Source organism: Bythopirellula goksoeyrii, from assembly GCF_008065115.1.
GTDB classification, from domain to species: domain Bacteria; phylum Planctomycetota; class Planctomycetia; order Pirellulales; family Lacipirellulaceae; genus Bythopirellula; species Bythopirellula goksoeyrii.
The window spans coordinates 4,842,649-4,900,319 of the sequence record NZ_CP042913.1 but is presented as its reverse complement, the minus strand read 5'-3'; the positions used below and the strand labels follow the sequence as shown (position 1 = coordinate 4,900,319).

Annotated in this window: 50 protein-coding genes (1 of these 50 running past the window's edge); 36 read left to right on the top strand and 14 right to left on the bottom strand. The window is 53.5% G+C overall.

Translation table 11 applies throughout. The features are described 5' to 3' along the window. On the bottom strand, nucleotides 1-176 hold the 5' portion of the coding sequence (locus Pr1d_RS19390; RefSeq protein ID WP_148075065.1) for an alginate export family protein. The gene continues 1,423 nt to the left of window position 1, outside the view; only the first 176 of its 1,599 coding nucleotides appear in the window; the start codon lies at nucleotides 174-176; the stop codon falls past the left edge of the window. Between the two features lie 479 nt (nucleotides 177-655). Here Pr1d_RS19390 and rpsO point away from each other — a divergent pair, with 479 nt between their 5' ends. From rpsO to Pr1d_RS19315, 15 genes are all read left to right on the top strand, one after another. Next, nucleotides 656-925, top strand: a complete 270-nt coding sequence (gene rpsO, locus Pr1d_RS19385) for a 30S ribosomal protein S15 (RefSeq protein ID WP_148075064.1) — start codon at nucleotides 656-658, stop codon at nucleotides 923-925. A 342-nt stretch (nucleotides 926-1,267) separates the two neighbouring features. Then, the gene (locus Pr1d_RS19380; RefSeq protein WP_148075063.1) at nucleotides 1,268-3,391 is read left to right on the top strand and encodes a polyribonucleotide nucleotidyltransferase; all 2,124 of its coding nucleotides are present in this window, start codon (nucleotides 1,268-1,270) and stop codon (nucleotides 3,389-3,391) included. A gap of 230 nt (nucleotides 3,392-3,621) precedes the next feature. After that, complete coding sequence (locus Pr1d_RS19375; RefSeq protein ID WP_148075062.1) at nucleotides 3,622-6,747, top strand: PSD1 and planctomycete cytochrome C domain-containing protein; 3,126 nt, start codon at nucleotides 3,622-3,624, stop codon at nucleotides 6,745-6,747. Between the two features lie 24 nt (nucleotides 6,748-6,771). Continuing rightward, nucleotides 6,772-8,235 (top strand): DUF1501 domain-containing protein, encoded by a 1,464-nt coding sequence (locus Pr1d_RS19370; protein ID WP_148075061.1) that lies wholly within the window; start codon nucleotides 6,772-6,774, stop codon nucleotides 8,233-8,235. A gap of 214 nt (nucleotides 8,236-8,449) precedes the next feature. Further along, complete coding sequence (locus tag Pr1d_RS19365; RefSeq protein ID WP_148075060.1) at nucleotides 8,450-9,250, top strand: two-component system sensor histidine kinase NtrB; 801 nt, start codon at nucleotides 8,450-8,452, stop codon at nucleotides 9,248-9,250. Between the two features lie 212 nt (nucleotides 9,251-9,462). Then, nucleotides 9,463-10,857: a sigma-54-dependent transcriptional regulator gene (locus Pr1d_RS19360; RefSeq protein ID WP_148075059.1), complete on the top strand. Its 1,395-nt coding sequence runs from the start codon at nucleotides 9,463-9,465 to the stop codon at nucleotides 10,855-10,857. 90 nt (nucleotides 10,858-10,947) lie between these two features. Continuing rightward, on the top strand, nucleotides 10,948-12,816 hold the full coding sequence (mutL, locus tag Pr1d_RS19355; protein WP_148075058.1) for a DNA mismatch repair endonuclease MutL: 1,869 nt from the start codon (nucleotides 10,948-10,950) through the stop codon (nucleotides 12,814-12,816). Nucleotides 12,817-13,053: 237 nt separating this feature from the next. Next, nucleotides 13,054-14,556 carry a shikimate dehydrogenase gene (gene aroE / locus Pr1d_RS19350; RefSeq protein ID WP_148075057.1) on the top strand — a complete coding sequence of 501 codons (1,503 nt, stop codon included), beginning with the start codon at nucleotides 13,054-13,056 and terminating at the stop codon, nucleotides 14,554-14,556. A 132-nt stretch (nucleotides 14,557-14,688) separates the two neighbouring features. Beyond that, nucleotides 14,689-15,222 (top strand): shikimate kinase, encoded by a 534-nt coding sequence (locus tag Pr1d_RS19345; RefSeq protein WP_148075056.1) that lies wholly within the window; start codon nucleotides 14,689-14,691, stop codon nucleotides 15,220-15,222. A gap of 104 nt (nucleotides 15,223-15,326) precedes the next feature. Further along, on the top strand, nucleotides 15,327-16,655 hold the full coding sequence (locus Pr1d_RS19340) for a prepilin peptidase (protein WP_210417778.1): 1,329 nt from the start codon (nucleotides 15,327-15,329) through the stop codon (nucleotides 16,653-16,655). A 1-nt stretch (nucleotide 16,656) separates the two neighbouring features. Then, nucleotides 16,657-17,196 (top strand): hypothetical protein, encoded by a 540-nt coding sequence (locus Pr1d_RS19335; RefSeq protein ID WP_148075054.1) that lies wholly within the window; start codon nucleotides 16,657-16,659, stop codon nucleotides 17,194-17,196. Between the two features lie 109 nt (nucleotides 17,197-17,305). Continuing rightward, complete coding sequence (locus tag Pr1d_RS19330; protein ID WP_148075053.1) at nucleotides 17,306-18,133, top strand: OmpA family protein; 828 nt, start codon at nucleotides 17,306-17,308, stop codon at nucleotides 18,131-18,133. Nucleotides 18,134-18,289: 156 nt separating this feature from the next. Beyond that, complete coding sequence (gene hisH / locus Pr1d_RS19325) at nucleotides 18,290-18,925, top strand: imidazole glycerol phosphate synthase subunit HisH (RefSeq protein ID WP_148076454.1); 636 nt, start codon at nucleotides 18,290-18,292, stop codon at nucleotides 18,923-18,925. Between the two features lie 221 nt (nucleotides 18,926-19,146). Next, nucleotides 19,147-19,890, top strand: coding sequence for a 1-(5-phosphoribosyl)-5-[(5-phosphoribosylamino)methylideneamino]imidazole-4-carboxamide isomerase (gene hisA / locus Pr1d_RS19320; RefSeq protein ID WP_148075052.1), 744 nt, complete (start codon nucleotides 19,147-19,149; stop codon nucleotides 19,888-19,890). 90 nt (nucleotides 19,891-19,980) lie between these two features. Beyond that, nucleotides 19,981-22,071: an elongation factor G gene (locus tag Pr1d_RS19315; protein ID WP_148075051.1), complete on the top strand. Its 2,091-nt coding sequence runs from the start codon at nucleotides 19,981-19,983 to the stop codon at nucleotides 22,069-22,071. 61 nt (nucleotides 22,072-22,132) lie between these two features. Here the strand turns inward: Pr1d_RS19315 and Pr1d_RS19310 are convergent, their stop codons facing one another. Then, nucleotides 22,133-22,462 carry a type II toxin-antitoxin system RelE/ParE family toxin gene (locus Pr1d_RS19310; protein WP_148075050.1) on the bottom strand — a complete coding sequence of 110 codons (330 nt, stop codon included), beginning with the start codon at nucleotides 22,460-22,462 and terminating at the stop codon, nucleotides 22,133-22,135. Further along, complete coding sequence (locus tag Pr1d_RS19305) at nucleotides 22,459-22,704, bottom strand: hypothetical protein (protein WP_148075049.1); 246 nt, start codon at nucleotides 22,702-22,704, stop codon at nucleotides 22,459-22,461. The genes Pr1d_RS19310 and Pr1d_RS19305 overlap by 4 nt, the downstream gene beginning before the upstream one ends. A gap of 357 nt (nucleotides 22,705-23,061) precedes the next feature. Here Pr1d_RS19305 and Pr1d_RS19300 point away from each other — a divergent pair, with 357 nt between their 5' ends. From Pr1d_RS19300 to Pr1d_RS19285, 4 genes are read left to right on the top strand one after another with little or no spacing between them, the layout of a single operon-like run. Next, nucleotides 23,062-23,994: an ABC transporter ATP-binding protein gene (locus Pr1d_RS19300; RefSeq protein ID WP_148075048.1), complete on the top strand. Its 933-nt coding sequence runs from the start codon at nucleotides 23,062-23,064 to the stop codon at nucleotides 23,992-23,994. After that, nucleotides 23,981-24,946, top strand: a complete 966-nt coding sequence (locus tag Pr1d_RS19295; protein ID WP_148075047.1) for an ABC transporter permease — start codon at nucleotides 23,981-23,983, stop codon at nucleotides 24,944-24,946. Before Pr1d_RS19300 ends, Pr1d_RS19295 begins: the two co-directional genes overlap by 14 nt. Next, on the top strand, nucleotides 24,939-25,955 hold the full coding sequence (locus Pr1d_RS19290; RefSeq protein WP_238476537.1) for an ABC transporter ATP-binding protein: 1,017 nt from the start codon (nucleotides 24,939-24,941) through the stop codon (nucleotides 25,953-25,955). The genes Pr1d_RS19295 and Pr1d_RS19290 overlap by 8 nt, the downstream gene beginning before the upstream one ends. Then, on the top strand, nucleotides 25,952-26,737 hold the full coding sequence (locus Pr1d_RS19285; protein WP_148075046.1) for a hypothetical protein: 786 nt from the start codon (nucleotides 25,952-25,954) through the stop codon (nucleotides 26,735-26,737). Before Pr1d_RS19290 ends, Pr1d_RS19285 begins: the two co-directional genes overlap by 4 nt. Before the next feature lie 28 nt (nucleotides 26,738-26,765). On the opposite strand, the gene Pr1d_RS19280 is transcribed toward Pr1d_RS19285, so the two are convergent. The 4 genes from Pr1d_RS19280 to ycaC all read right to left on the bottom strand — a co-directional run bounded on the left by Pr1d_RS19280 (nucleotide 26,766) and on the right by ycaC (nucleotide 30,518). After that, nucleotides 26,766-28,139, bottom strand: coding sequence for a matrixin family metalloprotease (locus Pr1d_RS19280; RefSeq protein WP_148075045.1), 1,374 nt, complete (start codon nucleotides 28,137-28,139; stop codon nucleotides 26,766-26,768). Between the two features lie 460 nt (nucleotides 28,140-28,599). Next, a complete protein-coding gene (locus tag Pr1d_RS19275; protein ID WP_148075044.1) occupies nucleotides 28,600-29,460 on the bottom strand; it encodes a pirin family protein in 861 nt (286 codons plus the stop codon). Next, nucleotides 29,457-29,882: a DoxX family protein gene (locus Pr1d_RS19270; RefSeq protein ID WP_148075043.1), complete on the bottom strand. Its 426-nt coding sequence runs from the start codon at nucleotides 29,880-29,882 to the stop codon at nucleotides 29,457-29,459. The genes Pr1d_RS19275 and Pr1d_RS19270 overlap by 4 nt, the downstream gene beginning before the upstream one ends. A gap of 15 nt (nucleotides 29,883-29,897) precedes the next feature. Then, nucleotides 29,898-30,518, bottom strand: coding sequence for an isochorismate family cysteine hydrolase YcaC (gene ycaC / locus Pr1d_RS19265; protein ID WP_148075042.1), 621 nt, complete (start codon nucleotides 30,516-30,518; stop codon nucleotides 29,898-29,900). Between the two features lie 187 nt (nucleotides 30,519-30,705). On the opposite strand from ycaC, the gene Pr1d_RS19260 reads away from it, so the two are divergent. The 5 genes from Pr1d_RS19260 to Pr1d_RS19240 all read left to right on the top strand — a co-directional run bounded on the left by Pr1d_RS19260 (nucleotide 30,706) and on the right by Pr1d_RS19240 (nucleotide 36,383). Continuing rightward, on the top strand, nucleotides 30,706-31,053 hold the full coding sequence (locus tag Pr1d_RS19260; protein ID WP_238476536.1) for a winged helix-turn-helix transcriptional regulator: 348 nt from the start codon (nucleotides 30,706-30,708) through the stop codon (nucleotides 31,051-31,053). Between the two features lie 109 nt (nucleotides 31,054-31,162). Continuing rightward, nucleotides 31,163-32,260, top strand: a complete 1,098-nt coding sequence (gene holA / locus Pr1d_RS19255) for a DNA polymerase III subunit delta (protein ID WP_148075040.1) — start codon at nucleotides 31,163-31,165, stop codon at nucleotides 32,258-32,260. Nucleotides 32,261-32,573: 313 nt separating this feature from the next. Further along, nucleotides 32,574-33,899 (top strand): hypothetical protein, encoded by a 1,326-nt coding sequence (locus Pr1d_RS19250; RefSeq protein WP_148075039.1) that lies wholly within the window; start codon nucleotides 32,574-32,576, stop codon nucleotides 33,897-33,899. 163 nt (nucleotides 33,900-34,062) lie between these two features. Continuing rightward, nucleotides 34,063-35,541 (top strand): Gfo/Idh/MocA family protein, encoded by a 1,479-nt coding sequence (locus tag Pr1d_RS19245; protein WP_148075038.1) that lies wholly within the window; start codon nucleotides 34,063-34,065, stop codon nucleotides 35,539-35,541. A gap of 134 nt (nucleotides 35,542-35,675) precedes the next feature. Then, the gene (locus Pr1d_RS19240) at nucleotides 35,676-36,383 is read left to right on the top strand and encodes a class I SAM-dependent methyltransferase (protein WP_148075037.1); all 708 of its coding nucleotides are present in this window, start codon (nucleotides 35,676-35,678) and stop codon (nucleotides 36,381-36,383) included. A gap of 63 nt (nucleotides 36,384-36,446) precedes the next feature. On the opposite strand, the gene Pr1d_RS19235 is transcribed toward Pr1d_RS19240, so the two are convergent. The 5 genes from Pr1d_RS19235 to Pr1d_RS19215 form a co-directional block, all read right to left on the bottom strand. Continuing rightward, on the bottom strand, nucleotides 36,447-36,761 hold the full coding sequence (locus Pr1d_RS19235; RefSeq protein ID WP_148075036.1) for a type II toxin-antitoxin system RelE/ParE family toxin: 315 nt from the start codon (nucleotides 36,759-36,761) through the stop codon (nucleotides 36,447-36,449). Beyond that, the gene (locus Pr1d_RS19230) at nucleotides 36,761-37,024 is read right to left on the bottom strand and encodes a hypothetical protein (protein ID WP_148075035.1); all 264 of its coding nucleotides are present in this window, start codon (nucleotides 37,022-37,024) and stop codon (nucleotides 36,761-36,763) included. Before Pr1d_RS19230 ends, Pr1d_RS19235 begins: the two co-directional genes overlap by 1 nt. A gap of 31 nt (nucleotides 37,025-37,055) precedes the next feature. After that, a complete protein-coding gene (locus Pr1d_RS19225; protein ID WP_148075034.1) occupies nucleotides 37,056-38,978 on the bottom strand; it encodes an ABC transporter ATP-binding protein in 1,923 nt (640 codons plus the stop codon). 106 nt (nucleotides 38,979-39,084) lie between these two features. Continuing rightward, nucleotides 39,085-39,576, bottom strand: coding sequence for a pantetheine-phosphate adenylyltransferase (coaD, locus tag Pr1d_RS19220; protein ID WP_148075033.1), 492 nt, complete (start codon nucleotides 39,574-39,576; stop codon nucleotides 39,085-39,087). Nucleotides 39,577-39,891: 315 nt separating this feature from the next. Then, complete coding sequence (locus Pr1d_RS19215; RefSeq protein ID WP_168205359.1) at nucleotides 39,892-41,046, bottom strand: aminotransferase class V-fold PLP-dependent enzyme; 1,155 nt, start codon at nucleotides 41,044-41,046, stop codon at nucleotides 39,892-39,894. 20 nt (nucleotides 41,047-41,066) lie between these two features. Here Pr1d_RS19215 and Pr1d_RS19210 point away from each other — a divergent pair, with 20 nt between their 5' ends. The 5 genes from Pr1d_RS19210 (at nucleotide 41,067) to pdxA (ending at nucleotide 46,579) form a co-directional block, all read left to right on the top strand. Further along, a complete protein-coding gene (locus tag Pr1d_RS19210) occupies nucleotides 41,067-42,296 on the top strand; it encodes a protein-L-isoaspartate(D-aspartate) O-methyltransferase (protein ID WP_148075031.1) in 1,230 nt (409 codons plus the stop codon). Between the two features lie 306 nt (nucleotides 42,297-42,602). Next, nucleotides 42,603-43,586 (top strand): TIGR03000 domain-containing protein, encoded by a 984-nt coding sequence (locus Pr1d_RS19205; RefSeq protein ID WP_168205358.1) that lies wholly within the window; start codon nucleotides 42,603-42,605, stop codon nucleotides 43,584-43,586. Nucleotides 43,587-43,768: 182 nt separating this feature from the next. Continuing rightward, nucleotides 43,769-44,521: a hypothetical protein gene (locus Pr1d_RS19200; protein ID WP_148075029.1), complete on the top strand. Its 753-nt coding sequence runs from the start codon at nucleotides 43,769-43,771 to the stop codon at nucleotides 44,519-44,521. Next, entirely contained in the window at nucleotides 44,521-45,483 is a 963-nt protein-coding gene (locus Pr1d_RS19195; RefSeq protein WP_148075028.1) for an HTTM domain-containing protein, read from the top strand. Before Pr1d_RS19200 ends, Pr1d_RS19195 begins: the two co-directional genes overlap by 1 nt. A 76-nt stretch (nucleotides 45,484-45,559) precedes the next feature. Then, nucleotides 45,560-46,579 carry a 4-hydroxythreonine-4-phosphate dehydrogenase PdxA gene (pdxA, locus tag Pr1d_RS19190; protein WP_148075027.1) on the top strand — a complete coding sequence of 340 codons (1,020 nt, stop codon included), beginning with the start codon at nucleotides 45,560-45,562 and terminating at the stop codon, nucleotides 46,577-46,579. 164 nt (nucleotides 46,580-46,743) lie between these two features. Here pdxA and Pr1d_RS19185 read toward each other — a convergent pair whose 3' ends face one another. After that, complete coding sequence (locus Pr1d_RS19185) at nucleotides 46,744-47,496, bottom strand: putative ATP-dependent zinc protease (protein WP_210417777.1); 753 nt, start codon at nucleotides 47,494-47,496, stop codon at nucleotides 46,744-46,746. 441 nt (nucleotides 47,497-47,937) lie between these two features. Here Pr1d_RS19185 and Pr1d_RS19180 point away from each other — a divergent pair, with 441 nt between their 5' ends. From Pr1d_RS19180 to pyk, 6 genes are all read left to right on the top strand, one after another. Next, complete coding sequence (locus Pr1d_RS19180) at nucleotides 47,938-49,056, top strand: hypothetical protein (protein ID WP_148075025.1); 1,119 nt, start codon at nucleotides 47,938-47,940, stop codon at nucleotides 49,054-49,056. A gap of 142 nt (nucleotides 49,057-49,198) precedes the next feature. Continuing rightward, complete coding sequence (locus tag Pr1d_RS19175; RefSeq protein ID WP_168205357.1) at nucleotides 49,199-50,500, top strand: hypothetical protein; 1,302 nt, start codon at nucleotides 49,199-49,201, stop codon at nucleotides 50,498-50,500. A gap of 11 nt (nucleotides 50,501-50,511) precedes the next feature. Beyond that, nucleotides 50,512-51,570 carry a DUF1559 domain-containing protein gene (locus tag Pr1d_RS19170; protein ID WP_148075023.1) on the top strand — a complete coding sequence of 353 codons (1,059 nt, stop codon included), beginning with the start codon at nucleotides 50,512-50,514 and terminating at the stop codon, nucleotides 51,568-51,570. 51 nt (nucleotides 51,571-51,621) lie between these two features. Beyond that, nucleotides 51,622-52,005: a hypothetical protein gene (locus tag Pr1d_RS19165; protein WP_148075022.1), complete on the top strand. Its 384-nt coding sequence runs from the start codon at nucleotides 51,622-51,624 to the stop codon at nucleotides 52,003-52,005. A gap of 30 nt (nucleotides 52,006-52,035) precedes the next feature. After that, nucleotides 52,036-53,337, top strand: a complete 1,302-nt coding sequence (locus tag Pr1d_RS19160; protein ID WP_148075021.1) for a hypothetical protein — start codon at nucleotides 52,036-52,038, stop codon at nucleotides 53,335-53,337. A gap of 196 nt (nucleotides 53,338-53,533) precedes the next feature. Then, a complete protein-coding gene (gene pyk / locus Pr1d_RS19155) occupies nucleotides 53,534-54,964 on the top strand; it encodes a pyruvate kinase (protein ID WP_148075020.1) in 1,431 nt (476 codons plus the stop codon). A gap of 46 nt (nucleotides 54,965-55,010) precedes the next feature. Here the strand turns inward: pyk and Pr1d_RS19150 are convergent, their stop codons facing one another. Next, complete coding sequence (locus Pr1d_RS19150; RefSeq protein WP_148075019.1) at nucleotides 55,011-55,973, bottom strand: hypothetical protein; 963 nt, start codon at nucleotides 55,971-55,973, stop codon at nucleotides 55,011-55,013. Nucleotides 55,974-56,339: 366 nt separating this feature from the next. On the opposite strand from Pr1d_RS19150, the gene Pr1d_RS19145 reads away from it, so the two are divergent. Continuing rightward, nucleotides 56,340-57,656 (top strand): hypothetical protein, encoded by a 1,317-nt coding sequence (locus Pr1d_RS19145; RefSeq protein ID WP_148075018.1) that lies wholly within the window; start codon nucleotides 56,340-56,342, stop codon nucleotides 57,654-57,656. Nucleotides 57,657-57,671: the final 15 nt, after the last annotated feature.

Genomic DNA, 57,671 nt, shown 5'->3' with positions numbered 1-57,671 from the left:
TGATCAGAATTTGGATACTTGAAGGTCAGGTCGCCGTTGGCATCAAAATCGTGTCCGAGCGAGAGTGCTGCTGGGGCTACTGAATATTGCGAAGTGCCCTGATAGGGTTGTGCAGACGCAAGCTCAGTCGAAAGAAGTACCACCGCGCTAGCAAGAAAGGTGGAAAGTTGAGACATGACCGATACTCGTTGAATGGAAACTGACCTACTGCCTATCTGCTTAGTTTCATTCGTCTACTCATAAAGCGGACGACTAGCTTTGCTAGAAGTACCCGCAGGGTTTACCAGGCAGAATTGCTAGCAGTTTCTTTGCAGCTAAAGGAGCTAGATTGCAGGTGGGTTTGGTTGAACACTCTCCACTAGCAGGCAGGCTCTCCCCAGGTTGCCAGTGCCTTTCCGCACACTTAGACCAGCTAGAAAGTTGACTTAGCGGGGCTCCGGGCCTCCTTTTTACTGCATTTCCCGGGAAATTTGTGGTTGCCAGCGGCCTCCGGATCAGTACATTAGAGGGGTCGTAGTTTAATTTTGGAAACACACAAGTAAATGTAGGAACAGCCACAAGAACAGGTCTCCGCGTGTTAGCCGTTTGCGGCTTAGCGATTTTCGGATTGCGTGGGTGACTGGCTGGCAACAAACAGTTCAACAAGTAGGAAAAGATGTCGGTTACGAAAGAACGAAGAAAAGAGTTGGTCAGCGAGTTTGGACGGAGCGAGTCGGATACCGGTTCGCCTGAAATTCAGATATCTATTTTGACCAGTCGGATTGCCGAGCTCACCCGACATTTGCGAGACAACCGTAGCGATCACGCTTGCAAGCGTGGTCTGATCCGTATGGTCAGTCGCCGTCGTCGTCTCCTGGATTATGTGAAACGCAAGAATCCGCAAAAGTATCTTGATCTGTTGCGCCGCTTAGATATCCGCAAATAGTGCCGCCAAGTTTGTAGCTCGACTCTCCGAGTCGTATCATGCGGCTTGGAGAGTCGTGCTACTCTGCTCGGCTATTGCGATCCCATCTAGTCGCTCTGCTGTCTCGGTGTAGAGTTGTGATTTTGCGAGTCGAGATATTGGAAGAGAAACTCCAATGCCGACTTGTGAGTCGCCTCGACTCTTAAGAACGGTTGAGAATCCTAGCTATTGCTGAGGGCTCCTGACAACCGCTGAGACTCTGTTCTTTGAATTGTCGCGCGAGGTGCGCTTCCTGTGAGGAGGCATTCCGTTGTTGCGACATGGCAAAGGCTGTTCCAGAAACCAATGTAGGAAGAAAGAAAATTGAATAAAATTCGAGTAGAAAAACAAATTGGCAGTGGCGTCTTCAGCATCGAAACCGGCTATTTAGCTAAGCAGGCAGCCGGAGCCTGTCTCGTACAGTATGGTGACACCACTGTGTTGAGCGCCGCCGCCAGTGGCCCCGCTCGGCCCGGCATCGACTTTTTCCCCCTGATGTGTGACTATCGGGAGCGGGTTGCCGCAGCGGGTAAATTCCCCGGCGGTTTCATGAAGCGCGAAGGTCGTCCTACGACCAAAGAAACTCTTACCGCCCGGTTGATCGACCGACCCATTCGACCAATGTTCCCCGAAGGGTACAACGACGAAGTTCAAATTCAAAACTTCGTGATGTCGAGCGACAAGCAGACCGACGGCGACGTGCTGGCGATGAACGGTGCCTGTGCCGCTTTGGGTATTTCGCCACTACCTTTCCAAGGCCCCCTGGCATCGGTGCGGGTTGGCTATATCGATGGCGAGTTCATTCCTTTCCCCACCCAGGATGATTTGGAAGCGAGCTCGCTCGATTTGATCGTGTCGGGAAACAAGGAAGCCGTGTTGATGATCGAGGGTTTCGCTCGCGAAATGCCTGAGGATACGATGGCCGAAGCGATCATGGCCGCCCACGGATTCATCCGCGAGTTGTGTGACCTGCAGGAAGAGTTGATTGCCAAAGTCGGTACAGAAAAGATGAAGTTTGAGGCACCTCCCTCAGATGGCTTGTTCGAGGTTCTCAAAGAAAAGTACGGTGCCAGATTTAGCGAAGCGAACCTTATTGATGGCAAGCACGAACGTCACGATGCTGTCGTCGCCTTGCGAGATGAAGCAGTAGCAGAATTGGTCCCCGATCCCGATGCGGAAGGAGCTTACACGCTCGATTCATTTTACAAGAATTGGCATGATCTTGAGTCCCACGTGAGTCGTGAGCAGATTCTTAGCGGGACCCGTTCTGATGGGCGTAAGAGCGACGAACTCCGCGATATTCAGTGTGAAGTCGACCTCTTGCCACGCGTGCATGGTTCGGCTGTGTTCCAACGAGGTGAGACGCAGGCCTTTGTCACGGTCACCTTGGGTACAGGCCGTGATGAGCAGCGCGTTGATGGACTGTTCGATGAATACACCAAGCGGTTCATGCTGGATTACAATTTCCCTTCGTTCTCGGTCGGCGAGTGCCGTCCGATTCGTGGTCCCGGTCGTCGCGAAATCGGCCACGGTGCCTTGGCTGAGCGGAGCGTCAATCCCGTGTTACCGGATCATGAAAAATTCCCGTACACGATCCGCGTGATTTCCGACATCTTGGAGTCGAATGGCTCTAGTTCGATGGCGTCGGTCTGCGGTGCCACCCTGGGGCTGATGGCGGCGGGTGTGCCGATCAGCAATCCCGTGGCTGGTATCTCGGTTGGTCTGGTGAAGGAAGGTGAGAAATGGACCTTACTCACGGACATCATCGGCAACGAAGATCACTTTGGCGATATGGACTTCAAGATTGCCGGCACGCAAAACGGCATCACGGGTATCCAGCTCGACCTGAAGATCAAGGGTATCAGCGAGGAAATCATTCGTGCCACCCTTAAGCAATCTCGCGAAGCCCGCATTGAGATCCTGCGAAAGATTATCAGTACGATTGCACGACCGCGAGCGACGACGGCCGAGTCGGCTCCACGGTTGTTGCGTACGAAGATCAATCCCGAAAAGATTGGCCTCTTGATTGGCCCAGGTGGCAAGACGATCCGTGGTATCCAAGAAGAAGTCGGTTGCAACATCGATGTCGACGAGGATGGCACGGTTACCGTTGCTGCGGCTGATCAAGCCACTGCCGAAGCGGGTCTGGCTCGTGTTGATGCCCTCACGGCGAGTGTGCAAGTCGGCAAGATTTACGACGGCCGCGTGACGAGTGTCAAAGACTTCGGTGCGTTTGTCGAGATTCTGCCGGGACGCGATGGCTTGTGCCACATTAGCGAACTCTCGAACGAGTACGTCGGCAATGTGGGCGATGTCTGCTCAGTTGGGGACCAAATGAAGGTGAAGGTCATCTTAGTCGACGAACAGGATCGTGTGAAACTGAGCCGTCGCGCTGCGATGGAAGAACTCGGCGAGCAAGAGGCTGAACCTGCCGACGCCGCGTCTTGATTAGAGATGCAGGCCAGACCAGCCAGGAAGGTGTTCTTTGGCTTTTTGCGACAAATTGATGAATAATACCTGCTTGTCATGGTTGCTTCTTGACTAATTCAATTGGAAGTAAACTATAGAATAGGTGATGTAAGTCAAACAAATGATCCTCTGGCTCTCACTTGAGCCAGAGGATTTTGTTTCTTATATCCTTTTGCAAAAACCTCATCGGGTTGGCTGCAGTACCAGACATGCGCATCTTGACCTTTCTATTAATCTTGCTCAGCAGCCAAGCCCCGAGTGGAGCATTAGTTGCGCTGGACTTCAACCGCGATGTGCGGCCAATTCTTTCGGAGAATTGCTTCGCTTGCCACGGATTCGATGAAGGGGCACGCGAGGCAGACTTGCGGCTTGATGAGGCCGGATCGGCTTTGAAAGATCGCGGGGGGTACGCCGCGATCGTGCCTCGCAATTTGGAGGCGAGTGAACTCTGGCGGCGGATTAATAGCGAAGACGAGGACGAGATGATGCCGCCTCCCGATTCGCGTCGGGAGCTAACTCTTGAGCAAAAGAAAACGCTTCGATTGTGGATTGAACAAGGCGCTCCCTATGCGAAGCATTGGTCGTTCATTTCCCCCGAGAAGTCGCCGATTCCCAAGGTTGCCGATGAGTCTTGGCCGCGAAATGAGATTGATCTTTTCGTCGCTGCTCGGCTCGAAGAGGAAAAGATCGTTCCCTTGCAAGAGGCAGATCGACGCACGCTCATTAGACGTCTTTCGCTAGATCTTACCGGATTGCCGCCTTCGGCGGAGGAAGTCGAGGCATTTGCATTGGACGACGAGTCGCAGGCGTACGAAAGACTAGTTGATCGTCTGCTTGCCAGCCCACATTTTGGTGAGCGAATGGCTCTGGAATGGCTTGATGCTGCACGTTACGCCGACACTAACGGCTATTCGATCGATGGAGGCCGACATCTTTGGCTCTGGCGTGATTGGGTCATCAATGCGTTCAACGAAAACTTGCCCTATGATCAATTCTTGGTGGATCAAATTGCAGGGGACTTGATGACCGACCCAACGGAATCCCAGCTTATAGCGACAGGATTTCAACGGAACAATATGGTTACACACGAGGGGGGAACCATTCCTGAAGAGAACATCACGAACTACAACGCTGATCGTCTGAAAACTCTCGGAGAAGCGGTACTCGGGTTGACCTTGGGATGCGCCCAGTGTCACGATCACAAATATGATCCCATCACACAGCGGGATTATTATCGTTTGTTTGCCTATTTTAATACGCTTGGTGACGTTGGACTCGACGGAGATAGAGGCGTAAACGCTCGTCCCACTTTCGAGACTCGAACGGTTTTACCCACTGGTGAGTTACCCGCTCTAAAGGCTCGTATCGATGAGATAAATAATGAACTGAATTCCCCCAATCCGGTTGAAGTCACTGAGTGGGAGCAACGTCAGAAAGAACTGCTAAGTGAACGGGGGCGTGATTTTGCAATGCATTCCGCGAAGCTCCTTGAGATAAGCACCCCCAACCAAGGGGCGGGATTTGAGATCGAAGAGAACCACTATGTGAAGATCACAAATGCACCGAAATTTGTCGCTTACGAAGTTTCAATGCAACTCCCACATGTTGATCGGAAAGTCACTGGTATCAGAATCGTGTTCCACCCTGATGCCTTGGCACCGGGTGAAGGCTGGGGCTACGGCAAGTTGGACACTAACGAATCAGGGGAAGATTCCAATGGCCCTGAGAAAGGTACGTTTGTCCTAACTGCGCTGGCGGCTAGCGCAGGAAGTGTGCCAGGTGATCAGCTAGACCTCCACCATATTTTAGGTGTCTCAAGCGTTACAGCAAATTCTTGGCGCGAAGACTATCTTCCTGGAAATGTTCTCGACGCAAGGCGCAACAACGGTTGGTCTCCAAAGCTTGCACACAAAGGTCCCGTACATATCACACTTAATCTGGAGAAACCATTCGATGCGACCCAAATGTCCTATCTCACAATGCATGTGAACTTTGGACAGTCGGTTAAATTAGTAGCGGCCAAGTTCGAGTTTTATGCCTTGACCGGCAATGACGATGATAGTGAGCTGCCCGAGGAGGTGATTGAGATTATCGAGACACCCAAGGATAATCGAAGCTCGGAACAGATTGAACGCCTTCGCCACTATTTTGCCAGTCACTCCGACACGATGCTGCCACTTAGGATTGAGCTGGCTAATTTGGAAGAACGCGTAAGTGTGCTGACCCAGAAGTTTCCAACGATGGTGATGGATGAGGCAGACGAACCACGTGAGACACATATCCTTAACCGAGGAAGCTACGCATCTCCTGGCGAAAGAGTGACTCCTGGTATACCCGAAGCGCTACCGAAACCCCCTGCAGGCGTATCGGCAAATAGGCTAGGCTTGGCTCGATGGCTCACGATGCCTACAAACCCCCTCACCGCGAGAGTTGCAGTCAACCGTATATGGCAGATGTTGTTCGGCACAGGGATAGTTCGTACCGCCGCCGATTTCGGTGCACAGGGAGCGTGGCCCACGCATCCCGAGTTGCTTGACTGGCTGGCGGTTGACTTTGTCGAAGACGGTTGGGATATAAAGGCCTTAGTTCGCAAGATAGTGACTTCAGCCACGTATCGCAGAACCTCGGCAACTGGTCAAACAAGCAAACTTCTTGAAATAGATCCAGACAATGAACTTCTCGCGCGGGGACCGAGATTTCGATTGCCGGCTGAATTCATTCGCGATTCGGCCCTCAAGATCAGTGGATTGCTAGTCCCCCGCATCGGTGGCCCAAGCGTGAATCCCTACACCCCTGGAGATTTGTGGCGCGAGGTAAGCCACTATGGGAGCACCGGAGCGACTGCCCAGACGTTTGTCCAAGACCATGGCGAGAAACTTTATCGGCGTTCGCTCTATACTTATTGGAAGCGCACAGTGCCTCCGCCGAATATGGCTGCATTTGATGCTCCCACGCGAGAAACTTGCACGATTCAGCGGCTTTCGACGACGACACCTTTGCAAGCCCTCGTTCTTTTGAATGACACACAATTCGTCGAAGCGGCGCGGAATTTTGCGGAGCGAATCATCGCTCATGGTAATAAAGACTCTGATCGCGCTCGCTGGGCATTCGAGGAATGTGTTTCTCGAACGCCAACCGTCGAAGAACTCGAAGTATTGGCCAATGCCCTGGATAGGGAACGACGCCGTTATAGTGACGACCAAACCGCAGCAGAAGAGTTTCTTGCCAATGGTGAGTCGCCACGAAACGAACAAATACCTCCTGGAGAACACGCGGCTTGGTCGCAAGTGGCTGCCCTGTTGATGAATCTGAGTGAAACGGTCACTTGTAACTGAACAAAATGGAAAAGTGAGCAAGTTGTGAATCCTCAGCAAGAGAAAGCACGGCACGAAACTCGTCGCACATTTCTCGGCAAGACTGCCGGTGGAATTGGTCAGATTGCCCTTGGTTCTCTGTTGTACTCCTCAGTACCTCAAACTGTGCAAGCCGCCCCGGCAATACTCGGCAGCGGTAAGCTGCCCCATTTTGCTCCCAAAGCTAAGAGGGTGGTCTGCCTTTTTCAGTCAGGAGGCATGTCACATGTCGATTTGTTTGATAACAAAGCAACGCTCGCGAAGTTTAATGGCGAAGAGATCCCCGCATCGGTGAAAGGAGATCAGCGGCTCACTGGGATGACCTCTGGACAGTCCTCTTACCCTGTGGTTGCACCTTTGTGGAATGGTCGTCTTTGTGGACAACAAGGGACTTGGATCAGCGATCTGCTTCCCCATACGCAAACCATCGCGGATGATGTTTGCCTCGTGAAGACGGTTTACACCGAGGCGATCAACCATGATCCTGCGATCACGTACATGAATACTGGCAACCAGCAACCGGGTTACGCGAGCATGGGGGCATGGGTGAGCTACGGCTTGGGAACTGAAAACGAGAACCTACCCACCTTTATTGCCATGGTATCGCAAGGATCGGGAAAGAACCCCGGACAACCAATCTTCTCGCGACTCTGGGGTAGCGGTTTTCTCCCTTCCTCCCATCAAGGAGTTGGTTTACGCGCTGGTGCCAGCCCGGTACTTTACCTCAATGATCCGCCCGGTACAGATAGGAAACAGCGCCGCGCAATGCTTGATGATCTGGCGAATCTCAATCGAATGCGCGCCCAGCAACTTGGTGATCCGGAAACACTAACTCGCATCAACGCCTACGAAATGGCGTTCCGCATGCAAACCTCCGTGCCAGAACTTACCGATATCAGCGAAGAATCGGAAGCAACACTTGCTGGCTATGGTCCCGAAGTTCATAAGCCTGGAAGCTATGCGGCGAATTGTCTTCTGGCGAGACGTCTGTTGGAACGCGACGTTCGATTTGTCCAACTCTACCATCGTGGCTGGGACCAACATATTGCAATCGGTCGGCAACTTCCCAATCAGTGTCGAGATATCGATCAACCGACAGCCGCGCTAGTGAAGGATCTCAAACAACGCGGTTTGTTGGAAGACACGCTGGTGGTATTCGCAACAGAGTTCGGTCGTACTGTCTTCAGCCAAGGAGTCCTGGGCTCCCCCACAATGGGACGCGACCACCATGGCCGATGCTTTACGGTATGGCTAGCAGGTGCGGGAATCAGAAGTGGAATGGAATACGGAATGACGGATGACTTTTGTTACAACATTGTCGAGAATCCAGTCCACCTGCGCGATCTTCATGCCACGATTCTCCATTGCCTGGGTATCGATCATGCTCGGTTTACCTATCCATTCAGGGGGCTCGATGCTAAACTGACCGGTGTAGAAGAAGCCCACATCGTACGTGGAATACTGTCGTGACTTTCGCAGCAATCTGCACCCAATTGACTGAATCAGTGGTCGACCGGCTTTTTTTGTTGGCGAGGTGTTCCGGTCCCAGGTAGGGGTGCTCTATGATGGGAGGGGTTCTTGAAAGCCTATCCCAGAGTTCCCTCCCCGACTGCCACCGCGTCCGACCCTCCGGGGGGAGAGGGTCCTGCGATTGGCGGTATGTGATTCCGTCCCTGGTTAAGTCATGGCAATTGATCCTCCTCCAGTTGGAAACGAACAGACGTCCCAAGCCATTCAGCGGCTGATGGATCAATACACGGAGATTGCGCGGCTCGCAGGGGGCTTGGCGCATGAGATCAAGAACCCGCTCTCTACGATTCGGCTCAATATGGAATTATTGGCCGAAGACCTGGAAGAAGGCCAGACTCCCGCCCAGCGGCGCGGCCTCAAGCGGATCGACGTGATGCAGCGTGAATGTCAGCGACTGCAGGATTTGCTCGATGACTTCTTGAGTTATGCCAAAGTTCGTCACATGAATCTTGTGCCTACGGACTTGAATCTAGAGATCGCCGAAGCCCTCGATTTCTTTGAACCGGAGGCCAGCGAAGCAGGAGTCGAGATTGTACGGTATCTGGATCCGGAATTACCCTCGGTGATGTTGGATCGTGAGGCCTTTCGTGGGGCGCTGTTTAATCTGCTCTTGAATGCCAAGCAAGCGATGCCCAGTGGGGGCCAGTTGGTGGTCCGCACGGCTGCCAAGGGAGGGAGCGTCGCCATGTATTTGATCGACACGGGTTGCGGAATGGACGACCGCACGGCAGCACAGATGTTTGAAGCCTTCTTTTCAACGAAACCTGGAGGTTCTGGCTTAGGACTCCCAACGACTGCCAAGATCATTGACGGCCACCGAGGACGCATCTCGGTGCAAAGTGAAGTGGGTCGAGGAACCCAATTCACCATCGAGCTTCCCATTCCAGCCAGAATTCACCAGAAATCACCGTCGAGCCAAGGTAACTCCGGGGAAACACACGGGGAGACGTCCTAGCCTTGATCTGCCAGACGGTAACTATCACAATTCCTACGTATCCTCCTATGAGCGAGGAAGAGAATGGATGTAACGCAGAGTGCGCGGAGCCGCTAAGATTCGCAGAGAACACGGTTCTATGGACTCCTATACTCTGAGCCTCAGCCTCCTCTGCGTTTCAAAAACATTTCCCCCCGAACGAATACATTTCATCAAAAGTTCCCTAGAGAGCCATGTCTGACAACAGAACCACCGCCACCACGGGCCCGCCGATTCGTGCTTTGATCGTTGACAACGATGCTGCGCACGCGGAGACGATGGCAGATAGTTTGTCGCGGGTGGGATATGAGTGTACGGTTGCCACGACGGGTGCTGAAGGGGCGGATCTACTGGAGAATGGTTCGTTTGAGATTGTGGTCAGCGATCTGAAAATGCCTGATGTGGGCGGGCTAGAGATCCTCACCAAAAGTCGGGAAGTGCTGCCCGACGCGGAAGTGATCCTGGTCACTGGCCACGGCACGATTCAATCTGCGGTCGAAGCAATGCAGCAGGGGGCGTTTAATTATCTCCTCAAACCGCTGGATTTAAAGCAGCTTCGCGCGGTGGTGGACAATGCGGCGCGCAATCAACATTTGCGGCGGGCAAACGCCGAACTGAGTCGTCGCTTGGACGAGAAGTTTGGCTTTGAGGGAGTGATTGGCAATAGCCCCCCGATGCAGGAAGTGCTCGATCGCCTACGCCGGATTGCTCCGACCGATGCGACGGTGCTCATTCAGGGAGATACGGGTACCGGCAAAGAACTGATTGCCCAGGCAATTCATCAAAACAGCCCTCGTAAGAATCGTCCCTTTGTGGGACTCAATTGCGCGGCGCTGAGCGAGCACATCCTTGAGAGCGAACTGTTTGGTCACGTGAAAGGTGCCTTCACTGACGCCAGTGCCGATCGCATTGGCAAATTCGAATATGCGAACGGAGGGACGCTGTTCTTGGACGAGGTTGGCGACATGCCTCTCCCCACTCAGATTAAGCTCCTGCGAGTTTTGGAAAGCAGCGAAATCACGCGTGTCGGTTCCAACGAAAACATCAAAGTCAACGTTCGAATCCTCTCTGCAACCAATCGTGATTTAGAAGATGCCATCGCGGCGGGGACTTTTCGTGAGGACCTCTATCATCGGCTCAAAGTTGTGACGATCACGCTGCCCAGTCTGTCGGAGCGCACGCAGGATATTCCCCTGTTGATCGAGCATTTTCTCAAGATGCATAGCCAGCGACATCACAAAGAAATCAAGAGTATCACGACTGCGGCGCGACGCAGGCTGATGAGCTACGATTGGCCGGGCAATGTTCGACAATTGAAGAACATCCTCGAGAGCATGGTTGTAGTCGATTACGATCACGTGCTCGATTTAGACGATTTGCCGGAGGAATTGTCGGCTGGAAGCCCCCCGAATTCAGAGATGGGGAGCAAAGGCCTCGCAGGTCTGGTAGGCAAACCACTCTCCGACATCGAGGCACTGTTCATCGCCGAGACATTAGAATTCACCGGAGGTAATCGTGAGGAGGCCGCCAAATTGTTAGGTATCGGTGAGCGAACCCTCTACCGCAAGATTAAGGAGTATCAGTTGTGAGCTTTGAGAGTTAGAATCTCCGGGCGCTAACGCTTACGGCTCGCCAATCTTTTATTCCGCAATCTGCACTCCGCACTCCGAATTCAAAAAATGCCCACCATTCGCCAACTATCTTCAAATGTCGTCAACAAGATCGCCGCCGGCGAGGTGATCGAGCGTCCGGCGAGTGTCGTGAAGGAGTTGGTGGAGAATAGTGTCGACTCGGGAGCCACGCGGATCGATGTGACGATCGAGCAGGGGGGGGTCGAGCTGGTACGCGTGACCGACAACGGGTGCGGTATCGCGGCCGATCAATTGCAACTTGCAGTTGCCAGTCATGCCACGAGCAAGATCGCTGACGCAGACGACTTATTTCGTGTGGGCACGCTGGGATTTCGCGGAGAGGCGCTGGCCTCAATTGCGGAGGTAAGCAGGCTGGTACTGCGCAGCAGGCCGGCCGACTGCGAAGCGGGGGCGGAGTTAGAAATCGTTGGTGGACGTGCCGAACCGATTCGACCGGTAGGATGCCCCGCAGGTACCACCATTGAAATTCGACAGCTTTTTTTCAATACTCCCGTGCGACATAAGTTCATGCGCACTACCCAGACCGAAATGGGGCATATCACAGAGGCGATTACCCGACTGGCGTTGGCGGCACCGCATGTTCATTTCTCACTGACACATGGCGGTCGGCTGGTACATGATTTACCTCCTGTTTCGAATTTGCGAGAGCGGATTGGCTCGTTGTTTGGAGCGGAGTTGGCAGACGGGCTCATCGAGATTGAAAGTGCCGATGAGCACGGTGATCAGCAAATTCGTCTCTCGGGGTATGTTGCCAATCCGAGTCACAGCCGCGGCAACAATCGCCTGCAGTATTTGATTCTCAATGGCCGCGTGATACGTGATCGGTCGCTGCAACATGCCTTGGGCGAAGCCTACCGTGGCCTCCTGCTTACGGGTCGCTATCCGATCTGTTTCTTGAATCTGGAATTATCGCCATCGCTGGTGGATGTGAATGTGCATCCGACGAAACTGGAAGTCCGTTTTCAGGATGGGGGGCGGATTTATAGTCAACTGCTGGGAACACTCCGGTCGAAGTTTTTATCCACGGACCTGGTTGCCCGTGGCTCCTTTCCCGGTCGAGAAAGTAGTGAGTCGGGTGACCTCGCTGCGAACAACCCGGTCGAGGCGAGTGAACTCTATGCTTGGGCCAAGAATCAACTCGGCAGATCACCTACCGTCCAATCCGAGTTGACGGGGTTTTCGACAGAGGGGACATCCACGAGTTCGGAAGGATTGCGGCTGCATGACTTTATTCAACCAGCGAGTGGCGCCAGTCTTCCTGCGATGCCGCAATCGCAAGACCGAAGATTGGATGCTTCCGATTCCGCTGTGCCTGCCCCACTGGGTACTCCCCGGGCACTGCAGATTCACAATCGCTACCTTGTTGTAGAAAATGAGGATGGATTGGAGGTCATCGACCAGCATGCACTTCACGAGCGAATCCTCTACGAGCAACTTCGTGACAAAGTTGCCCAAGGGGAGCTCGAAAGCCAAAGGCTTCTGGTGCCAGAGCCGGTGGATCTGGCCGGCAGCGAGGCGGCGGTACTCTTGGAGAATCAGGCGCTACTCTCCCAGTTGGGATTGGAGCTGGAACCCTTCGGAGGGGAAACGGTTCTCGTGGCGGCCTATCCGGCCATGCTGGCCAACTTCAGCCCGCGAGAGGTACTCGGCAGCCTGGTCGAGCAATTGCAGGCCGAGGGAAAACGCCCTGAATCAAGGGATTTGCTCGATGAATTGATGCACACGATCGCCTGCAAGGCCGCGATCAAATTCGGCGATTCGCTGACACCTGGGGAGGTCGAAGCCTTGCTGGCCCAGCGTCATTTGGCTCAGGATCACCATCATTGCCCCCATGGACGGCCGACTGCCCTAGTCTTTACCCGAGAACAATTAGACCGACAATTCAAGCGGATTTGAAAATTCGTCGCACTTCTAGCACAATGGGAATGCTTGGTAATGACGAAGGACGGAAATACCCAATGACGAAAGAAGTCAGAATTACGAATGTCTAAGCTGGCGCATCGTTCGACCTTCGTTCTTACCCATTCCTTTTGTGCTTAGGTATTTCCGTCATTCATCATTAGGATCGCACGTTATTTTGGCATTTGATTTTAGCCTTTCGGAAAAGAATTCTCTCAAGGAACCCCTCCTCCCATGATCTGCGTTGCCATTGGGCGAAGTCGTCATAAACACATTCTGGCCGAGCATCGACACCTATGTGAGCAAGGTGCCAAGCTGGTTGAGCTGCGCTTGGATTACGTCACCAGCAAGATCAATGTTCGCCGTTTGCTTGCCGAACAAAACGATCTCGATTGCCAAATCATTATTACTTGTCGCCGCTTAGAAGATGGTGGGAAGTGGACCGGCAGTGAAGAAGCGAGGCAACTTGTCCTACGCGAGGCCATCGCCGAGGGAGTGGACTATGTGGACATTGAAGAAGACATCGCTGGTCAGATCCCGCGATTTGGTAAGACGAAGCGAATCATCAGCTACCACAATTTCCGCAAGACACCTGAGAATTTGCGTCAACTGCACGAGGATATGTCGAAGCTCGACCCCGACATCATCAAGATTGCCACCATGGCGAATGATCCCCATGACAACCTACGCATGTTGGAGATGATGTCCGAGAGTGAAATTCCCACGATCGGAATGTGCATGGGAGACGTCGGAACCCCTTCACGAATCCTTGCTTCGAAGTTCAAAGCACCTTTTACTTATGCCACGTTTCACCACGAACGTACATTGGCTCCGGGGCAGCTAAGCTTTCAGCAGATGAATGAGATCTATCGATACGAGCATATCGGACCAGAGACTCAAGTTTATGGTGTGATCGCTGATCCGGTCGGCCATAGTCTGAGCCCTCATGTTCACAATGCAGCCTTTGATGCTCGTGAAATAAATGCGGTCTATTGTCCTTTTCGTGTTCCCTCGGACGATCTTGAGCAGTTTATGGAAGATGCCCCGCGACTGGGAATCAAGGGACTGAGCGTGACGATTCCTCATAAGGAAGCGATTGCCAAGTTTCTCACGAAGGTAGATCCTGCAGTGAAGAGCATTGCGGCAGTCAATACGGTCGTATTCGATGGTAGTGAAGTCATCGGATACAACACCGACTACAACTCCGCCATGGATTGCTTGGAACATGCCATGGGTGGTATTGGAGTGAAGCCAAGTCCGCTGAAAAACCAGCGTGCCTTGGTCTTGGGAGCGGGAGGAGTTGCCAGGCCGATTGTGTATGGACTCAAAAGCCGGGGTGCGCTTGTGACGATAGCTTCGCGGACCAAGCAGCGTGCCGATCGACTGGCCGCTGCTTTCGATTGCAAGGCGATCGACTGGGAATCTCGCCAGCGGGCTCAGTGTGACATTCTCATCAATTGCACACCGATTGGTATGCACCCGAACGTCGATGAGTCGCCGGTGAGTAAGACGTTCCTGAAACCTTCGATGCTGGTGTTCGACACGGTGTACAATCCCGAATCGACTTTGCTTGTGAAAGATGCTCGGGCACGCAATGCGGAGGCAATCACCGGCGTTGAAATGTTTGTGCGACAGGCGCGGCTGCAGTTTTACCTTTTTACCAAGCAGGAAGCACCTCCCAACCTAATGCGCGACGTATTGAAGAAGGCGATTGGGCCGATTGGGATTGGGCGGTAGACGAGCCGGGAGCGATGGCGAACGGAGTTGTTGACGCTAAGCCGTAAGGATCGTACAACGCGCTCTGCTGCGCTGCGCTCCGCATCGCGGCTAACAAGAAGGCGCCGCGAGCGCGGCAAACCAAGGGAAACGATGCCACCGATTGATACACGCTCCATTGCCCTAATTGGACTCCGCGGGACGGGGAAGACGACCGTCGCGCAGCTTCTTGCTCTGCGCACTGGGTGGGACTGGGTGGACGCCGACGTCGAAGTAGAACTGAGCGCTGGCAAGTCGATCGCGGCGATTTTTGCCGACGATGGGGAAGCGGCATTTCGTGATTTGGAGGCCAAGGTGGTGTCCGAGCTTTGTCGGCGCTCACAAGCGATATTGGCCCTGGGTGGTGGGGCTGTCTTGCGGAAGGAAAACCGCGATTGCCTTGCTGGCTGTCAGGCGGTGGTGTGGCTCAAAGCCACCCCCGAGACCCTCGCTGGGCGGCTGGAAACCGACTCCACGACCGCCGAGCGGCGTCCTAACCTGACTAATCACGGCGGTCGTACCGAAATTGAGGTCCTCCTGGACCAACGAGATCCGATTTACCGGGGGTGTGCTACCCTTGAGGTCGATACCGAAGAAAAGCAGCCTGCCGAGATAGCCGACGAAATATACGTGGCGCTGGTGGGCTGAGCCCCACCCCTAGGCCCTCACCTGAGTTACAGGAGGGGGGACAGGGACGACTCCCACCCTCGACTTGATGCATGTTCCCGCTCGCTGCCATTCAGTTTTCTCTTATGCAACTCGGCGTATTCTTCGTCGGTGCTGCCTTGGGTGCGCTTGCGAATTGGGCCATCTATTGCCTCGCCTGGAATCCTCGACCAATTTCTCCTTGGGGGCCAATCCCTGACGGGGTGCCATCGCGGCGTTGGTCGGATAGGTTACCGGTTCTCGGCTGGAATGGCATGCGGCGTGAGAGCACAGTGCATGGTAGTTGGTTTTGGGGCAGACCGCTTCTGATTGAACTTAGCATGGGAATTGGTCTTGTACTCTTGTGCTGGTGGGAAGTCGACCAGCGTGGACTCGTGCTTGGCCAGCTCCAACAGCTTTTGCAAGATGCACAGGTTCCACTCGCTTTTCCCAGAACAGCAATTCCACTCTCGGCAGTGTGGCCCACATTCTGGAGTCACGCGATCTTGATCACGCTGATGGTTGCTGCGAGTTTTATCGACTTCGATGAAAAAATAATTCCCGACGAAATCACTGTGCCCGGGACGTTGATCGGACTCTTGTTGGCTGCTTGCTTGCCCATGAGTTTGCTGCCACTGGGGACTTTCCCACAAGCGCCGCCTGAGATTGGTATCGAAGTGCCCTTGCCGCAGATAGCCATCGGACTGAAGGCTTATGTGGAACCAACTCTGCTTGCTTCGCCAAACGAATGGTCACCGCAGTTTCGGCCGGCACCTAATTGGCGTTCGTTAGCCCTGGGCCAGTTCTGTTGGTGGCTATGGTGTTTCGCTCTAGCGCCAAGAATCTGGCGAGGGCGGCGAGGAGTGTGGCGAGCGACGAGCGTTATTTGCCGCCGGGTCCTTCGTGAATTCTGCCGCCCGCCGCTCGGGGTAATTGCTTGGGGCGGTGCGTTGGCCATCGCAGCCGTGTGGTGGTGGGGTACGGTCGCCTGGATGGGGTTGCTCACGGCACTTGTCGGGTTAGCAATGAGTGGTGCCATGATCTGGATCGTGCGCATCGTTGGCAGCGCTGCCATGGGTCGCGAGGCGATGGGTTTCGGTGACGTGACACTCATGATGATGGTCGGCACCTTCCTGGGCTGGCAAGCATGTGTCATCGTGTTCTTCGTAGCCCCCTTTGCAGGTTTGATTGGCGGACTGATGCAGCTCATCACCAAACGTGATGATGTGATTCCCTACGGACCGTTCCTTTGCCTGGGGGCCTTGTTCGTCATGGTTTACTGGGCAGGAGTTTGGAATCGCGTGTCCTTTGCGTTTCAACTCGGCTGGCTTGTGCCGGCAGTGTTGTTGTTTTGTTTCGTGATGTTGGGCATCTTGTTGTTCATCTGGCAGCAGATCAAGCGACTGTTGTTTGGACAAGCGACAAGGATGGATTGAAATGACTTTTACTCGAACACTTTCTTGTAGAAACCGCGATGAATGGCTGAACGCCTTGCCTGCGATTCGTGGCGGTCGCTATGGGGTGATCGAAACCGCGGCAGGAAAACTCGTGGCAATCCACTTGCGACGTTGGCCCAAACTGCTATCACTGCCCGAGATATTGCCGGTAAGCCGCGATTATCACGCGCGTGGGGCGGAGGATCATTGCTGGCTGTACTATAATCAGCCACTCTCTTGCCCAAATTTTCTCGCGTTGAAGTATGTCGTCTCCAGCCAAAGTACGAGTATGGCAACCGCACTGGCCGCCGCCACCGCACTCGATGCCATCGCCGAGGCAAAGCGTTCCGATGCCATTCTTTGCGATGCGGCCAACAGCCGTCTTTCGGACCGGTTTCTTGCTCGCCAAGGTTGGGAAGCTCACAAGCCTCAACGCTGGCATCGGAATTTCATCAAACGATTCTACGGCGACTACCCGAGGATTGAATTGCCTTTAGAAAGCGTTGGCGAATGCGCTGCTAGCATTCTAGTGGCGAGCTGATCTTGTTGGGGCGGGTGACGGTTGCTACCGTTCCGGCCACTCATCGCGGTGCTGACCGTGGGAGGTGTGTTCGCGCTATCGACAATTCCTCGTCACTCAATGCGATCGTATGTCAATTCGCTGCCTCATGTTGTTCTCATGCCTCGCGTTGCTTCTGGCAACCGGGTGTAGTCGGCTTGCGTACAAACCGAACCAGCAGGCAGCCGCTGCAGCCGACCAACAGATGCAGTTAGTGGCACAGCAGAATCAGGAATACCAAAGCCGAGCCCAATCGCTCGATCGCGATAATCAGGAACTCGAAGCAATCCTGGCCCAGTCGCGACAAAAGGTGCAACTCTTAACCGACGAGATCAATACGACTCGCGATCAACTCCGCGCGACGACAGATCAGTTAGTCGCCTTGCGTGAAGACAATTCGCAACTTCGAACGAAAACATCGGCGTTGATGGCGTCGGCCAGCCAACGCGAGCAAGGCGAGATTCGGGCCAACAACAGTATGCTTAAGAACCTGGCATTGGCTGATTTGCCGGGGGTGCAGGTGCGCCAGGATGGCGATTTATTGCGGGTAGAAATCCCCGCGGATCAGCTGTTCATGCCGGGGAGTCCTTATTTGAAGGACGATGCCAAGCAACTGTTGGCCAGCGTCGCCATAGATCTGCGGCAGAATTTCCCCGAACACATCATCGGCATCGAGGGGCATACGGACGACTCTTCTACCCATTCCCAACAATTCCCTTCAAACCACCACCTCTCTGCTGCTCAGTCACTCTCAGTCTACAACGCCCTGATTGAGCGGGGAACATTGCCTGCCGTCCAGCTATTCGTCATCGGCCACGGTGGAAATCATGCGGTGGTTTCGAATGCCACCGAGGCGGGCAAGGCACGCAACAGGCGAATTGAATTCGTCGTCTATCCTGAGCGAATCGCCAGTCGCTAAATGTGAGCCATTCTTTCTAGTAGCCGTGGGCGGAAGCCCATGGTTGAAACTGGCAAAAACCATGGGCCTGGCGCCCACGGCTAGGAAATAGAGCATCGAACTCCTAGAATGTGTTCTCTGCTGAACTTTCCTCCCTCTAGTGGGTCCATTCACAATATGATCGCGATCATTGACTATCAAATGGGCAACCTTCGCAGTGTGCAGAAGGGGTTTGAACGTGTTGGCCACGCGGCGGCTATCACGAGCGATCCGGCGATTCTAGCAAAGGCTTCCCACATCGTGCTTCCCGGTGTCGGAGCATTTGCAGATGCGATTGCCGAACTCAAACGCCGAGAGCTAGTTGGGCCAATTCGTGAAGCGATTCAAAGTGGTAAGCCGTTTCTAGGTATCTGCCTCGGTCTGCAACTCTTGTTTGAGCACAGTTTCGAAGATGGCGAGCATGAGGGACTGGGAGTGCTGAAGGGAGAGGTCTGCAAGTTCCAAGTTCCAGCTCAGTACAAAGTTCCACACATGGGGTGGAACGAAGTAAGTTTCAGACGGAAGGCACCAATCTTTGATGGCATTGCCGAGGAAACATTTTTCTATTTTGTGCATTCCTATTATGTCGTGCCTGAAGATTTGGAAGTCGTCGATGGCCAGGCCTCTTATCCTGCTCCCTTCTGCGCAAGCATCTGGCGCGAGAACCTCTTTGCAACACAATTTCATCCAGAGAAAAGCCAGAGCGAAGGTCTTCGTGTACTGAGTAATTTCGCTGAGCTGACCTTAGCATCCTGTCATTCCGAAGGAGCTTAGGCGTCTGAGGAATCTACGTTCAACTAGAAATGGCCTTCAAGTCGTGTTGGCAATGTGACCCCGGATCCCTCTGGTCGCGGAGCTCCCCTCGGGATGACAGAACTTTTCGCCCATGGCCATAAAGTTGGGGCATTCTGCTGTGCCTTGAAATCGCCTCTGTTCTATGCGATATTCTAGGTCTATCGGTTATCCCTATCACCTCAACATACGGCGGCTACAGAATGCAAATTTGGCCTGCGATCGATCTGTTGGGGGGGAAGTGTGTGCGACTGCAGCAGGGCGACTACGGCCGTGAGACGGTCTTCTCCGACGACCCTGTGGCAATGGCTCTGAAATTTCAATCCGCCGGTGCCAAGTATCTGCATCTGGTCGACCTGGATGGTGCCCGTGACGGCCAGCCCACAAATCACGAAATTGTCCGCGAGATCGTCGCGGCGGTTGACATGCAATGCGAACTTGGTGGAGGTATCCGTAGCGAGAAAACAATAGACAACTTATTTGCAACCGGTCTGCATCGTCTTGTTCTGGGGACTGCCGCGTTGGACGATCCTGACTGGTTGCGGGAAATGGCCAAAGCGCATCCGGAACAGTTGGTACTTGGAATTGATGCAAGGGATGGCTACGTAGCTACTCATGGCTGGCTTGAAGTCAGCGATGTCCGGGCAACCGACCTGGCTACTCAGTTTCATGACGTTTCCTTGGCGGCCATCATCTACACGGATATTGCTACCGACGGTATGCTCCAGGGACCCAATGTACCAGAGATGGAAAAAATGCAGAAACAGGTCAGCGTGCCGGTCGTCGCATCCGGTGGCGTTACCACGATTGAAGACGTCCGCGCGTTGGCCGATGTCGGATTGGCGGGAGCCATCGTGGGGCGGGCATTGTATCAGGGCACTATCGATTTATCCGAAGCCATCGAAGTGGCCGAGACGGGTGTTATTGCGTCTTCGAAGGATCAATAGGAGTTCAATCACCTTATATCTACCACCTAGTTATTTTTCTTTTCTTCAAATTGGCTTTGCACGTCTTATACCTATTCAGTGGGAGCAATCATGGTCAGAAATGTTGCGGATATACGGAACCTTGCTATTTGCGGACATGGCAACGCGGGGAAGACTTCGCTGGTCGATCAACTCTTGGTGCTGAGCGGAGCCGTGAATAGCAAGCCGAGCGTGGAAGCCGGCACGAGCATTTGCGATTTCGATGAAGAGGAAAAGCATCACAAGCATTCCGTCGAGGCGAGCGTTGTCCATTTCGATCATGCAGGCAAACGAATCAATCTGATCGATACGCCCGGCTATCCCGATCTGGTAGGGCAGATGATCGGGGCACTGCGTGCCGTGGAAACCGCTTTGATTACTGTGGACGCCCATGCAGGTATCAAGGTGAACACCCGCCGGGCGTGGAACGAGGCGGGCAAGGCAGGGTGTGGGCGAATCATTGTGCTGACAAAACTTGATACCGATAATATAAACTTCGCGGAACTGGTGGATTCGATCAAGGAAGTATTTGGCACGGGCTGTGCGCTGCTGAACGTGCCACTTGGGCTTGGTGATTCAGTTCATGGCGTTGCCAGTACATTGGAGATTCCCGGCGACGTGGGCGATGCAGTTATCGATCCCAAATCAATTCATGAAGCGCTCGTCGAGTCGATTATCGAGGTCGATGAGGCCGTGATGGAACGGTATTTCGAGGGCGAGATGCCTGCCACCGCTGAATTGACCAAGTTGATGGTCCAAGCGATTGCAGCCGGGACACTCACACCGATCGTCTGCGTCTCGACCAAGAAAGAGGTAGGACTCAATGAATTGATGGACTTGCTGGCCAATGTGGCATTGCCTCCCGATGCAATTACGCGTCAGGGCACCAAGGATGGCGATACCGTCACACTCAAGCCCGATCCGTCGGCACCGCTATCGGCCCAGGTGTTTAAGACGCGTATCGACCCATTTGTGCACCGATTGAGTTTCTTACGTGTCTTCTCCGGAACCTTGAAGAAAGACGCCACGATTGAAGTTGCTGGTGCGCGAAAAGGATTCAAGATTGGGCCGCTGTTGAGTGTGCAAGGCGAACACACAGAACCGGTTGATGAGGCAGGCCCTGGGGAGATTGTCGCGATTGCAAAATGCGAAGATTTGCATACTGGCTCGTCGATTGGTGAAGTCCAGCTGCCACCGCTCAAATTTCCGACACCTATGGTGGGATTGGCGGTTGCTCCCAAGACACGTGGGGACGAATCAAAGCTTTCCGGGGCGCTGCACAAGATTACCGAAGAAGACCCGACCATCCACATCGAGCACGACGCCGAAACCAAGGAGATGGTACTCACCGGCATGAGTGATTTGCACCTGAACTTAATTCGCGAGCGGCTCAAACGTCGCGATCATGTCGAAGTCGAAGCCAAAGAACCCAAGATTCCCTATCGCGAGACAATTCAGACTAACGCCGAGGGAAGTTATCGGCACAAGAAGCAGTCCGGCGGGGCAGGGCAGTTTGCGGAGATTCACGTGCGGATGTTCCCGCTACCCGAAGGAACGGACATTGAGGAATTCGCTACGAAGGATCGCTTTCCCCATCTTAAGTCCCATCACTTCGAGGAGCGAAGCCATTTTCTATGGGTTGATTCTGTCGTGGGGGGAACGATCCCAGGCAATTTCATGCCGGCCATCGAAAAAGGATTCCACGAACGGATCAAGCAGGGGGTCGTCGCCGGCTATCCGATCCAGAATGTGTGCGTCGAAGTCCACTATGGCAAAGACCACCCCGTCGATAGCAACGAAACAGCCTTCAAAATTGCTGCTAGCCGTGTGCTGGCTGAGGTCTTCAAACAAGCGAAACCGGGTTTATTGGAGCCGGTGGTCAACCTGCACGTTACCATTCCCGCCGACAACGTCGGCGATGTCTCTAGCGATCTCTCAGGTCGACGCGGCCAAATGGTCGGCATGGATACGGTCGGCGGTGGTATGACTACGATCGAAGCTAAGGTCCCACTGGCTGAGGTCTCCACCTACGCCCGCACTCTCTCCTCGATGACCGGAGGGCAGGGGAGCTATACGATGGAGTTTTCTCACTACGACGTCGTGCCGGGGAACGTACAACAGGAGATTATCTCGCAGGCGAAACTCAAGGAAGATGAGGATTGAGGGGAGTTGCTTAATCTGTGATGGATCTCAACGCGATTATTTGAGCTGATATTGCGAAAGATCAATCAAGGTCAGTGGGGCTGAGACCTCGTTGTGCCAGATGGCGGATCGATAAAATCTCAACTCTAGTTCCTGCGATGCGATAGAGCGCCCGGTGGGTCTTGTGTTTACCGCTCCCATAGCACAGTTCACGGAGTTCGAAGTCGAAGAGATCATTCTCAGCGGCGAGTTCACCACGATGTGGGTTTTCTTCCAAAGTCTCCAGCGCATCGAGTAAGCCATCGTACCAATTTGCAGCTATCTCTAAAGATTGAGAGGTCTCAGCATACCACTGAGCGATGGCAAATAGTTGATCTGCGGCTTCGTCAGTAAGCTGGAGATAGCAGGTCATTGTCGACGTGCCGGGAAGCCGATGGCCTCACGGATACTTGCGTCGACTGCGTTCAAATCACGCATGCGCCCGGCCTCAGCGTCCTCGATCCCGCGGTGAAGCGAGTTCAGGGTCTCTATCTGCTCTCTTTGGATTCGCCACTTTTTAACCAAATCTTCCAAGCCTTGCCCTGCATCACAATGAGGCAATTCTTGGCTGGCGAAACTGTGGAAGTTGTCAATGTCGCTTTGGGTGAGAGACATAAGAAACCTCTTTTACGAAGTTATCGTAATGAACCTGCTTAAAGTATACTTTGATTGGTCGGACTAGTCCACTGAGAGCAAGATTGATAAGGTCGCTGCATAACAAGCGATTTACTTTCCAAGCAAGGACTATTTGCGATTCAGACAGACGCCGTGCGAATGGAGGAATTTGGGTAGAAGCAATTCTCGTCCTCTATAGATATTGGTCAATTAACCCAGCTTCCTCAGGTCGCAAAACTCCCCTCGGGATGACAACGCCCAATTTCAGTGGAACAATCGCACTCCTGCCACTAATACGCTATTATATTTTCTCTACCTTCCACCTCGCCCATTTCCTGAGCCCCTCATAATTCTTCGATGAACGCCCTGATTGAATTGGACGAGATTTCGAAGAACTATGGCTCGTTTCGGGCATTGGATCGGGTATCGCTCAAAATCGAGTCGGGCATCACGAGCCTCTTGGGTCCCAATGGGGCTGGCAAGAGTACACTCATCAAGGTCTTGCTGGGGCTATTGCGAGCGACGACAGGCACTGGGCGACTGATGGAATTTCAGCTCGGTCGCCAGAATCGTCAGATTCGCGAACAAGTCGGCTACATGCCTGAGGATGATTGCTATCTCTCGGGACTCTCGGGAGTCGAATCAGTGCAGCTCTCGGCACAGTTGTCACGTTTTCCTCGCCTGGAAGCGCTCCGTCGCGGCCACGAGATTCTCGACTTTTGTGGCATGGGGCAGGAGCGCTACCGTACGGTGGAAACTTACTCGACCGGGATGCGGCAGAAGCTGCGCTTTGCGCAGGCATTGGTCCACGACCCACCGATCTTGATTCTCGACGAGCCAACGTCTGGGCTCGATCCGGGTGAGCGGGAATCGATGCTCAATCGCATCAAGATTCTAGCTCGCGAAAAGGGAAAGGCAGTGCTCTTGTGTACGCACATACTTCCCGATGTGCAAGCGGTGAGCGATGCGGTTGTGATTCTGGCCAGTGGCCGAGTACGAGTTTCCGAGCAACTGGAGCAGCTAAGCGTGCCGACAGAACCTTCACTAAGAGTAAAAGTTCTGGGAGATATCGACGCATTTCAATCGCAGCTTGAACAGGCTGGACTACCCATAAAAACCGGTGTGAATGGTGCGATCACCGTCGAGGGGCATCACGAAGAATTGGCGGAGCGGATTTGGCAATTGGCACGTCAAGCCGGTGTGGGAGTGCGGAGCATCGAGCCTTCGCGCAACTCGCTGGAGGAAATCTTTCTCACCGCAGTTCGGGAGCAACCTGATGGCCATTCATGATGTGGGCTACCGAGTTTGGCAAGGCACACTTGCCTCACCCTGGACTCGCTGGCTGGTGATAGCCAAGGCAGGAGTGCGCAGGACATGGCAGAGCAGTTGGCTGAAACGGATGATGTTTTTTTCCTGGATGCCAGCAATTATCTTTGCGTCGGGTTTTCTGATGTGGGAACAGTCGTTGGTGAACCAAGAAATGTTGCCTCTCCTTGAAAGTGCACTGGAAGAAGAAGTGAGGGTTCCCGACATCAAAGGCTTTACGGATGGGCTGCGGGTTGAAGACGAGCGGGCTGCAAGACACAGTGTATGGTCTTTGCTTCTGTATTACTTTTTCCGATACCCTCAAGGGGGGATCATGGTACTCATGGTGGGAATAATCGCTCCGCCACTGGTTTCGCAGGACGTGCGTTCTCGGGCGTTCCTGCTCTACTTCTCGCGACCTATCGCCCGCTGGCAGTATGCACTGGGCAAGATTGCCACGGTGTGGTTCTATCTATTGATGATTTCAGCCGTGCCTGCCCTGTTTCTATATGTGCTCGGTGTGTTTATGTCGCCGAGCGTCAATGTGATTGCTGATACTTGGGATCTTCCGTTTCGAATCATTGTTGCATCTGCAGTGCTAATGGTCCCTACAGCAACCTTGGCTCTCTGCTTCTCATCGCTTACAGAAGAAAGTCGCTACGCAGCGTTTGCCTGGTTTACCGCATGGATTTTGGGTTGGTTTACTTATGCAGTAATGACTGCTGTGGAGCTTGGCCACACGGAGAATCCAGACACCACCACACTTGAGAAATGGGCTCCCGTCTCTCTGTACCACACCCTAGGAGAAGTCCAAAGCTGGGTTTTTGGAATCGCCACCTTCGAACAAATCAAATTTGCAGTGCTCATGTTGGTCGTAATCACGGTTGTTTCGACCGCGGTTCTTTTCCGGAGAATTTCCGCCCCAATGCGTGCTTAATGTCATTCCATCGAAACAGCTCTCGTCCAAGGACGACCAATACACGAAGCTTACGCATCCGGCTCGCCTTCCAATCGCCATGATCCAACTCAATAGTGTTACCAAGCTGTATGGCACCGTAATCGGCGTCAACGATATGACGCTCGATCTGCCTGCTGGCGCGTACGGACTGCTGGGTCCCAATGGGTCGGGGAAGACAACTCTCTTGAGTCTCTTGACCGGTCAGTTGGTTCCGACAATTGGAAGCGTGCGAGTGTTTGGTCAATCACCGCGGAACAATGCTGAGCTTTTTCACCGATTAGGGTACTGTCCAGGCAGCGAAGGTCTCTATGCCAATGTGTCGGGGTTGGAATGGGTTCGGTATTTGTGTCAGCTGCAGGGGTGGAACTCGGCTGATGCACGCCGAGCTGCTGAAGCGGCCCTCGCCACAGTGGGGATGACCGCAGCGATGCAGCGGCCGATTGCGAGTTATTCGAGGGGAATGAGGCAACGGGTGAAACTCGCTCAGGCAATTGCCCATGATCCCGACCTTCTCATTCTCGACGAACCATTCAATGGACTCGACCCGATTGGTCGCCATGAGATGGGGGAATTACTCAAAGAGTGGATTGCCGGGGGAAAGTGCTTGCTCCTGGCAAGCCACTTGCTGTATGAAGTGGAGTCGATTACCGACCGATTCTTGCTCATCAACGGCGGGCGATTGCTGGCCTCCGGGACAGCGGCTGAGGTGCACGCATTGTTGGTCGATGCTCCTAACGAGATCACGCTGCGCACCTCGCATCCCCATCGGTTGGCCAGTTTGCTTGTGGAACACAAAGTGACTGATTCTTTGCATGTCAGTGACCATTGCGTCGTGCTCTCAACAAAACATCCGGGGCAACTCTACGAGCAGCTACCACAGTGGTTAGCCGACGAGAAAATCGCAATTACAGAGATGCACTCGGCAGATGAGTCCTTGCAGGCGTTGTTCGATTCGCTCTTGAAGATCCATCGGGGAGAAGTATTGTGATCGCCAGGAGTGTGGCAACTGTGTTCTGGTTCGAGTCGCGGCGGGCGATGACTTTCTCGCGTTTACTCTGGTGGGGTACGCTTACGCTTTTTCCCTCGCTGATTATTGGCATGATCCGCATGACCACTGCTAGTGACAACTATCCGCCCGGAACTGAGGTGTGGACCGTATTCCTATTTGCACTGGTGCCGATGCTGGTGAGCATGCTTGGCACATTTCTGTGGGCGACTCCTGCAATCTCTTCGGAGTTGGAGAGGAAAAGCTGGGTCTATCTCGCGGTGCGTCCGCATGGTACTCCGGCCGTCCTGTTGGGCAAATACTTGGCCACGGTCGCCTGGGTTCTCAGTTCGGCAGTTTTAGGACTGTTGCTCGCGGTGGCTATTGTGCCGTTCGACCGCTGGGAGATCGTTAGAACGATTCTGCCGCTCACATTGTTGTCTTGTCCTGCGTATGGAGCTTTGTACTTGCTGCTGGGAACTCTTTTTCCCAAACGAGCGATGGTCATGGCTGTCGCCTATACACTGATATTCGAGTTGATCGTGAGTATGATTCCCGCCTTGATCAATACCATAACTGTGCAGTTCCGACTACGCACGTTACTGTTTCTCTGGGCAGACATCCCCATTCGTACCGACACAAATGCCCTGCTGGCTTTCATCGGTGAACCACCCGCATGGGAACATGTCGTGGTGCTCATCTCGATCACGCTGGTGCTCTTGCTGGCCGCGGTAGGAATAGTGAGAGAGCGCGAGTTTTCTATGAGTGAAGAGGGGAGCGGCTGAAAGTAGATCAGTGAGTCTTGTTCACAGCCTACGTCTGCCGTCTGCTCGCGATCCATCCCGTAAGCGCTGCGAACAACAAGATCGCAGAAGTTGGCTCGGGTACCACGGCCAAATCGAGTTGGTAGAATTGCGCGGCATCCTGCAACCCGGCAATCTGGATGAGATAGTCGCCAGCCGCGGGAAGGGCAAAGTTGATGAGACTCTCCTCGGCTCCCAGGCCGCCGCCAGTGGAGAAGCCCAGCAAACTATTTCCGGTGCTGTTGTAGAGATAGAGCCGCAGATTGTTCTTAGCCGAGGCATCGAACGGCGTTTCCGTCCCGCCATGAGGTCCTTCGGGATACGTTGGACCGAGAGGTGTCAGCAGAATATCTACGAGACTGGGGCTAGCCACCGAAAACCTGAAGTAGTCGTTATCACCGCTCTTGTTGATGCTGAGAAAGTCGATGTCGGTCGGCGCCACAGCAGCATCGACTGCGTCCGCTCCGAGAGAGACGGATTGGCCCAATGCGAAGCTTCCCAAGGGAGTTGCCAGCGATGGCGAATCATTCCCACCATCTTCTTCAAACCGGTCACCATAGAGTCGGTGTGCTCCCAGGATGTCATCGAACTGGGGGCCATCGATCGAGGTGTCCAGAAAGCCCTCCATGAGGAAATTATGGCCAGCCGAGGCAACATGATTGAGGCCAATTCCGTGGCCAATTTCATGCATCAAGGTATTGCGGAACCGCAAGTAATTGTCGCTAGGATTTCCGAAGCGTCCCGCTTCATCAGTATCGAGGACCATGTCGGAATTGCTGGGGAAATAATTGTAGGCGACGATCGTCGGACTTGTGGAACCATCAATCGAGTGACCGCCAATACGGTGGTCGCCTCGGACCCCCGATACACCCAAAGCACTGGCTAAGGCTGTTGTGGGGATTCCATTGACTACGCCATCATCGCTTGGCTCGTAAGAAAACTTCAGACCCGAGACAGCATCCCAACGGTCGAATGCGCTCTTGATAAGCGGAAACCAGTCACGCTGCGTCAAGTCGGAACCACCAGGACCGGCGCCACCGTGATGAATGCCATCAAGAAATGCAATCAGGTTACTCGGCGACAAGGGTTCTGATTGACCTTGGGGGAGGACCGTTTGATCAGGGACGATACTCCACGACAGGATCGCGGGCTCTCCGAAAGGAGAAAATCCGCCAGATGTGTTACTCCAGCCGCTTCCAACAGTGCGAAAAGCAGCAGGTTCTTCTCCACCACCCACTTGATATTCATCGAATAGCTCGTGGCTAGAATCGGAGTCGTGTGATGAAGTACTAGCGGCTTCGCTGCCTCGAGCGCAATTCGGTAGCACGAGTACAACGATCAAGGCCGCGCTTACGAGAAGAACGCATGTTGTGGTTCGTTGCATTAGGACATCCGTTGCGTCACATGGGAGTCGAACAAGTAATCGACAAACTCGGTGCAGCAGACAACGGAAAATACAATCGGAAAGAAAGTCTTTGACGATCGCTTTGCAATCGGGCGACCGACTTGCTCAGGAATCATAGAGCCTGAGATAACATATGAGCAGCTAGGAACACTACGAACACTCTAAGAGTCACACTAGTAGAAGGTGTGACCAGCAACGTAGTAGGTCCCCATAATCAACTCATTAGACTTGCCTCTTCTCGATGGATTTGTTCCGGTGACTGTCAACGTCGGTTCATTTCTGGATCAGAATGTCGGCTAACCGAGCGTTCTTACCCCTTTTCAGAATAATTGCCGATTTCGGCGAGAGCAAGCATTTTGCTTGATTCAGGCAACACAGCGGGGCCGATTGTAGGAAATCGCTGGGATTCGTAGGCCATTCCTACCAGCCGGCAATTTGATTAAGAAAGGCTTCCCATGCGGCCAGCCTGATAGTCTTGGATCGCTTCGCGAATCTGGTCACGCGAATTCATCACAAAGGGGCCTTCTCCCACAATAGGTTCGTTCAAGGGTTCACCCGCAAGAATAAGGACTCGTGATGGTGTCTCCGCCTGGAGGCTGAGAGAGTCGCCTTCGCGGTCGAGCAAAGCCAATTCAACTGCCCGGACAGGTTCATCGTTTAATAGTACAGCACCATTCTGAACGACCACTACCGTAGTATGACCGGAAGGTACCGGCAGCTCCGTTAAAGCACCTGCATTCAATTGCAGATCCCAAACATTAATCGGAGTGAAAGTCTTTGCAGGCCCAGAGGTCCCAAGAAGCTCACCAGCAATAATCCGCGCCGTGCCTGCACTCTCAGGGAGCGAGATTTGGGGAACCTGCGCGTCAAGAATACCTTGGTAACGGGGCTCCGACATTTTCACTCTTTCAGGCAGATTGACCCACAATTGGACCATCTCGAACATACCGCCGCTCTTGGTGAACCGCTCGCTATGGAATTCCTCGTGCACCACGCCCGATGCGGCAGTCATCCATTGCACATCACCAGGGCCAATTGAGCCCTGGCTGCCGCTGGAATCGCGATGCTCCAACTCGCCTTGATAGACAATCGTGACGGTTTCGAAACCACGGTGCGGATGCTCGCCCACACCACGTTTTACCTCCGCGGGCTCAAATGAATAGGGCCCACCATAGTCAAGAAGCAGAAAGGGGTCGAAGGTTTCTCCTTCGCGATAGGAAAATAGGCTTCGCACCGGAAAGCCATCACCGACCCAGTGTGGTTGAGTGTCCCGAACGATTCGCTGGGTACTTTTTTTCATCGTCTTACCTCCTCGTCCGCGGTCACTTTGCTGAGACCCCAAATTAGATGATCAAGCGAGAAACGACCTGCTCCTGTGAAAAACAACGTTACATACACCGCCAAGTAGGCAGCCGCCAATTCTTTCTTCTGCCATGGATCGGCACCGTGTATCGCGAACATGGCAATGAGCATCGTAAATGCCAGCGGCCCGGCAGCGAATCGGGTTAGCAGACCAAGAACCAGCAACAGCGAACAACCCACTTCAGCGCCAATCGCTGAGATTAGGCTCAACTGGCTTCCCATGCCGAGTGGGTCGGGAAACTTGTCCGCCATCTCGCTGAATCCCATCAGTTTCTGCCAGCCGTGGACCAACATCATCAGGCCGAAGGCAACTCGCAGCAGCAACAACCCAATTTGGGAAGACACTTCTCGATTGATCATTTCAGTTTCCTTTGCTTACTTGTGTGCGTTGAAGCTTGTGATCAAATTGCGATAGGCCGGAAGATGATTCGAGAACAATGCACCCAATCCTTCCATGTCGTTTCGCCAGTCACGATGCAACTCGCAGGCCATCCCGAACCAACTCATCAACTGCACTCCAGCGGCTTCCATGCGAGACCATGCTGCATCACGTGTTGTCTTGTTGAATGTCCCGGATGCGTCGGTTATCACGAATACTTCGTAACCTTCCTCGATTGCAGATAGGGCCGGGAATGCCACGCAGACCTCGGTGACGACCCCAGCTATGATGAGTTGTTTCTTCCCCGTATCCTTCACGGCTTTGACGAAATCCTCATTGTCCCAGGCGTTGATTTGGCCGGGACGAGCGATGTACGGAGACTTTGGAAAGATTTCCTTGATCTCTGGGACGATGGGACCGTTTGGTCCTTGTTCAAAACTGGTCGTGAGAATTGTCGGCAGCTTGAAGTATTTTGCTGCGTTGGCAACGGCCAAGACGTTGTTCTTGAAATCGTCCGGCGAGAAATCGCCAACGATGTTGCACAGTCCGGACTGATGATCGACCAGCAGGACGGCGGCGTCTGATCTGTCCAATCGACGATATTTGAACTCGCTCATTACTATCTCCTGGTTCGTGAAGTGCTACTTGTGACGTCAAATTGACGAAGTCAAAGTAGGTTGCCGCACATTGGTGCAAGTGTCGCCTCTTGACTTTTATCTCCTATGAGACAACAAAGCAAGTATGGGCGAATTTGTAACATGATATCCTTAAAGATACTAAAGTGACAAAATGGCAGCGTCGTCTGTGAAGCATAACAAACAGAGCAAGAAATCGGTCGGTTGTCCGGTTGAATTCACGCTGGAGGCGATCGGTGGACGTTGGAAAGTGCTCATCATTCACCATCTCCTTGAAGGAACGAAACGCTTTGGCGAATTGACACGACTCTTAGGGGGTATTTCAGCACGTACCTTGACCCGTCAGCTTCGTGAATTGGAAGCCAGCGGTATCATCGACCGCAAAGTTCATCAACAAGTTCCCCCTAAGCTCGAGTATTCGCTGACGACCATAGGCAGAAAGCTCGAGCCGGTTCTACTCGCCATGCACGACTGGGCCGAAGAATCTCTGAAATCTTCTCGTCGTTCAAAGAAGTAACCAGATAATCCGCTTATCATGCCTCCCTTCGTCAGTCACCAGTGGCATCTGGCGCCCCGAATCGTGTAGACTGGCGAGTCTACCTGATCCTTTAGGAGTTCTCGCACCTTTGGCAAAACAAGCCGCACATATCGTTCCTGCACTCAAGGTGCTCATGAAGCCCGATGAGCATCCCGCCGTAGGTGTCTGCGCTATTTCAGGAGACGATCTCTTCCTCAAGCATGAAGTACGCAATGCTTTGGTGAAAGCGACCTTGGGAGATGCTGCGGAGGGTTTTGGGGTTGAAGTGCTGGAAGGGCGTCAGGCCGAATTGCGCGATGTGCTCGATGCTCTGCGAGAGCGGTCGCTCTTTGGGAGTTCGCAGCAAGTAGTTGTGATCGAAGATGCCGATCCATTCGTCAAACAATATCGTGAACAACTTGAAGATCTCGTTGATACGATTCCGGAAGGTAGTTTTCTTCTGCTAGAAGTTGGCAGTTGGCCTGGAAACACACGACTAGCCAAAGCAGTTGCCAAGAGTGGATTGACGATCTCCTGCTCAACTCCTGATAAGGGAGCTGAGTTGACTGCACACACCAAGCTGCTCAAAGATTGGTTAACGCACTTGGCACGCCAGGAGCATGGCGTAAAACTCGATCGGGCAGCTGCCGACGTGCTGTTGGAGTTGCTCCCGAGTGAATCAGGCATCTTGTGCCAGGAGATTGCTCGACTGGCATTGCTCACTGAAGACAAGTCTCCCATCGATGCCGCGCTCGTCAGAGAACACGTCGGAGGTTGGCGGGTTCGCAAGACATGGGACATGATCGACGCTGTGGCAGATGGCAACGCTGCCGAGGCGCTCAATCAATTGGATCGATTGATCTCAGCCGGGGAAGACCCTTTTGCGATCATGCCTCAAATGGCATCGACCTTGCGCAAGTTCGCCGCTGCCGCGCGCAGCTATGAAGTGGCTGAGAGGACCCGCCGGCCCATGAAATTAAGAGATGCTCTAGAGCAAGGTGGTATTCCACGGTTCAAACTGGGAGATGCCGAGGGGCAGCTCAAGCAGATTGGTCGTCCTCGCGCGAGACAGCTCTATCGATGGTTGCTAGCAGCAGACTTGGCACTCAAGGGGCACAATTCTCCCAAGGATCGTGCTCGCCGAGAGATCGAGACTTTGATTGTGCGACTCTCAAAGCAGGCAGCACCGGTTCGTACTAAGACGTAGATATCTTGGCATGCTAGCTCATGCAATGGCAGCCAGGATGGCTGCCCCACAGGGGGAATGAGCTTGTCAGTCGTGGCTCGTTTTTCTATGCTTCTGCCCGCTTTTCTACCCAACTTATCCTACCAAGACTCGTGGCCGGCCTACGGCTTGCGCTACGGATTTGGATTTTCGACATAGATATCGATTGATGATGCGAAACTCGGTAACTCGGCCAACTCCTCCTAGCTGTAACTGGCTAGCGTTGGGATGTGCGGCGATATTCCTAACAATCGGATGCAAAGGCCCATGGTCTGCCCGGCAGCAGGATCATTCCATGTCTGTCGCTCACGATGGTGGCGATTCGCAAAATTCCACCCCTTTAATTACTGCGTCTGACAGTTCAAGCGAACATCGGATTGACCCCTCCACGTCCCTGGTTAGTCACCAGGTGCCTCTGGAACCAACTCAAGAAGCGGCTCTCAATCTATTTCTCTCTGAGCTGCGCAATAGTATCGCACTGGATCCGACCGCTGAGGCTCAGTTGCGCAAGGAACTGAGCGCGGCCCGCCAAGATGAATGGCCGATCGTGGCAAAGCAATTTCGCTCCACACTGCAATATCGACAGGAATTACTGGCGAAGGAAGCGCGACAGATAGCAACTCAACCTACCAATCAACCTACGGCAGCTTTGAAGGTGAGCTATGATCCCCAATCGAACCAGTCCACTTTGAATCCCACGGCGATGCAGTTCGAACGCTTGCGTGCTGAAATGGCAAAAGATAAACAAATCCAGCAAGTCAACCACCAGCTTCTTGTGGAAAACTCGACGAGTGATTCCGCTGCTGCATTGCCAGTTCGTGGTACAACTCTGGCCAACCAAGCGGTGACTCATCCCAGAGAAGTTCAAGCGTCTCCCATTCAAACGGCAAGTCATGCGATTGAGATGGAGAGTGCAGATCTTGCTTGGCAAGACCACCTTGCGGAAGCGATCGACACGATGAAGCAAGAGGTAAAACCGCTGCCTGGTAGCACAGAGGAATTGCAGGAGCACATGCGATTGAGGATGTTGCTCCTGACGGCAGGTCGTGAAGAAGACTCGCTTGAGCCAATCCCAGGTGCATCTGCCTCGGAGCAGGACTATTGGTCTAAACAATTATTTGCGATTTCGACGATACTTGATTCAGAGCGCCAACCGGATATGAAACAACGTGCTGCCGGGGCCTTGGTCCACTTAGATCAAGCTCGGGCTAGACTCGGTGAATTGGCTTCGTTGCAAGTTCGCAACCTGACCTTCGCCGACAAGGTCGATGGCTATGGCCTCTATGAACCCCACACCGACACGAAGTTCCATCCGGGTGACCAGGTGACTCTTTATACGGAAGTAGAAAACTTTCGAAGCGAATCCACGAAGAATGGCTTCCGCACATCACTTGCTACCAGCTATGAGGTGCTTGATCCTCAAGGCCGTCGCGTTGATGGCGCTCAGTTTCCTGAGGTGGAAGATATTTGCCAGAATCCTCGGCACGATTTTCATATGCAATATGGGCTGGCTTTGCCAACTCGCATCTATCCAGGCAACTACGAACTCCGGCTTACGATCACCGATCAGCTGAGCAATAAGATTGGGCACTCTGCGATACCCTTTGAAATCGTTGATTAGGGCTAAATCTTGCAAATCGTAGCGAAATAGCCCCAGTTCTCCATCGATTGAACGATTCCCTTTTATCGTGCTCTTCGCTAGAATTACGGGTCTAACTACTATTCCTACCCGCGGTGCGTTCTGCTGGGACGCTCCAAAGATTCATTCCGGAGGCTCGTATTCCATGTCTGTTTCAAGACGCCAATTCATTGCATCAACTGCCACTACAGCGGCTTCCTTGGGATTGATGGGACTGAGCTCGGCTCGTGGAGCCGAGACTGCTGATATTCGAATCGGAGTGATTGGCCTGCGAGGGCGCGGCAAATCGCATCTCGATGGGTTTGGGAATAATGTCGTGGCTATCTGCGATGTCGATGAAGAAGTGCTCAACGATAGCGCAGCTAAATTTCAGGAAAAGCATGGTCGCAATGTAGACACATTGGGCGACTATCGTCGGCTCCTTGAGCGCAAAGACATTGATGCCGTTTCGATTGCGACTCCCAATCACACGCACGCGTTAATTGCCGTCGCTGCTGCCCAGGCAGGCAAAGATGTCTATTGCGAGAAACCGATCGCTCACAACATATGGGAGAGTCGCCAAGTCGTACAGGCTGCCCGCAAGTACGATCGCATTATTCAATGTGGTACTCAGGCTCGCTCTAGCCGCAGTATTCAAGGTGCCGTCGACTACTTGCGTAGTGGAAACTTAGGCAAAGTCCGATACGCCGTAGGCACGTGTTACAAGCCTCGACCTAGTATCGGCAAGCTCGACCAGCCTTTGAAAATTCCGTCGTCGATCGACTACGATCTGTGGTGTGGTCCCGTCGAAATGAAAGAGATCTATCGCCCTCATCTTCATTACGATTGGCATTGGGATTTTAATACCGGTAACGGTGATATGGGAAACCAAGGCATTCACCAAATGGATGTAGCACGGTGGTTAATGGGTGCCAATGCACTTGCCCCTCGCGTGTTGAGTATCGGGGGTAGACTAGGCTACGACGATGCGGGTGATACTCCCAACTCTCAAATTGCCTATTATGACTATCCTGAGGCTCCGTTGATCTTCGAAACCAGAGGCCTCCCCCATTCCAAGGCTGGCCAGAAGAATTGGGGAGCATCGATGGACAAGTATCGTGGCATGCAGATCGCGGCGGCCGTGCAATGTGAGGATGGCTTTGTCGTTGCAGGCAGTTCCTACAATAGTGCAATTGCCTACGACAACGATGGCAATGTAGTCAAGAAATGGAACGACCGCAGCGAATCACATTTTGACAACTGGCTCAAGGCGGTTGCCAACCATGATCGATCGCAATTGAACGCCGAGATCCAAGAGGGGCATCTTTCCAGTTCTCTCTGTTTCATGGGAAGCATCTCGCATCAACTCGGCAGCGAAAAGCCCACGGCCGAGATCGCCGAAATGGTTGCTGGCCGTGAATTGCTAGCCAATTCATTCGATCGCATGGCAAGTCACTTGCGTGCCAACGATGTGGACATCGATACGAAAGACGCAATCACACTGGGGGCAACTCTGGAACTAGATCCCGCGACAGAGTTGTTTGTCGACAACGACGCTGCGAATGCCTTACGTTCTCCCAAACAAAGGGCGCCGTTCATCGTCCCGAATCTCGAAAGCGTCGATACGCGCACTGCAGCAAGCTGAGCAAAGACTGTCTAGAGCTCAGTCGTCATACCTTCCTAGTTACTGTCGCTGGATGGCCATGGTCGAGTTGAGAGCAGCCATCGCCATCCGGCGACGGCTATCTAGAAGAGTTTCATCACAGAATTGATGCGAGCATGACTTTTCAGTCTCGAACATACTTTCTGGGTCTGATAGTCGTCGTCTTGCTGCAATTCTGCGCATTCACAATCGCACAAGAGGCGACCCTCACACCACCCGCGAACAAGTACTTCGGACGCGAAATTGCTACTACCATGCATTTCACGGGTGCACCTTGGCTGATGCGTGAATCTCGACAGCGCGAGGAAGATTGCGAAAAACTGCTCGGCGCACTGAAGATCAAGCCAGGGCAAACCGTTTGCGACCTTGGCTGTGGAAATGGGTTCTACACATTGAAACTAGCTCGTCTTGTCGGCCCAGAAGGCCGTGTCGTAGCCGTCGACATCCAGCCCGAGATGCTCGGAATGTTACGGGCTGCGGCAGAAGCAAAAGGTATCAAGAACATCGAACTGATACTTGGCACTGAGGTTGATCCCCGGATGCCTGCTGAGACATTTGATCTGGTGCTGCTAGTCGACGTCTATCACGAGTTTTCACAACCGGCTGAGATGCTCGCGGCAATTCGGCAGAGTCTCAAGCCAACAGGTCGCATCGCCTTGGCGGAGTTCCGTGAGGAAGACCCCACCGTGCCAATCAAGCCTTTACACAAGATGAGCAAGCGGCAGATTCTCAAAGAGTACAAGCCGAACGGCTACGAACTGGTGGAAGTGTATGACGAATTGCCGTGGCAGCATTTGATGTTCTTTGGGCGGGTTGAAAAATGATACAGAGTTCTGCAACTTCTGCCCGACATCACTGAGCACGCAGCAAACTGCTCCATTGCTTCATCAATCGATACGGTATGGTTGTCGACTGCCGTGACGAACCCGAAGTATTTCTACAGTATTAGTTTTCTCAACAATGCAGTAGAGGAACAGACAACTATCGATCCGCAACATTCGAATCGTTAAATCGCTCTCATTATTTTCTGGTGCGTATGGGCAACGCTCCGGCATTTTTTCAAGGGAATAGATTTCCTTGAGGACTTTCTTACACCACCGTTCGGCATTGAGGGGCGACCCTTGATCTTTGGCGATGTAATGCAGTATATGCTCAATGTCGTCAAAGGCATCGTCAGAGAGAATGATGCGATAAATCTTCATTAGGGAAGTTCGAATCCAAACTTCCGCCCGATCTCGAGTATTGCTTCACGAAAATCACGCCCTCCCCCCGCTTGTATGTCTGCATGGGCCTTCTCGCATTCAGAGATGCTCACTCGAAGATCTTCATCGGAGAGGATGCCGCGGGGATCCTCAATCGGTTCACTGGCCAAAGCCGAAATGAAAGCGGGGACGTCAGCATAGCCTGCCGCGTCCGCATGTTTAGCAAGTCTATCGTAATCGTCTTGGGAGATATCGATTTGCATGCATCTATTGTTACAAACAGCACTGGAGGTGTCAAAGTGAAATAGATGAACTCGCATCGGCATCCGACGTGCTTTTCTCCTGCGGCTGAGTTTGTAAGTCGACCATTCTCCGATATTTACCGTTGGTCTCCATGAGCGCGGCATGCGTGCCCACTTCGGAAATCTGGCCGTGTTCTAAAACCACGATGCGATCGGCATGAGCAATCGTACTCAGACGGTGGGCAATCACCAGGCAAGTACGGCTGGCCATCAGGTTGGCGATCCCCGCCTGAATTGTGCGCTCGCTCTCGGTATCAAGATTGCTCGTCGCTTCGTCGAGAATCAGAATCTTGGGATCGGCCAATACGGCTCGGGCTATCGCAATGCGTTGCCGTTGGCCCCCGCTCAGCTTGACGCCCCGTTCGCCGATCAGCGCGTGATAACCTTTGGGTAGTGCTTCGATAAAATCTGCCGCGTTAGCCACTCGCGCGGCTTGGCGGATTGCCGCTTCGCTCGCGTGGCGATTGCCGTAGGCAATGTTGTCCGCGATCGTGCCGTCGAACAGAAACACGTCTTGCTCGACGATGCCGATCAGATGGCGATAGCTGTCCATATCCAGGTCGGAGAAGTCCTGTCCATCAAGCAGAATTCGTCCACTGGTGGGTTCATAGAAACGCGCGACCAGATTGCAGAACGTCGTCTTGCCGCCACCGCTGGGCCCCACCAGGGCGATCATTTCACGGGGGGCGATCTCCAAGTTGATGTCCTCGAGTGCGAACGCATCGGCGCCCGGGTAGCTGAACAACACATTGTCGAGTGTGATGCCTCCTTCGACGGTGGATTTTTCGATCTTGATCGCTGTTTCCTCGGAAGTTTCTCGTGGCTCTTCGAGCAAATCTAAGATGCGGTCAAGTCCTGAAAGTCCATTTTGCAATTCTGCGGCACTTTGGGCCAGCACAGCGATCGGACCCAACAACATTAGGAGATACGCCAAGAACATCACCAAATCGCCTGTGGTGAGTGCTCCTCCCAGGACACGGTATCCCCCATAGAGCAACAGCGCCCCGCTCGCTAATGGCATGAGGATCTCCCAAATGATTTCGATCCACCGCATCCACCACCAGGTGTGAAGCTCCTGGCGGCCCATGAGATGGTTGCCGCGCATAATGCGGCCGGTCTCGACGCGTTGCCCGCCAAACGCGCGCACGACGCGCATTCCTCCAAATGCTTCGGTGGCTAGCGAATCGACTTTCTCACGCTCTGCGCGGATGCGGCGATGTTGCGGACGAATCTTGCGAATCCACGTGCGATGGGTCGCAAATACGAGTGGAATCACTAGCACCGCGCCCAGCAGTAACCGCCAATCGACCCAGGCCAATACGCACAGGCTGCCGACTAGCTGGACCATCGCCCGCCAGGGGTTGTAAATCATGCCGAACACTAGCTCGCCCACACTACCGGCATCTTGCCGCAGAATGCTAGCCGCTCCTCCTGACTTGAGCTCCTGCACTCGGTGCAGGGGGAGCCGCATCACATGCGAAAAGACTTTCTTCCGAATCGAGAGTTGCAGGAGTTTGGTCACTCGGGTGGCGTACCAACGTCCCCACACGTGCAACGCCAGCCGTACCAGTGAAATCGCAAATACACCGATTACGATGGCTATCAAGAGCGACCAACGATCACTGGGGAGCCATTCCGCCAAACTCGCAGGAAGCGGCGTATCGCCGAGTACATTTTCAATGACGATCTTGGTCGTCGCGGGGGGGATCAGGGCCAGAATCGTCGAGATCGTCAGAGTCGTCAGGGCAAATGCAAGTGCTGACCTTTGACCTCGCAGCAGCCTCAGAAAATTGGTGACCAAGTCCCAGGTGGAGCGTTCCCGCCGCTTCTTGTCTAGCTCGGTCTTGTTCTTGGCAAGAACCTCATCACGGTATTCTGCGAATCGTTCTTTACTGGAAGTGGGGGTCTTCCTCATCAGCGGGATTTCTCTGCGGGGTGGTTGCGGGAGTTCGCAGGACCACAGCCCGCGACATCGCCCCCATTTTACGCATGAGCCCTGCAAAAGGCGAATTCAGCTTTAGTCAGCCGGAGAGTTTCTCTCGCAGATCAGCAACAATTTCCCTTGGCACGAAGCGTGCCAACTCCTCGTCGCCGGCTAGGGGGGTGATTTGTTTGATCAGACTACTCGAAACGTGCGAAAACTCATCGTCGGCCATCAGGAACACCGTCTCGACACCTGGATCGAGTTTGCGATTGGCCAGTGTCATGGTGAATTCCGTCTCCATGTCGGTGAGTGATCGCACGCCACGGATAATCACCCTCGCATCGCAGTCTCGGACGAATTGCACGGCCAGCCCAGCAAAGGTTTTTACTTCGACATTCGGCAGATGCTTGGTAACCCGTGAGAGCAACTCGACCCGTTCTTTCTCCGTGAAGAGCGACTGCTTCTCGATATTGATGCCCACGCCGACGATCAACTCGTCAACAAGTCGGCTGCTCCGCTCGATGACATTGAGATGCCCCAGCGAAATGGGATCGAACGAACCAGTGTAAACGGCGCGACGAGAAGACATGTGTGCCTCGGCAGTACAAACTTTAAAAAAAAACAAGGGGAAAATTAGCCGCGGACGAACGCGGAGTCATTCAAAAAAATTTTCAGATCAGCGACAATCCGCTTAATCGGTGTTCAACTGTGATCGGTTTCTTCTATTAAGTGAGGGTGTCCGGTAATTCACGTTTCTGTCATTTCGAGGTACTCCGAGAAATCTGGCTAGATCCCTCGGAGTACCTCGGGATGACAATGTGCTTCGAAGCTGGTTTTGACGAATTCTGTTACCGGACACCCTCATTAATTCATTGGTCATTTTGCTGTAACTGAGCAATAGATGCTAGCGGGATTTGAATAGCTCGATCGCTGTTAGTAAGCGATCCAGGTCTTCTTCGGTGTTGTAAGCATGGGCACTAAGCCGTAAGCGACCGGCGCGGCAGTTGAGGGCGACAGAGTGCGTGTAGCAGAATTTTTTGAACGTCTCGGAGTCGTGATTTGGTAGTTCGAACGAGACAATGCCAGACCGGTTCTCTCCCTCGCGAGGAGAGCAGACCACGGCCCCCGCAGCGGTCAGCTTCTCACAGGCTTGGTCGGTAATGTCCAGGATGGCGGCGGCTATGTTTTCTATGCCGAGCGACAGAAACAGATCAAGACTAGCCCCCAGTCCGATGAATCCCGCCTTGTTGAGGGTGCCTCCTTCATAGCGAGCAGCTGTTTGTTTGAGATCCAGCTCAATCAAATTGAAATTCCCTTCCTGCACAACACTCTTCCACCCGACTCCGATGGGCTTGAGATGTTCCAAACACTTTTGATTCACGTAGGCAATGCCTGCTCCCTCCGGACCCAAGAGCCACTTGTGACCATCGGCAGCTAGAGCATCAATGCCATCTTCAGTCACATCCAGGGGGAAGACACCCAAGCCTTGAATCGCGTCGACGAAAAATATCGCACCCCGTTCATGTGCCACATCAGCGATGGGTCGCAAAGCGCGTCGGCAACCATTGGAGTAACAGACCCAACTGATACTCACGACGCGAGTTCGCTCGTCGCAATATTCTGCGATAGCAGTCGGGTCGACACGTCCTTGGTTCGTTGGTACCAGCCGAGTCTCGACGCCCTGATGTTTGAGTTGCATCCAGGGATAAAGATTCGACGGAAACTCATCTTCAAGCGTCACCACATTGTCCCCAGAGTGCCAATCGAGCCCCTCGGCCACTAGATTGATCCCCGCGGTCGTGTTGGGTAACAGTGAAATATCATCCGATTTCGCTCCAATGAGGCTGGCAGCGCTGGTACGCGCATTTGCCACGTGGCGCACCCAATCGAGCCATACCGTGTCACCCTCCTCAGAAATCTGCGCAAGCCAAGTGGCAATCGCGTCAGCGGCGGGTTGCGTGATTGGCGCTACCGCGGCATGATCGAAGTAGGCCCACTTCCGCGTAATCGGCATTGCTGCGCGTAAGGTTTGGCGTGTGCTGTGGATGGCTTGGTTCATAGGTACTTGGGGATAACACCATGGGGAGCCACTTGACCGCAACAACATTGGCAGTCGTGATGAGTGGTCTTATAGCGCCATGCATCATAGCACAAGACTATGCCGCGCTACGAGAGAAAATGGTAGCCGAAGAAATCGAGGCTGCCGGAGTGAAAAACCCCGCAGTGCTCAGTGCCATGCGGGCCACTCCTCGGCACGAGTTCGTTCTTTCCAAGTGGCTGCCCCAAGCCTATCTCGATGGCGCCTTGCCCATTGGCGACCGACAGACAATCTCGCCGCCGTATGTGGTCGCTTTCATGACCGCACAGCTCGATCCTCAACCTACGGATCGTGTCCTCGAGATCGGCACAGGAAGTGGATACCAGGCTGCGGTGCTGAGTCCCTTGGTAAAGGAAGTCTACACGATTGAAATCGTCTCTGATCTTGGTCGTCGCGCCGAGCGAACTCTCCGCAGGCTGGATTACGAAAACGTCCACGTGCGTATTGGCGATGGCTATCAAGGTTGGCCCGAAGCGGCTCCGTTCGACAAGATCATAGTCACTTGCTCTCCTGAAGCGATTCCTCCGCCACTTATTGAGCAACTTGCCGAAGGGGGACGGATGATTATTCCAGTCGGCGAGCGCTATCAACAAAACCTCATCCGCGTCACCAAACAATCAGGCGAGTTAACCCAAGAGCCTTTGCAAGCAACTCTGTTTGTTCCCATGACAGGTACGGCCGAATCTCAACGCGAGGTGCTTCCTGATCCAGCACACCCTCAGATTGCAAATGGAAACTTCGAGAAAGTAATTGGCCAGGATCGTACCCCCGAGGGTTGGCACTACTTGCGCGGAGTGAAAGTGAGTAGCGTGGGCGACGCCCCTAAATCCCCGAAGTCTCCCAAAGGAAACTATCTCTCCTTTGAAAACGCGTTGCCGGGCGAAGCGAGTCGCGCACTCCAGGGATTTGCACTCGATGGTCGAGAGGTGCGTGCTGTGCGTATCTCGGCACTTGTACGTGGTGCTGAACTGGGTCCCGGTCCAACGCCTCATCAAAGGCCGGCCATCATCTTGACCTGCTACGACAGGCGTCGAGCAGTGATCGAAAATCAAGTGCTGGGGCCGTGGCAAGGGAGTTTCGACTGGAAAGCGGTTCAGAAAGAAATTCGCGTCCCCGACGTGACTCGGGAGGCAATTTTGCGGCTGGGGCTCCTGGGAGGGACTGGAAAACTGGACATCGACCAAGTTCTTCTGGAGGTGATTGAGGATTAGAAATTCTTCCCATGGAGCAGGCTTCCAGCCTGTAATATCCCCCCAAACACTCCGACTGGGCGGTCTAAACATGCCTCAAATAGAGCCAAGATGACTGCCCCACGTAAGTGAATTGCTGGAGAATCGCCGCTCATGGGCAAAAATGGGGCAAAACACCTCGGAAACCTCCCAATCCCTAGAATAGGTGAATTTTGCGTATATTGCTTGAATTAAACCAATGGCCTGCTATCCTGAGACACTGCTAGCAGAGTTTTCACTCTGCATTTGGATCAAGAGGGTTTTAGTACAAATATGGAGACACCGGTGATGAGATTTAAAGGCTTTGCATCTTGGCAAATGGCATTGTTGGCAGCGGTATTAGTAGTGGGCCTTTCGACCGAGTCGATGGCTTGGTCGCACGGCAGTTGGGGTTCCTATGGATCAAGCGCCTCCTATGGTTCTTACGGCTCGAGCGCGAGTTATGGTAGCTACGGTTCTGGCGGAAGCTACGGCAGCTATGGCCGAGTAGGCATTTTCGGCAGAATTCATGCCCGTCACGCTGCCCGACGTGCCGCCCGCGCGAGCTATGGTTCGTATGGCAGTTCTGGCAGCTACGGAAGCTATGGCAGTTCGGGTAGCTACGGAAGCTATGCCTCGAGTGGCAGCTCGGGAAGCTACGGTTCAAGCGGTAGCTCGGGAAGCTATGGCGGAACGTATTACCAGGAAGTCCCGGAAGGTGCCGAAGAGACAAGTGCCGCGGATGATGCCACCGTCGAAGTGACCCTCCCTGCTGATGCAAAGGTATTTGTCAACGACAATCCTACGACCAGCACCGGTTCTTCTCGTAGCTATGTCTCGAACGGTCTCAAGCGAGGTCAAGCCTATCGCTACGACTTCCGCGTGGAGTATGAGCAGGATGGCGAAACCGTGGTCAAAGAGGAATCGATCAATCTCACCGCTGGCGACAAGTTGGCCCTCTCCTTCGGAATCGACGAAAATTCTGAAACGGTAACGGCCATGAAACCAGCTAAGACAGAACTGAAAGTCTCGGTTCCAGCCGAAGCCAAAGTCTTCTTAGCCGGCGCACCAACCGAGCAGACTGGCACCGACCGCAACTATTCAACAAGTCGGCTTTCCGCCGGCCAGACTTGGACTGGTTACACAGTTCGGGTTGAATTGGATGTGGACGGTCAGACAGAAGTTCGTGAGGAAACCCTCGATATCGAAGGGGGCCAAACCTACGAGCTAGCATTCAATTTCGAGAATGAAACTCAAGACTTGGCCGACAATTTGGCCCAGTTGACCAATTAGTCAGCTCTTTGCTGATACTTTTATCAATCCGACCCCCATTTCGGTGTTGACCGAAGTGGGGGTTTTTCTTTTGCTAGTGTCTCTGAGAATCTCCCCAGCCGGAAGCACACCTGCCTCCGGGATGTTCCGGACCGCGTGGCGGTCCGGCTAAGGGGGGCGTGCTTTTGGGGCAACACAAGTAAATGGCGAAGTTCGATCAAAAAAAAGAACAGCAGCAGCCTGCTAAGCCTGCCCAGCAAACACCACGTAAAGTCGACAATCGGCCCCAAGGGGACATTGGCTGGCATCCGGCGTGGCGGTGGTTCGTGAGCGTGCTCATCGTGCTGCATTTGGCCGCTGTTTTCTCCGCTCCGTGGGACTTGTCCACGTTGGCGGCACTTCCCCCGGGTTATCAGGCAGAGACCGACAACCTGGGTCGCCAGGCGCAACTTCCTCCCGCGAATAGCGAAGTGTGGCAGGAGCCAGTCGTTCCGCGCAGCCTTCGCCGATTTTTTCGCCACTATCTCAATCTAATGTATCTGAACCATGGCTATGAATTCTTTGCCCCCGATCCCGGTGGCAGCAATCTGGTTCGTTATGTGATTCGTGATAGTGGGGGGCAAGAGATTACCAAGGGACAATTCCCAGATCTCGCTACGGAATGGCCCCGCTTGTTGTACCATCGCCACTTGATGCTCGCGGCGCAAACAGGTGACATGGGTCCAGAATCGGGTCGTCACTATGCCCAGCATTTGCTTTCCGTGAACGGCGGCCAAACGATTCGACTAGAATGGCTCATGCACACGCTGCTTTCGCCGAAACAGGTTCTCGCAGACACGCCGCTTGATGCGCCGCAGACCTTCGTTGTCCTCGCCAACATTGACGAGACCGCCGGGGCACGAGTCGGGCCGCCTCCTGGTGAAACTGCTGTCACCATTCCCGGAGGTGGCCGCTGATGGGAGTCTTCTCAGATACGCGTGGATACATTGCTGAGTGTTGGCAAGCTTGGAATCGGTTTTGGTTCCGGCCGACGGATCCCGCTACGCTCTCGCTGATTCGTCTGCTGGCCGGGGCGATGTTGTTCTACACGCATCTGGTTTGGTCGTTCGATCTGCAGGCTTTCATTGGCCAGGATGGTTGGCTCCCTGTGGAATACATCCGCCGGATTCAGGGCCAACAATGGTCCGTGTGGAGCGTTTTTTTCTGGACCAAACCGGTGTGGCTGCTGTGGACGGTCCACATAGTTGCCTTGCTCGTCTTTTTCTGCCTCATGCTCGGACTCTTCAGCCGCACAATGGCGGTGCTGGGATTCTTGTTCGCCGTTTCGTATGCTCACCGAATTAGTCCCGGTGCATTCTTCGGCCTCGACAAAGCGAACTGCATGCTCGCGCTCTATACCATGCTTGGTCCCTGTGGGGCACGTTACTCGCTCGACAGTGTTCGCAGGCTCCGACGTGGGGACACCCAGCCAGTGGCCCCCAGCACGTCAGCCAACTTGGCAATACGACTCTTGCAGATTCACCTATGTATCATCTACCTCTTCTCAGGGTTGGCAAAACTCACGGGCGAGAACTGGCATGCCGGCACAGCCGTTTGGTGGGCAATCGCAAATCAAGAATATCAGTCGCTGGACATGACGTGGATTGCGAACTATCCGGTCTTGATTGCCATCGCCACGCACGTCGCGCTCTTCTGGGAATTGTTTTACTGTGCCTTGGTATGGAATCGTTATACGCGCCCACTGGTGTTGTGGATGGCAGTTTTTGTTCACGGTGGGATCGCCCTCATTATGGGGATGATCACGTTCGGCCTAGCGATGTTGATTGCCAATGTCTCGTTTTTCAAGCCCGCCACGGTCCGCCGCTGGGTCGATCCGGTGGCTAGTCGCATTGCGCGATTGTTGGGAGCTGGTCGCTAAGCCGCAATCAGCTTGCAGTTCCGGAACAGCGCTACCGCTCGTTCCGGCCTGCGAATTGACTTGCTAGAATTAATCTATGGACACGGCAAAGAAACGACTGGCGATCACGATGGGCGATGCTGCGGGTATTGGCCCAGAGGTCATTGTTCGCGCCTGGGCCGATCCCCGGGTTCATCAATGTTCGCGGCCTGTGGTGTTGGGCCATCCTGATATTATGTGCCAGGCGGTCAGACTACTCGATGCAAAACTTGGAGTCATCGAAGTCGACAAGGACTTCGATCAGGTCATGCCCGATACGATTCCTTGCCTGCGAGTTGGCAGCGACGATGTGTTGGCCGTGCCGCATGGCAGTGTCGATGCCCTTACGGGCCAGGCGGCTTACGAAGCTTTGATCCGTGCGATTGATGAGACACTGGCCGGGCGATTCGATGGGATTGTCACCGCCCCTCTGAGTAAGGCCGCCCTCCACGCCGCCGGTCACTTCTATCCTGGGCACACGGAACTGCTGGCCGAGCGTTGCGGCGTCACCGACTTTGCCATGATGCTCTATCTGCCGCCGGAAGAATTGCCTAACAGCGTTGCCGGGCTTGGTGTGGTGCATGTGACTCTGCACATGGCCCTGAGCGAAGTGTTTGCCAACCTGTCGACGGCGGCAATCCTAGAAAAATGCCATCTTGCCCAGCGGGTGATGCACGAAGGCTTTGGACTCGAGTCGCCCAGAATCGGAGTATGCGCTTTGAACCCCCACGGTGGTGAGTCGGGGCTCTTTGGAGACGAAGAAACGCGCATCATCGCCCCGGCAGTTGAACAAGCTCAAGCGGCAGGGATCAGCGTAACGGGACCTTTCCCGACGGACACGCTCATGGTTCGCGCACGTGACGGCGAATTCGATGCCATCGTTGCCATGTACCACGACCAGGGTCACATCGCGTTGAAACTCTTAGGAATGCATCGCGCGGTCAATATAACGCTGGGCCTACCAATTATTCGCACCAGCGTGGCCCACGGCACCGCCTTCGATCGTGCCTGGCAAGCAACCGCCGAGTCCACCGGCATGGTCGCGGCGATCACAACGGCAGCGAAATTGGCGAAGTAGGCATCATCCCTCGTCCCCATGCTCCGTGTGGGGACGAAATACCAGCGCTCTGCGGTGTTTGGACACGATTTCAGCGGAGCGTCGTGAATTGTGTGCCGGCGTGGAAAACGGGTACGGGCAATACCGGAAGTTAACGCAACCGGCTCGCCACGGTACGCGGGATTTCACTCACTCGGAAGCGTGATGTCGACGACGAAATCGTTTTCGAGAAAATTCCTTCCCAAGAGAAGCGGATAGACCATGTGGCCCCGATTGTTGAGAGTAACAACGACTTCCTTCTCAAAATCTTTCCAGCGCAAGGTCATCGGGACTTTGTAACGAGTCTCGCGTTTCTCGCTAGTCTTAACGACCACGCAGTGTTCAATGCGGCTGTCGACCCATTGTGATTCATTTTCGTCATTGCTGATCAGTACACGAATATCTTTGCCGATATTCTCCTCCATGGATTCGGCCTCTTCGTCGATTTCCCACTCTTCGCAGTGCATCGAACAAGAAGCGGCCCCCGTATCGACGCGCGCAAGAAATGGCAGTTCGCTCTGGGTCTCCGTTACCCGAGCTATTGCACCGATCGTCAGTTTCTCATCCTCACGGTTGCGCGGCTCCAAATTCGGCAGGTCACTCTCTTCCACCAGATCTAGCTTGGCGCGTTTCAAATCCGACTTCGTGATCGGTTCCACATTCGAGGAAGGAGCCGTTTTGCGTGACTTGCGAGTCTTGGTCGCTGAGGCCAAGAGATTAGTAGCCAACTTCGACTTCTTCGTTCTCTTGAGGGTCAGCTCGGAACCACCGTTGTTAGACTCGGCCTTCTTTGTGGAAGCATTTGCAGGCTCCGCACTTTCCTTGGCAGTGCCAAGGGAACCAGCCGGGACCATGACCCCCACCAAGAGAATCACGAGAACCCTGGACCGAAAGGACATGCTAGACATGGTTTACAAAGCTCTGGGTCAGGTGGATGAAGCTGGCGACAGGTTATGCCTACTCCTCTTACCATAGCAGTAAACATGGGTTCACACCAAACCGAATCTGCTGAAATGGCCCTTTTGGCGAGGTCGGAGCATCAAAAACCCGGGTTCTTGGCCCAAGATATGTTTCGCCAACTCTCAGCTTGTGGGAAGCCGCAAAGCCCTGGGGGCGTTTTCGCTGGCCAGGCCAATAATGTGCGCAGTCAGTATTTTGGGGATTTTGGGGGGAAATTTGACTAGAGAGGTGCCAAAAAGATTGACTTTCCAATGTCAGCATGCGATGCTGCTGATTGGTCAAAAATCCGAATGCACTCTTTGTTGAGTTTTTACCCACGGGCGGTTGGCAGAAGTCACTAGCTAATTGTCCAAACTAATGTTGAGGGGAGAGCGAGTCTAATGAAGCGACATCTATTGAGAATTCTTACCGTGGCTTGCGCAGCTTTACTGCTGCCATCATTTGCAACCGCACAATTCACTTTTGTCGGTCCCTCCGGCGGCGACTTCTTCGATGTACTAAATTGGCAAGACGGCGGCGGCTTTAATCCCGCTTCAATCATCGATGGTGGAACTTCAAAAGTCGAAATCGATTTGATCCTCGACGGAGACTTGGTTTATGCAACCTCCGAAATCCCATTTGGAGTAGGCTCGCTGTCGTTGCTCTCGGGATCGAACCTGAACGTTAACTCTGGTGGAGTTTCATTCGATACTGGCAGCCTGTCGCTTGATGGTTCACAGCTCAATATCCTGAACGATAGTAGCAGCCAACTTGACATGAACCCAGGTTCGTCGTTTTCCTTGGTGGATTCGTTTCTTGTTGCCTCCGATGATATCTTCTTCGGTGGGAATGCTTCTATTAGTGGGTCCAGGATCGTCAGCGTCGCTGATGACATCGAGTTCCAGACCGGTTCTGTGGTTTCCTTACTTCACGACAGTAGCCTGACGACGGCTGATCTGAATCAAATCATTTCTTTTCAGTCATCTGCAACAATTACAGATTCCACTTTTTCCACAGGACGTCTTAGTATACGAACCAATACCGATTTGGTTGCCATCGATTCCGTTCTCAACATGAACGGGGACATCGACGACGCATTTAATAGTTTTTCCAATGGTACTCTGACTCTGCAAGGCAACACTGCATTGCGTGCCGACCAATTGGATGAAGGCATCACTTTGTATTTGGAAGATGAGTCCCAGGCAAGCTTCATTGACGACAACGCCGAAGGTGAATGGATTACCGATCCGGGAGTGGCACCCTTTGAAACGAAGGTAGTATTTAAGTCGCGTTTTGCAGCGCTGAGCTTCGTAGGACCACAGGGGCTTTCCGACGATGCCACGCAGGTTTTTAATGGTCTTTCGGGCACAGAGTTCTCCTATGCAACTCATCCTCACCTGTTTACTCCATCCAATTGGAATGGTCAGAGTACGGTGACGATCATGGCAGTGCCTGAGCCAAGTGTTGCGATACTGGCATCGTTTGCGATAGCCTCTAGCCTCTGCCTACGACGTAGATAGTGTTTAGAGTCTAGAGAATTTGCCAAATAGTTTATTGAACGCCGGGGATATTCAAGAATATCCCCGGCGTTTTGAAATGGAGTGAGGTGTGATGTTTCGGACGAGAAGAGCTTTAACGTGGTGTGTACTAACCAGTAGTCTGTTGTCTTGTGGTTCAGCCCTTGCTGATACCTTCTATTACACGGGGCCCTCTGGTGGCGATTTCTTCAATGAATCGTTCTGGAATTCGATGGCCAATGGAAGCGGATTTACTCCAGCGGTAGGGACAATTAATCCTGGTCTAGGAATCTCACACTATTTAATTCTTGACGGCGATGTGGTTGAAGCGAATGGTGGGGCAGGGGACGAGTTTGGAGTGGATATTGGCAACGGAGGTGGTTTGGAATTACAGACAGGATCTTCCCTGAACGTCTTCAATGATTTTTTTAATGCACAGTTCGAGATAAGTACGGGTGCTACTTTCAAGCTGACCGATGCAGATTTAACTGTACAAGATGACATCGTATTTCGAGATTCCACGACACTCACAGGAGGGTCTATTGAATCGTTTTTTGATGATATCGAGTTTCGCAGTAGCAACCTAATCATTAATGGGACAAATGTTAGAACCACAGACGTTAGTAGTGGATCCACCTCGAATATCTGGGTCCAAGCTGAATTGACCCCCTCTGCCGGTGCGTCAATAACGGGTGCGACGTTCTTCTCGAATTCAAGATTCGGAATTGACCAGTTCGATATGGTTGCACACGATTCGGTGTTCATGATCGACGGTGATCTGGAAGATCTGACGACCACGGATATTGATTCTGCGACGGCGAGTCTCACGTTGACTGGGAATTCGTCGATCACTGCCGGCCAGATTCAAGAGGGAGTGAAACTCATTCTTAATGACAGTTCCACAGCTACTTTCACGAATATCCCTGGGACGCAGGTGGTGACCCATACCTGGTTCACCAATTCTTCGAACGTGACGATAAACTCTCCGGATGTCGAACTAATACTCGCGAATCCTCAGTTGGAGACAGGAGCCGGCAAAGTGATAAATGGGATCACTGGTCTTTCCTACGCGGACGACGCGAGTACCTGGGATCCCACAACTTGGAACGGCACGGACGCAGTGACCTTAAAGATCACGAGCGTCCCTTCGGCAGCGGATCCCGATTTCGATGGGGATGGGGACGTCGATGGGAATGATTTTCTTGTTTGGCAGCGTGGCTTTGGTCTCACCAACCAGTCGGACAATTCTAACGGCGATTCCAACGGGGATGGGACCGTTGATGGCATCGACTTGGGACAGTGGCAAAGCGAATACGGCAATCCCTCAAATATTGTGTCCGTGACTGCAGTGCCAGAACCTGCTACAATCGTTGTTGCAATGATTTCCTTAGGCAGCTTGATTTGCAATCGTAGGCGATTCGGTTTTGAATTTTCTCATACCCTCTAAGCAGGAAGCCCATGCAAAACAAGAAGAGCAGAATCAGGCTGAATGCCGGATTTACCTTGGTTGAACTCTTGGTGGTCATCGCCATCATAGGGGTGTTGGTTGCCCTCCTGCTGCCAGCAGTGCAGGCCGCACGAGAGGCCGCCCGGCGGATGCAATGTGTAAACAATTGCAAGCAACTCGCTTTGTCGACACAGAACTACGAATCGTCGCGCAAGACACTTCCTCCGGCAGGACTTTTTCTCCCGAAGCCGGGTAATGAGAGCGACAAGGTGAATCTTCGCGCCGGTCGCAATCACAGTTGGATCGTTTTAATGTTGCCTTATATCGAGCAGCAAAACCTCTATTCCCAGTTTGATATTGAGAATACCAATATCGCCAACACACTCGGCGATCCTCAGCCCCAGGAGTCTGAGATTTCTTCGTTATTGTGTCCTAGCGAATCAGCACAAGGTCGTACTTACAAGCATTGGGGTACCAATGCACCAGGCACTGGAGAGCGTTCGCGTTTTGCCAAAGGGAACTACGCGGCCTTTGAAAGCGTCCATCATGCGGATTACTTTCGTTGGCCCGGCGCGATAAGTCTCTATGGGAATAAATTGGGAGCGATCGAGGATGGTACCTCGTCTACTCTCTTGCTCTCGGAGGTGCGTACTCGCGATCAAGAAGAAGATCAACGTGGTGCATGGGCTTTGCCTTGGGCAGGGGCTGCGATTCTTGCTTACGACATGCATGCTGTCGATGCATCGGGACAGGAAAGCAAAATCTCGGCTGACACGGGACTTGAGTTCATGCCTGACCCAAACTGGGCCGGTTTGTCCCGAAGGCCAAATAGCACGAACCCGGACATTGGGTACTCGTGTCCCGATCCTGTCGGCGCTCTAGCCGAAGGGGTGCCCTGCGCAATTGACGCTTTCATATCCGCTGCCCCGCGATCCAATCATTTAGGAGGAGTCAATGCCTCTTTCGTCGATGGTCACGTCTCGTTCCTTACTGATGAGGTTGACGATTTTGTAATGGCTTACCTTGTTTATATTCGTGATGGACAAAGTGTCGACACAAGCGAACTATAGTTTCAGCAACTTTGTGTGTTGCTCGAATGAGAAGAATAGGAAGAGTCAGCCATGGGAGAATCTAGTTTTGCATCCATTTGGCCGGGAGCTGCAGCTTTGTTAGGAATTTTAATGATCGTGACTGGTTTGGTCTTGCCGGCCGCAGCGGATCCTGCAGGTTCCCTGACTGAGCAGCAGGCACATGAATACTACGAAGCCCATGCCTCTCTAGAAAAGGCTGCCGCCGAAAGAGGGCGGGATGCTCGCAATAAGAGAGTTCCCGAAAGCCCCGAAGAGGCTCGCGGATTGGAAGCAGCCCGCAAACGATTCGAGGATGCCAAAGCTGAGGTCCAAACAGCCAAATCAAGCAATGCGAAGCTGGCATTCGGGCTGAAAGTTGCTGGCGCAGCGTTGACGATTCTCGGCGCTGGTGGGCTGTTGATGAATAAGTCGTAGAGTCGGTCCATTTAAAGTCGGTAACAATCGATGCAAATCTCTGCCTTTCGTTGCCGTTTTCTTCAGGCGCTGGTGTTCGTCTTTTGCCATGTCTCTGCGGTCGCTTCGGTTCACGCCATCCAGATCACACTCGACTACACACTCGACGAGAACAATGAAAATTGGTTTGATTTAGGTACGTCCACAGGACAGGCACGCCGTGCATCCCTAGATTCCGCCGCAGCTTTTCTGTCGGCCATCATCACGAACAACGACTGGACAGACCTCACATCACTCAACGGCTCCATCGGATTTTCAGATATCCAAGCGAGTAGCATCGTTGATCTCTCAGGGAATGTGGTTCAAGGCTCAGCAGAGAGTGACGGACAAGGTTATTCTTATACATTGTCGACGTCCAACAGATCCAGTGTCGCGGCCAATGAGTACGTCATCTATGTCGGGGCTTTCAGTTTTGACTCGGGCACCACTGCACATGCCAAAGGTGGCTGGGACGGCTACGATAGCCGCAATGCCGCAGGCGCGGCTGGGTCGGAATTCAACACCTGGGGCGGTCGAGTTTATTTTGACACCGGAGATAACTGGTACGCAGGTCACGATCCTGGCGTCAATCCTGTCGATGACTACGGCATCCAAGATCCAAACAAGACGCCCACGACTGATATTTCCACAGACAACTGGGACTGGCACACCACCAGCTTGAAGTGGAACGGCTTCGACCTAAGAACAGTCGATCCCACGGCTATAGGTAAATCTGACTTGTACTCTACCGGTTTGCACGAAATGATTCATGCACTGGGAGCCACCAGCACGAATCTAGAAGACGATGATCTCGTTGGCGTCGATGACGAAGGGAATCTGATTGGCACAAATCTTGTGGCCGAATACGGTGGGCCAGTGCCCAAATCGAGCACAGGCCATTTTGCAAGCAGTATTCAGTCCGAAGTGTGGAGCTCCGCTGGGATCATCTCAGAAGTCTCGCTCGATCCCAACTCAACGGACGGAGCACGCAAGTACCTTACTAGACTTGATGCTGCCCTCTTGCGGGATCTTGGTTACCAGGTACTTTACCAATTCAATCCCGCGGATTTCAACTTCGATGGCTTGGTCAACACCAGCGACCTGGCCCAATGGCAAGCCGCCTACGGCCTCGACTCTACAGCCGACGCCGACAACGACGGCGACAGCGACGGAGCAGATTTCCTTGCTTGGCAACGCGAAATACAATCCTTGGCAGCGCCATCTGCAAGCTCTGTCACAGTACCCGAACCGAGCGCACTCGTTCTCTTGGCAGCCGCAGCATTGCTCTGCAGACGACGAGTTCCCAAGAGTTAATATTCTTAACATTCTTATTTGTGTGCGCACTCAATGTCCCTTGAGTGACTATTCTTAAGGCAGCCGGGTGGAGGGGATCGGAGGAAACTCCGGCAATTGAGTTCTTTGGGTCGTGGTACAGAATGTGCATTCTACTGCCAGTTTCGATATACTTTGGGGGGTTCGAAACGCTCGCCTTATTCTCGCTGAGACTCGTATGGACAGAAAAACAAAATACTACCGGCAGACGAAAATCGTAATCACCCTCGGGCCCGCGACGGAATCGCCCGAGTGTCTGGCGAAGTTGATCGCAGCAGGCGTGGATATCATCCGCTTGAATATGGCTCATGCTACGCGAGAGTGGGTCGAGGAGGTTGTAGGTCGGATTCGACGTGTCTCCCAGGAATCGGAACGACAAGTCGCTGTGATGATGGATGTGAAAGGTCCCGAGATTCGCACTGGGGATGTGGAGAAGCCACTGGAGTTGGATGTCGGTGATTTGTTGGATTTCCATGCCGAATCCGCAGAAGTGATGAATGACGGTGTTCCGAGTGTTTCGGTAAATTATGCCAAGCTTTCTCAAGATGTGGATGTCGGGCAGATCATTCTAGTCGATAGTGGCTTGCTGCGTTTCAAAGTACTCGCCAGGGATGAAGAACGAATCCGCTGCGAAGTCCTCACCTCGGGCACACTCGGTTCCCGGAGGCACATCAATCTTCCCGGAGTTCAGGTCGACCTGCCTGCGCTGACTGAAAAAGACGAAGCAGATCTAAAAGCGGGTGTTGCCGCTGGAATTGATTTTGTGGCGTTATCATTTGTGCGCCAAGCAGAGGACGTTCAGACACTGCGCAAATTCTTGGATGAGAATGGATCCATTGCAAAGATTGTTTCCAAGATTGAAGAGCAAGCAGGTGTCCGCAATATGGAGGACATCATTAGAGCATCCGACGCGATCATGGTGGCGCGCGGTGACCTGGGTATCGAAATTGATTATCACCAATTGCCTCTCGTACAGACCGAGCTCGTCCGTGCTTGCCAGGCAGAAGGCAAGCCCGTCATCATTGCTACACATCTGCTAGAGTCGATGATCCATTCGCCCATTCCAACTCGAGCAGAGATTTCTGACGTTTCCAATGCGGTCCGCGAACAAGCGGACGCTGTCATGTTGTCGGGCGAAACGACCACGGGCGCTTATCCTTTGGAATGTGTGGAAGTCTTTAAGAACATCATTCAAAGTATCGAACCAACGGTACATGGGCAATTGAATTCTCAAATCCAGCTACGTGAGCCAAAAGCAAAGATGTTGCGTTCAGCTGCCGTGTTGGCACAAGAGTTAGGGCAATCAGCTATCGTGGTATTTACTCGAAGTGGCTTCCTCGCCTACGTCCTGGGAGCGTTGCGACCCTATGGAGTACCGATTTATGCCTTTACCGATGTTGAGAGCATATTTCGTCAGCTTCTTCTCCCTTGGGGGGTCGAACCCTTCTTGATGGAATTTTCAGAGGACCCCGAGCAAACGATCCTTGATTCACTCGACGTACTAAAACAGAAACAATGGTGTGCCCCAGGCACTTGGGTCGTCGTGATTACCAATGCTCTGGCAAACAAGAAAGTCATTGACACGATGCAACTTCGAGAAGTGGAATGAATCGAAGTGAAGGGGAATCATTCCTGCGATCGTCAAGCAACTCTGACTACTGGCGCCGCTGGCTTGCACGCTCAGCCAAGCGTGCCTCTGCGGCCGCTTGTTGCTGGCTCAGTTTCTCGAACACGAGCGTTGTTTCGTCGCTCCAGTCGACGTCGCCCGGTTTGAATTGGAGGACGGTTGCGTCGATCGCGTCGGCGAAATGGACTTCGAAGATTTCATAACGTACCAGCGGATCAGACGTGGGCTTGAGGCCCGAAAGGGTCTCGCTGACATAGGCATCGCTCGCACGGCGGAATTCTAGCACGTAAGGGAAGAGATTGCTTTGCCCCACCAGCACGAGCACATGGTGCGGCAATTGGTCCGGCCACGTCGCGGGGTCGGGATCCGCCGCGTTGGCAGTAGAGGACATGATCGCCAGCTCCTCCGGTCGCCATCGCCCCAGCAGCGCGTTGACGGCCAGCCCATTGAGCTGGGTTGGCCGGGGGGGATCGAATCGGTAGCGGGTCAGCAACTCAGCGAGTAACTGCGAAATGCCCCCGCGGAACTCAGCCGCTCTGATGAGACTCTCCCGCTCGGCAAAATTTGCAGACTGCCGAAAGGAGGTACGGAGGCGGCTACTGAGATTGGCCACATCGAGTCGATGAACTTGTCGGCCGCTCGGCATGTGGCGGTCGGTCCACAGATAGCGACCATCGTAAACTTGTACATAGCTAGCATTTTCACCGGCTACCTGGGTTTGCATTTCCCAGCGGGTCCTACGCTGGGCCCCGGCACCCTGTTGCCAGAAATGTCCGGAGCCGACTTGCGTTTCGTCTGCCAATCGCGACTGGTGTCGCAACCGGGCGGAAACGTTTGCCCGGCGCTCCATGGTGGCAAGAACTTCGGTGAGTAGGACATCCCCACTAGTAACTTCTACCGCATCAGGGGGCGCAGCATGTGCTTCAGCGGCAAGCATTGCCAGCACCAAGTTGCCCCAAACGAGGGAAGCGGTGAGTGTTAAACCACGCAATCTAGTCTTCCTTTGCCGGATTTACCGGATTTGCCAAAGATTCGGGTCGCAACAGGCCGACCATTTATCTGCGGGAGAATACCCGAACCATTGCGCTCGGGAATTCTCACAGGACTAGGAAATTGGATCGGGAAGGTGACAAGCCAACCAAGCAGAGCGGATTCTAGTTGGACTCCGCCCAGCCGGTCCACAGCAAACTGGCTCGCACTGTTCACAGCGGATGGTGCTAGCAACGGTAGTTTGCGGCAGCTAGTCCGACGGATGCAAGAACACACATATCGGAGCACCCAATGCCGCGGGCATTGATGACTCCACACAACCTCGAACGTTTTACGCATGTTCGTGCGACCTGAGGGGGGAAACGCGATGAAAAAACACTTTTTCTTATCCACGATTTGCTTGATGAGCACGCTGGCCACAGCGAACTGCCTGGCGCAGCATCATCACTTGGCGTATAACCTGCCACCAGCGCAGCGATTGATGGAACCGGGCCCTGGAGTGGGCGGCCCTGGTCCCGGCGTATTGATGCCTGCTGCAGGCATGGGTGGCGGTGGATTCGCCGGTGGTGCCTCAGCCTCGCCGGCTGGCTACATGGGCGGCGGTGCATGTCCTCCGATGGGTATGGGTGCCGGTGCGACCTCTCAGATCGCCTTCTTGGGTGTCGAAGGGGGGGAAGTTTCCTGGGATACCAGCGGAAACCAAATGTTCGATTCCGTGCCGCTGGTGATGCCAGGTCGGCAGAATTTTCCCCAGGGTGCCATCTATCGCTTGAAGCTGACGAGCCTAGCGGGACGTGAGGGTGTGGAACTCTATCCCACATTGGAAATTGCTCCCGTGACACCTCGCACGGACGCCTATTTGGCTCACGCTCCGATTCCTGTGCAGTTCACCGACGAGGACCTCGATCAGGTGCTCAGTGGCAACTTTGTCACGAAGGTGATCTATCTGCCAGATCCAGAGTTCCAAGAATTGGCGCTCTCGGGTGTAGAGACACTGGTCAGCACACGTCTTGATCCGGGTGTCGATCCGATTGCCGAGGCCGACCGCCGCGGTGCGATCCTGGCCATATTGCGAATCGGTAATCTCGATTTGCAACTCGGCAATCAGGGCGGACTGGCAATGAACGATAATGTGCAGCATGCTCAATACACCGAAGGGGAGTACTGCCCTGAAGGGGGCAATTGTCCCGAGGGTGGTGGAGATTGCTACGACGGCGGCTATGGCGGTGGTGGTGGATACGGCGGTGGCTATAGCGGAATGCCTGGCCCTCAGGGAATGTCCACTGCGGGTTTTGCACCTCAACCTATGCCTCCACACATGGTATCGGGAATGACGACTCCTCAATGGGGTATGCCAAGTGTTGGTACTCCAATCGGACTTCCTGGTCCTCCGCATATTCCTTTGGGTCATGAAGCGGGCCTCACGAGCCATACGGTTAAGAATCACACCCGCGTGTTGATGCCACCTCCAGTGCACAACATGAAGATCGACGTCAAGCAGCGGCCTGGAATGAACTACCCACGCCCTGTGAACCATGTCCACATATCAGAAGTGAATCGTGCTCCCTTTCGGGCTCACGGTGGAACTGTAGCACCAGCCATACCTACTGCATTCAAGAAATTCTGTGCAGCAGTTACCGGCTGCAACGACAATGGTGAATGCGTTGAAGATCCTTGCCAATAAAGGATTTGAGGGTTG

What these genes read in the sequence shown, in the direction of transcription:
- rpsO (WP_148075064.1), top strand. Translation starts at nt 656, where the DNA reads ATGTCGGTTACGAAAGAACGAAGAAAAGAGTTGGTCAGCGAGTTTGGA.
- Pr1d_RS19375 (WP_148075062.1), top strand. Translation starts at nt 3,622, where the DNA reads ATGCGCATCTTGACCTTTCTATTAATCTTGCTCAGCAGCCAAGCCCCG.
- Pr1d_RS19365 (WP_148075060.1), top strand. Translation starts at nt 8,450, where the DNA reads ATGGCAATTGATCCTCCTCCAGTTGGAAACGAACAGACGTCCCAAGCC.
- Pr1d_RS19360 (WP_148075059.1), top strand. Translation starts at nt 9,463, where the DNA reads ATGTCTGACAACAGAACCACCGCCACCACGGGCCCGCCGATTCGTGCT.
- mutL (WP_148075058.1), top strand. Translation starts at nt 10,948, where the DNA reads ATGCCCACCATTCGCCAACTATCTTCAAATGTCGTCAACAAGATCGCC.
- aroE (WP_148075057.1), top strand. Translation starts at nt 13,054, where the DNA reads ATGATCTGCGTTGCCATTGGGCGAAGTCGTCATAAACACATTCTGGCC.
- Pr1d_RS19345 (WP_148075056.1), top strand. Translation starts at nt 14,689, where the DNA reads ATGCCACCGATTGATACACGCTCCATTGCCCTAATTGGACTCCGCGGG.
- Pr1d_RS19340 (WP_210417778.1), top strand. Translation starts at nt 15,327, where the DNA reads ATGCAACTCGGCGTATTCTTCGTCGGTGCTGCCTTGGGTGCGCTTGCG.
- Pr1d_RS19335 (WP_148075054.1), top strand. Translation starts at nt 16,657, where the DNA reads ATGACTTTTACTCGAACACTTTCTTGTAGAAACCGCGATGAATGGCTG.
- Pr1d_RS19330 (WP_148075053.1), top strand. Translation starts at nt 17,306, where the DNA reads ATGTCAATTCGCTGCCTCATGTTGTTCTCATGCCTCGCGTTGCTTCTG.
- hisH (WP_148076454.1), top strand. Translation starts at nt 18,290, where the DNA reads ATGATCGCGATCATTGACTATCAAATGGGCAACCTTCGCAGTGTGCAG.
- hisA (WP_148075052.1), top strand. Translation starts at nt 19,147, where the DNA reads ATGCAAATTTGGCCTGCGATCGATCTGTTGGGGGGGAAGTGTGTGCGA.
- Pr1d_RS19315 (WP_148075051.1), top strand. Translation starts at nt 19,981, where the DNA reads ATGGTCAGAAATGTTGCGGATATACGGAACCTTGCTATTTGCGGACAT.
- Pr1d_RS19310 (WP_148075050.1), bottom strand. Translation starts at nt 22,462, where the DNA reads ATGACCTGCTATCTCCAGCTTACTGACGAAGCCGCAGATCAACTATTT.
- Pr1d_RS19305 (WP_148075049.1), bottom strand. Translation starts at nt 22,704, where the DNA reads ATGTCTCTCACCCAAAGCGACATTGACAACTTCCACAGTTTCGCCAGC.
- Pr1d_RS19300 (WP_148075048.1), top strand. Translation starts at nt 23,062, where the DNA reads ATGAACGCCCTGATTGAATTGGACGAGATTTCGAAGAACTATGGCTCG.
- Pr1d_RS19295 (WP_148075047.1), top strand. Translation starts at nt 23,981, where the DNA reads ATGGCCATTCATGATGTGGGCTACCGAGTTTGGCAAGGCACACTTGCC.
- Pr1d_RS19280 (WP_148075045.1), bottom strand. Translation starts at nt 28,139, where the DNA reads ATGCAACGAACCACAACATGCGTTCTTCTCGTAAGCGCGGCCTTGATC.
- Pr1d_RS19275 (WP_148075044.1), bottom strand. Translation starts at nt 29,460, where the DNA reads ATGAAAAAAAGTACCCAGCGAATCGTTCGGGACACTCAACCACACTGG.
- Pr1d_RS19270 (WP_148075043.1), bottom strand. Translation starts at nt 29,882, where the DNA reads ATGATCAATCGAGAAGTGTCTTCCCAAATTGGGTTGTTGCTGCTGCGA.
- ycaC (WP_148075042.1), bottom strand. Translation starts at nt 30,518, where the DNA reads ATGAGCGAGTTCAAATATCGTCGATTGGACAGATCAGACGCCGCCGTC.
- Pr1d_RS19250 (WP_148075039.1), top strand. Translation starts at nt 32,574, where the DNA reads ATGTCTGTCGCTCACGATGGTGGCGATTCGCAAAATTCCACCCCTTTA.
- Pr1d_RS19245 (WP_148075038.1), top strand. Translation starts at nt 34,063, where the DNA reads ATGTCTGTTTCAAGACGCCAATTCATTGCATCAACTGCCACTACAGCG.
- Pr1d_RS19240 (WP_148075037.1), top strand. Translation starts at nt 35,676, where the DNA reads ATGACTTTTCAGTCTCGAACATACTTTCTGGGTCTGATAGTCGTCGTC.
- Pr1d_RS19235 (WP_148075036.1), bottom strand. Translation starts at nt 36,761, where the DNA reads ATGAAGATTTATCGCATCATTCTCTCTGACGATGCCTTTGACGACATT.
- Pr1d_RS19230 (WP_148075035.1), bottom strand. Translation starts at nt 37,024, where the DNA reads ATGCAAATCGATATCTCCCAAGACGATTACGATAGACTTGCTAAACAT.
- Pr1d_RS19225 (WP_148075034.1), bottom strand. Translation starts at nt 38,978, where the DNA reads ATGAGGAAGACCCCCACTTCCAGTAAAGAACGATTCGCAGAATACCGT.
- coaD (WP_148075033.1), bottom strand. Translation starts at nt 39,576, where the DNA reads ATGTCTTCTCGTCGCGCCGTTTACACTGGTTCGTTCGATCCCATTTCG.
- Pr1d_RS19215 (WP_168205359.1), bottom strand. Translation starts at nt 41,046, where the DNA reads ATGAACCAAGCCATCCACAGCACACGCCAAACCTTACGCGCAGCAATG.
- Pr1d_RS19210 (WP_148075031.1), top strand. Translation starts at nt 41,067, where the DNA reads ATGGGGAGCCACTTGACCGCAACAACATTGGCAGTCGTGATGAGTGGT.
- Pr1d_RS19205 (WP_168205358.1), top strand. Translation starts at nt 42,603, where the DNA reads ATGAGATTTAAAGGCTTTGCATCTTGGCAAATGGCATTGTTGGCAGCG.
- Pr1d_RS19200 (WP_148075029.1), top strand. Translation starts at nt 43,769, where the DNA reads ATGGCGAAGTTCGATCAAAAAAAAGAACAGCAGCAGCCTGCTAAGCCT.
- Pr1d_RS19195 (WP_148075028.1), top strand. Translation starts at nt 44,521, where the DNA reads ATGGGAGTCTTCTCAGATACGCGTGGATACATTGCTGAGTGTTGGCAA.
- pdxA (WP_148075027.1), top strand. Translation starts at nt 45,560, where the DNA reads ATGGACACGGCAAAGAAACGACTGGCGATCACGATGGGCGATGCTGCG.
- Pr1d_RS19185 (WP_210417777.1), bottom strand. Translation starts at nt 47,496, where the DNA reads ATGTCCTTTCGGTCCAGGGTTCTCGTGATTCTCTTGGTGGGGGTCATG.
- Pr1d_RS19180 (WP_148075025.1), top strand. Translation starts at nt 47,938, where the DNA reads ATGAAGCGACATCTATTGAGAATTCTTACCGTGGCTTGCGCAGCTTTA.
- Pr1d_RS19170 (WP_148075023.1), top strand. Translation starts at nt 50,512, where the DNA reads ATGCAAAACAAGAAGAGCAGAATCAGGCTGAATGCCGGATTTACCTTG.
- Pr1d_RS19165 (WP_148075022.1), top strand. Translation starts at nt 51,622, where the DNA reads ATGGGAGAATCTAGTTTTGCATCCATTTGGCCGGGAGCTGCAGCTTTG.
- Pr1d_RS19160 (WP_148075021.1), top strand. Translation starts at nt 52,036, where the DNA reads ATGCAAATCTCTGCCTTTCGTTGCCGTTTTCTTCAGGCGCTGGTGTTC.
- pyk (WP_148075020.1), top strand. Translation starts at nt 53,534, where the DNA reads ATGGACAGAAAAACAAAATACTACCGGCAGACGAAAATCGTAATCACC.
- Pr1d_RS19145 (WP_148075018.1), top strand. Translation starts at nt 56,340, where the DNA reads ATGAAAAAACACTTTTTCTTATCCACGATTTGCTTGATGAGCACGCTG.